31 protein-coding genes (1 of these 31 only partly in view) are annotated in these 57,671 nt (G+C 39.7%); 18 read left to right on the forward strand and 13 right to left on the reverse strand.

The annotated features are described in order from the left end of the window. Positions 1-1,801, reverse strand: the beginning of a protein-coding gene (locus tag H6G76_RS13865) for a non-ribosomal peptide synthetase (RefSeq protein ID WP_190701218.1). It extends 4,211 nt beyond the left edge of the window; 1,801 of the gene's 6,012 nt are visible here — the first part of the coding sequence; the start codon lies at positions 1,799-1,801; its stop codon lies off the left edge, out of view. 82 nt (positions 1,802-1,883) lie between these two features. Further along, positions 1,884-2,540 carry a DUF6875 domain-containing protein gene (locus H6G76_RS13870; RefSeq protein WP_190701220.1) on the reverse strand — a complete coding sequence of 219 codons (657 nt, stop codon included), beginning with the start codon at positions 2,538-2,540 and terminating at the stop codon, positions 1,884-1,886. Between the two features lie 1,401 nt (positions 2,541-3,941). On the opposite strand from H6G76_RS13870, the gene glgP reads away from it, so the two are divergent. Then, positions 3,942-6,155 carry an alpha-glucan family phosphorylase gene (glgP, locus tag H6G76_RS13875; RefSeq protein ID WP_190701222.1) on the forward strand — a complete coding sequence of 738 codons (2,214 nt, stop codon included), beginning with the start codon at positions 3,942-3,944 and terminating at the stop codon, positions 6,153-6,155. Positions 6,156-6,277: 122 nt separating this feature from the next. Continuing rightward, positions 6,278-7,066 carry a Tab2/Atab2 family RNA-binding protein gene (locus tag H6G76_RS13880; protein WP_190701226.1) on the forward strand — a complete coding sequence of 263 codons (789 nt, stop codon included), beginning with the start codon at positions 6,278-6,280 and terminating at the stop codon, positions 7,064-7,066. Positions 7,067-7,580: 514 nt separating this feature from the next. Here H6G76_RS13880 and H6G76_RS13885 read toward each other — a convergent pair. Continuing rightward, on the reverse strand, positions 7,581-7,904 hold the full coding sequence (locus H6G76_RS13885) for a DUF3155 domain-containing protein (RefSeq protein ID WP_190701229.1): 324 nt from the start codon (positions 7,902-7,904) through the stop codon (positions 7,581-7,583). Positions 7,905-8,187: 283 nt separating this feature from the next. Between H6G76_RS13885 and H6G76_RS13890 the strand changes: the two genes are divergently transcribed. Further along, positions 8,188-9,519: a GAF domain-containing sensor histidine kinase gene (locus tag H6G76_RS13890; protein WP_190701232.1), complete on the forward strand. Its 1,332-nt coding sequence runs from the start codon at positions 8,188-8,190 to the stop codon at positions 9,517-9,519. Positions 9,520-9,567: 48 nt separating this feature from the next. Here H6G76_RS13890 and H6G76_RS13895 read toward each other — a convergent pair whose 3' ends face one another. Continuing rightward, positions 9,568-10,809, reverse strand: coding sequence for an S-layer homology domain-containing protein (locus H6G76_RS13895; RefSeq protein WP_190701235.1), 1,242 nt, complete (start codon positions 10,807-10,809; stop codon positions 9,568-9,570). Between the two features lie 334 nt (positions 10,810-11,143). Next, positions 11,144-11,848, reverse strand: a complete 705-nt coding sequence (locus H6G76_RS13900) for a conjugal transfer protein TrbI (RefSeq protein WP_190701238.1) — start codon at positions 11,846-11,848, stop codon at positions 11,144-11,146. Between the two features lie 224 nt (positions 11,849-12,072). Here H6G76_RS13900 and H6G76_RS13905 point away from each other — a divergent pair, with 224 nt between their 5' ends. The 4 genes from H6G76_RS13905 (at position 12,073) to H6G76_RS13925 (ending at position 23,201) form a co-directional block, all read left to right on the forward strand. Continuing rightward, positions 12,073-12,846 (forward strand): MlaE family lipid ABC transporter permease subunit, encoded by a 774-nt coding sequence (locus H6G76_RS13905; RefSeq protein WP_190701241.1) that lies wholly within the window; start codon positions 12,073-12,075, stop codon positions 12,844-12,846. A gap of 421 nt (positions 12,847-13,267) precedes the next feature. Then, a complete protein-coding gene (locus H6G76_RS13910) occupies positions 13,268-19,255 on the forward strand; it encodes a hybrid sensor histidine kinase/response regulator (RefSeq protein ID WP_190701243.1) in 5,988 nt (1,995 codons plus the stop codon). A gap of 68 nt (positions 19,256-19,323) precedes the next feature. Then, a complete protein-coding gene (locus H6G76_RS13915; protein WP_190701246.1) occupies positions 19,324-21,324 on the forward strand; it encodes a response regulator in 2,001 nt (666 codons plus the stop codon). 458 nt (positions 21,325-21,782) lie between these two features. After that, positions 21,783-23,201 carry an MATE family efflux transporter gene (locus tag H6G76_RS13925; RefSeq protein ID WP_190701250.1) on the forward strand — a complete coding sequence of 473 codons (1,419 nt, stop codon included), beginning with the start codon at positions 21,783-21,785 and terminating at the stop codon, positions 23,199-23,201. 283 nt (positions 23,202-23,484) lie between these two features. Here H6G76_RS13925 and H6G76_RS13930 read toward each other — a convergent pair whose 3' ends face one another. Next, entirely contained in the window at positions 23,485-24,216 is a 732-nt protein-coding gene (locus H6G76_RS13930; RefSeq protein ID WP_190701253.1) for a phosphorylase, read from the reverse strand. A gap of 228 nt (positions 24,217-24,444) precedes the next feature. Here H6G76_RS13930 and H6G76_RS13935 point away from each other — a divergent pair, with 228 nt between their 5' ends. The 4 genes from H6G76_RS13935 to H6G76_RS13950 all read left to right on the forward strand — a co-directional run bounded on the left by H6G76_RS13935 (position 24,445) and on the right by H6G76_RS13950 (position 29,688). Next, complete coding sequence (locus H6G76_RS13935) at positions 24,445-27,177, forward strand: efflux RND transporter permease subunit (protein ID WP_190701256.1); 2,733 nt, start codon at positions 24,445-24,447, stop codon at positions 27,175-27,177. Next, positions 27,177-28,154 carry a hopanoid-associated sugar epimerase gene (hpnA, locus tag H6G76_RS13940; protein WP_190701259.1) on the forward strand — a complete coding sequence of 326 codons (978 nt, stop codon included), beginning with the start codon at positions 27,177-27,179 and terminating at the stop codon, positions 28,152-28,154. Before H6G76_RS13935 ends, hpnA begins: the two co-directional genes overlap by 1 nt. Positions 28,155-28,245: 91 nt before the next feature. Then, positions 28,246-29,265 carry an adenosyl-hopene transferase HpnH gene (gene hpnH, locus H6G76_RS13945; RefSeq protein WP_190701262.1) on the forward strand — a complete coding sequence of 340 codons (1,020 nt, stop codon included), beginning with the start codon at positions 28,246-28,248 and terminating at the stop codon, positions 29,263-29,265. Positions 29,266-29,331: 66 nt separating this feature from the next. Continuing rightward, complete coding sequence (locus H6G76_RS13950) at positions 29,332-29,688, forward strand: DUF433 domain-containing protein (RefSeq protein ID WP_199337372.1); 357 nt, start codon at positions 29,332-29,334, stop codon at positions 29,686-29,688. Between the two features lie 30 nt (positions 29,689-29,718). Here H6G76_RS13950 and hpnI read toward each other — a convergent pair whose 3' ends face one another. Continuing rightward, positions 29,719-30,870: a bacteriohopanetetrol glucosamine biosynthesis glycosyltransferase HpnI gene (gene hpnI / locus H6G76_RS13955; RefSeq protein ID WP_313934775.1), complete on the reverse strand. Its 1,152-nt coding sequence runs from the start codon at positions 30,868-30,870 to the stop codon at positions 29,719-29,721. A gap of 371 nt (positions 30,871-31,241) precedes the next feature. Here hpnI and H6G76_RS13960 point away from each other — a divergent pair, with 371 nt between their 5' ends. Further along, positions 31,242-32,870 (forward strand): cyclic peptide export ABC transporter, encoded by a 1,629-nt coding sequence (locus H6G76_RS13960; protein ID WP_190701270.1) that lies wholly within the window; start codon positions 31,242-31,244, stop codon positions 32,868-32,870. After that, positions 32,857-33,228, forward strand: a complete 372-nt coding sequence (locus H6G76_RS13965; RefSeq protein ID WP_190701272.1) for a DUF2237 family protein — start codon at positions 32,857-32,859, stop codon at positions 33,226-33,228. Before H6G76_RS13960 ends, H6G76_RS13965 begins: the two co-directional genes overlap by 14 nt. Here the strand turns inward: H6G76_RS13965 and hpnK are convergent. The 4 genes from hpnK to H6G76_RS13985 all read right to left on the reverse strand — a co-directional run bounded on the left by hpnK (position 33,199) and on the right by H6G76_RS13985 (position 37,541). Next, on the reverse strand, positions 33,199-34,110 hold the full coding sequence (gene hpnK / locus H6G76_RS13970; RefSeq protein WP_190701275.1) for a hopanoid biosynthesis-associated protein HpnK: 912 nt from the start codon (positions 34,108-34,110) through the stop codon (positions 33,199-33,201). The two genes, H6G76_RS13965 and hpnK, sit on opposite strands and share 30 nt — an antisense overlap. Before the next feature lie 117 nt (positions 34,111-34,227). Continuing rightward, a complete protein-coding gene (locus tag H6G76_RS13975; RefSeq protein ID WP_190701278.1) occupies positions 34,228-34,809 on the reverse strand; it encodes a PEP-CTERM sorting domain-containing protein in 582 nt (193 codons plus the stop codon). A 134-nt stretch (positions 34,810-34,943) separates the two neighbouring features. After that, a complete protein-coding gene (gene hpnJ / locus H6G76_RS13980) occupies positions 34,944-36,389 on the reverse strand; it encodes a hopanoid biosynthesis associated radical SAM protein HpnJ (RefSeq protein WP_190701280.1) in 1,446 nt (481 codons plus the stop codon). 321 nt (positions 36,390-36,710) lie between these two features. Further along, positions 36,711-37,541, reverse strand: a complete 831-nt coding sequence (locus tag H6G76_RS13985; RefSeq protein ID WP_190701282.1) for a squalene/phytoene synthase family protein — start codon at positions 37,539-37,541, stop codon at positions 36,711-36,713. Positions 37,542-38,674: 1,133 nt separating this feature from the next. Between H6G76_RS13985 and H6G76_RS13990 the strand changes: the two genes are divergently transcribed. The 5 genes from H6G76_RS13990 (at position 38,675) to H6G76_RS14010 (ending at position 50,712) form a co-directional block, all read left to right on the forward strand. After that, positions 38,675-39,193 (forward strand): hypothetical protein, encoded by a 519-nt coding sequence (locus H6G76_RS13990; RefSeq protein ID WP_190701283.1) that lies wholly within the window; start codon positions 38,675-38,677, stop codon positions 39,191-39,193. Further along, entirely contained in the window at positions 39,193-39,519 is a 327-nt protein-coding gene (locus H6G76_RS13995) for a hypothetical protein (RefSeq protein ID WP_190701285.1), read from the forward strand. Before H6G76_RS13990 ends, H6G76_RS13995 begins: the two co-directional genes overlap by 1 nt. Before the next feature lie 44 nt (positions 39,520-39,563). Next, positions 39,564-41,927 carry a glycoside hydrolase family 31 protein gene (locus tag H6G76_RS14000; protein ID WP_190701286.1) on the forward strand — a complete coding sequence of 788 codons (2,364 nt, stop codon included), beginning with the start codon at positions 39,564-39,566 and terminating at the stop codon, positions 41,925-41,927. Between the two features lie 329 nt (positions 41,928-42,256). Continuing rightward, positions 42,257-46,588 (forward strand): ATP-binding protein, encoded by a 4,332-nt coding sequence (locus H6G76_RS14005; RefSeq protein WP_190701289.1) that lies wholly within the window; start codon positions 42,257-42,259, stop codon positions 46,586-46,588. Between the two features lie 983 nt (positions 46,589-47,571). Next, entirely contained in the window at positions 47,572-50,712 is a 3,141-nt protein-coding gene (locus H6G76_RS14010; RefSeq protein ID WP_190701292.1) for an Ig-like domain-containing protein, read from the forward strand. Here H6G76_RS14010 and H6G76_RS14015 read toward each other — a convergent pair. Both H6G76_RS14015 and H6G76_RS14020 read right to left on the reverse strand, forming a co-directional pair. Continuing rightward, complete coding sequence (locus H6G76_RS14015; RefSeq protein WP_190701294.1) at positions 50,675-55,789, reverse strand: eIF2A-related protein; 5,115 nt, start codon at positions 55,787-55,789, stop codon at positions 50,675-50,677. The two genes, H6G76_RS14010 and H6G76_RS14015, sit on opposite strands and share 38 nt — an antisense overlap. Continuing rightward, positions 55,762-57,096, reverse strand: a complete 1,335-nt coding sequence (locus H6G76_RS14020; protein ID WP_190701297.1) for a P-loop NTPase fold protein — start codon at positions 57,094-57,096, stop codon at positions 55,762-55,764. The genes H6G76_RS14015 and H6G76_RS14020 overlap by 28 nt, the downstream gene beginning before the upstream one ends. Positions 57,097-57,671 lie beyond the last annotated feature (575 nt).

Below are 57,671 nucleotides of genomic sequence, written 5' to 3' on the forward strand. Positions count from 1 at the left end.
TTTCCACACCAAAAGCTTGGCGCACACGAGAAATTACTCTAGTCGCCAGCAGAGAATGACCGCCCAATTCAAAAAAGTTGTTGTGAATGCCGACCTGTTTTATCCCCAGCACTTTTGACCAGATAACAGCTAAGGTTTTTTCTGTATTGCTGCTAGGTGGTACAAAACTAGTTTCCCAGACCAAACTGGCTAAATCTGGTGCTGGTAATGCACGGCGATCTATTTTGCCGTTAGGGTTTAACGGTAGACTATCCAAAAATACAAATACAGCTGGCACCATATGTTCAGGTAGCTGACTTTGCAAAAAGCCACGCAATTGATGTTGGCTTGGTGCTGGTTCTGAGTTGGCTACAACATATGCTACAAGACGCTTCTCCCCAGGACTATCTTCTCTAGCAATCACTACAGTCTGCTGCACAGCAGGATGTTGACTCAGCCGGGCTTCAATTTCTCCTAATTCAATCCGAAAGCCACGAATCTTCACCTGATGATCAATCCGACCCAGAAACTCGATATTTCCATCTGGAAGATAACGAACGAAATCACCAGCTTTGTAAAGCCGCTCTCCAGGTTCGCTACTCAACGGGTGAGAAATAAACTTCTGTTTAGTTAATTCTGGATTGTTGAGATAGCCTCGCGCTAAACCACGACCACCAATGTAAAGTTCACCTGGTTCACCTTCAGGTACAGGCTGTAAATCTTCATCCAGAATATACACCTGTGTATTGGCGATCGGACGACCAATCGGAGCAACGTTATAATTAGTTCCGCTTTGACAAACCCAAAAGGTAGTATCAATAGAAACTTCTGTTGGGCCATAGCAATTAACTAAAACATTATCTAATTTCAAACGAGCCAAAAATAGCTCTACGAGGTCTATCGGTAAAGCCTCACCACCACTGGTGACGTGTCTTAAACTTTGGCAATTTTCAATTCCCTCCTCCTCTAAAAGGACGCGCAGGATGGAAGGTACTAAACCAATGACTGTGATTTGCTGCTCAATAATGGTCTGCACAAGGTAAGCAGTATCCTTATGCCCACCTGGACGAGCCATAATTAACTGACCCCCAAATGACAAAGGCCAAAATATCTGCCATACAGAAGGGTCAAAGCTAAAAGAAATAGTTTGTAAGACTTTATCTTGTGGTGTAATTTTAAAAGTTTTTTGCCGCCATTGTAATGTGTTGTAAATACCACAATGGGGAATCATCACACCTTTGGGGTTTCCTGTAGAACCTGATGTGTAGATAACGTAGCTCAAGTTATCAGGTGTGACTCCACTAACAGGATTTTCTTGACTGTTTTGGGCAATGTCTCCCCAATCTGAGTCCAGACAAATAACTTTAGTCTGAGAAATAGTTAGATTCTTAGCTAGATTCTTGGTAGTTAAAATTACTGGTGATTGAGTGTCTTCTAAGATATAGGCTAAACGCTCTTGAGGATATTCTGGATCTAAGGGTATATAAGCTCCACCTGCTTTGAGAATGCCTAACAGTCCCACTATCATTTCTAAAGAGCGTTCCAGACAAATGCCAACTAATACCTCTGGCCCTACTCCTAATTTTTGCAAGTAGTGTGCTAGCTGATTTGCCCGCCGATTTAACTGTTGATAAGTTAATTGCTGATTTCCAAATACTACAGCAGTGGCATCAGGAGAGCGTTTTACCTGCTCTTCAAACATCTCATGAAGACACAATACAGTCTCCTCCACTTGAGTTACATCAGCCTCCGACAGAATTTTGTCAGCATCGGAATTAGTGAAGTTACTGACATCAACGATTTGCTGACAGTCTAAATACATATTGCTTAATTTTGAATAAGTAGTTAGTTACACAAAGCTTAAAGTCAGCTATCTATACGGATGCTTATAGATATGACAGATTTTAGTTCACACTGGCTTTGGCTAAAGCCAAGGCTTGACTAGCTTTAGAGAAGTTATCTTCATTTCTAAATTGATCTTTAAAGCGTTTCAAATAAGCTTCTAAATATCTCACTCGACAATGTAAATCCTCTGCACTTATCAAAAAAGGCAGGTCAGATTCAACCATAAACCGAATAGCCAGTATTGGAGTTGGGCTACGCAGAGGACGGAAGTTAGGGTTGTGCAATCCTGGAGTTTGATTATGTTTGTGAAATTCGCCTAACATTAGCCCTGACTCAACAAATAAAGGCTTCAGTTGTTTTTGTACATTGTCGATTAATCTTGGTGCATTCTCGTGAGTTACCTCAGGAAAAATGAGAAGTATAGCTTTATAAATTGCTTCTTCTGGCTCTGTTGGCTCTAACTCTAGAAAAGCATTTAAATACTTTAATACTATATTGGCAATTTCTTGAGTATCTAAATTTTTAGAGCGAATAACTTTTAATCTAATACTGTTTAAATTTAATGCTTTAGGCATATATGGGCAAACAGGCCCAATTCTCCCCAAATCAGTATGGGGTTTCGCTAAGGAGCTTCTCAACCAATTCCAAGTTTCAACTAAATAGGGTATATCTTGCTGAATCTGATGAATATCATCAGGTGTATAGAGTTGCGCCATAGCTAAATTATGATAACTAGATGTTCTTTGTTTTGTGATGTTTAAAAGACTAGGTTGATGAAAAAAGAATCTAAAGCGTATATAAAATAGCTTTCGTTTCTTCGCTAATTAATTAACTTATAAGCTGTTTTTTTTGCAAACCTATTAAATCAAATAATTGAAAATTATATTGTTAGTCTACCATCCAAAGATAGAGATTAAATTTTATTTAGGGTTTCACAAAATAATCTATCTCTAAAAACTTTTTTCACGAAAAAATAGTCTAATAACTACAAACAGGCTTCAATATTAAATTTAGCTGGTATTGAGTAAGTTGGTTTTTATATACTTAAGCATTTGCCTAAACATTTATACTCGTCCTATGAATAGTAATTTTAATGACTGTATAATTTTGTTATTTAATAGTTTGCATAATTTCTTGCCAATCACAACATTACATTAAGTTATTTCATAAAATCTTTACGCAAAACCACATCATAGGAATCAATTGTAAAAACAATGTTAAGTAGATATTCGTTCAGGGTAAGTGTAATCACTACCACATCTACAAAATTAGTATCTTACATTAAAAAGGGGTTTTAAAGCATACTTAAGCAGATTAATGTAATATAGATAACTAAAAAAATGCCAGAATTAGAAATTTAGCAAGTTATCAAATAACATTAATGTAAAATGCAAATATTATCACTCTATCATGTCGGATTCAGCCGCAAATATATACAGTTGCTATAAAGTTATCTGCGTGATCATGGTAGATGCAGTTATTACATGGCTATTAAATTCGACAAAAATATGGCAGTTGTAGCTCTGGTTAACTGCTCATAGTTGGTAGATATTTAGCATTTGTGCATCACAAAATTCTCGACTTATGTGAGAAATCGCAGATAGGAGGATCTCAATTTTTACAAATTAATTAAATAGGATGGCTATAAATAGTTTTTTATGAGAAAAATGCTTTTTACTCTACTTTTATCTAATTATTGATTAAAAATTATATAAACTTATGGTTGGACAGTCAAAGCTAAAAGCTGAAATTAATCTCAAATGTAGTAGTTAATAATTACCTAAGTAACTGAAATATGTACATTCTAGAAATTTAGATAATCATTTTTTAGGCAAAATTAACTAATATTTACCTTAACTAAATAAATATTAATATTAGAAGAAGTATTGCAAACAAAAGTCACGCAAATTGATGCAAAAACTTGCATAGTTCCAGACATAATGCTTAGAAGGCAAGCGCAAAAAAAATTCATTTGTGTCAGATTTGATGTCGATAACCTGCTTCGACTTCAGGGGAGGATTTAAAAATAAAGACTCCGGCACAATCAACCTGAAGAGCAATTGCTGGGAAGCAGAGAGTCAGTGAAATAGAAAAATTAAGAGAGAGCTTAAAGTTATATGGCTAACAGCAGTGCAAAGAGCGCATCGCTACGTTTAAGAGAAAAGTTACCTTTTCCGCTCAAGCGTTTAGCAGATTTGGCTTATAACTACTGGTGGAGTTGGACAAGCGATCGCATATCCTTATTTCAAACTATCGATCCTCAAGAATGGGAACGTTGTGGGCATAACCCAGTAGCAATATTAGAGTCAGCCAGTTACGAACGCCTCACCCAATTGGCGGAAGACCCACTATACCTAAAGCAGATTTCGGCCTTAGCACAAGAGTTTGACCAATACATGGCACAAAAAGATACTTGGGTGAGTCGAGTTGCACCGCAAGTGTCTGCTGAACACCCCATCGCTTATTTCTGTGCCGAATTTGGCATCCATGAATCTTTACCCGTTTACTCTGGCGGCTTGGGGATTTTAGCGGGAGATCACCTCAAATCATCATCAGATTTGGGTGTACCAATGGTTGGCGTGGGCTTATTGTATCGCCAAGGTTACTTTCGCCAACGTTTAAATCGTCAAGGTTGGCAAGAAGATTATTACTTAGATAATCCTTTTCACAGAATGCCCTTAGAGTTAATTCAGAACGAACAAGGGCAACCACTTACTATCCAATTAGAAATTCGCCAACGGCAAGTAAAAGTCCAAATTTGGAAAGTGCAAGTTGGGCGAGTAACATTATATTTACTAGATAGCGATCGCGAAGACAATGATCCTATCGACCGTTGGCTGACAGGACACTTGTATGGTGGTAACTTAGAAACCCGCATTGCCCAAGAAGTCGTTTTAGGAATTGGTGGTGTCCGCGCCTTAACAGCCTTGGGAATTAAACCTGCTGTTCATCACCTCAACGAAGGTCATGCTGCGTTCTGTACCCTAGAAATTGCCCGTCAAGAAATCGAACGGACAGGTAAATCCTTCTACGATATTGAAGCCAGCGTGCGGAACAGTTGTGTATTCACCACCCACACCCCCGTTCCCGCAGGTCACGATGTCTTCTCACCTGATTTAATTGACTCTTTCTTTGCCCACTACTGGCCACAATTGCGGTTGTCCCGCGAACAATTTTTAGCCTTAGGGGCGCGGCGACTCGGCGACCCTTGGGAACCCTTTGGCATGACAGTGTTAGCATTGCGGATGTGTCGTGCTTGCAACGGTGTCAGCGAATTGCACGGCAAAGTCTCCCGTAAGATGTGGACTGTTCTTTATCCCCATCGCACAGAAGACAGCGTACCCATTGGTTACATTACTAATGGTGTTCATGCACCAACTTGGACTGCACCTTTAATGGCTGATTTGTATAACCAGTATTTAGGCGAAGACTGGAAAACTCATGCAGTTGACCCGCAGATGTGGGCTAAAGTTGACGACATTCCCAACGAAGAATTATGGGCAAGACATCAAATCCTCAAAGAAAGATTGATTGCCTACACTCGCTATAAAATTAAAAAATCACGAGAACATCGGGGTGAAGATCATCAACACATTCACGCTGTTGATAGCTTGCTTGACCCGAATGTACTCACAATTGGATTTGCCCGACGCTTCAGCCCTTACAAACGCGGTGATCTGATTTTACGGGATGCGGAACGAGCATTGAAGATTTTTGGCAATCCTCAGCGACCAGTCCAAATTGTGTTTGCGGGTAAAGCACACCCAGCCGATGAAGAAGGTAAACGCATTATCCAGCGTTTGATGGAGTGGTGTCACAATTCCGGCATTGTTAACCGCGTGGCTTTTATTGAAGATTACGACATCTACACCGGACAAAAACTCGTGCAAGGCGTGGATGTTTGGTTAAATAATCCTCGTCGTCCCTTAGAAGCATCTGGTACAAGTGGGCAGAAAGTATGCTTTAATGGCGGAATTAATTGCAGCGTTTTAGATGGTTGGTGGTGTGAAGGCTACCAAGCTGATGCAGATGGCAAAGGCACTAATGGTTGGGCAATTGGTGAAGATGCTCACACAAGCGATCAAGAATTGCAAGACGGCATAGATTCTCAATCACTGTATCATTTGTTAGAGTCAGAAATTGTGCCTCTGTACTATGACCAAGATGAGCAAGGTATTCCTCACCGTTGGTTACAGATGATGAAAGCATCAATTAAGACCAATGCACCATTGTTCAATACTGACAGAATGATTGCTGATTACGTTTCACAGGTGTATGTCCCAGAAATTGCTGCCCGTGTTGAACCAATTTTGGCTAAGATTCTGCTTTAAAGTGTTTAAAGAATTGTAATTTTCCTGGTTCAATAGAGGGGTAGGTTAACCTACCCCTTTTTTTTATCAGAACGCATATAAACGCAGATAATTTCATCTATATGCATCTACGATTTTAGATTATGAAAATTTGGCAAGCTGACTTTTATCGTAGCCCACAACAAGATGGCACTGGACAAGTGTTGTGGGAGTTGCTGATTTGTGATGCAAATCGCAGCTTTGAGTATGCAGCTACTTGTCCCCAGTCTGCTGCAAATTCTAGCTGGGTGGAAACTCAAATCCAAAAAGCAGCCGGTGAAGAATTACCAAATGTAATTCAAGTGTTTCGACCGCAGTCTTTGAGTTTAATTGAAAAAGCTGGGCGCAGTTTGGGTATTTTGGTGGAACCTACCCGCAGGACTGTGGCATTAAAACAATGGTTGCAAGAAAAGCAATCTTCTTTCACTGTAGAGCAACCTGCACCTGTACCGTTACCGGAAGACTTGTGGGGTGAACAGTGGCGGTTTGCAACTTTAGCAGCTGGCGATTTAGAAACCGAATTTAGCGATCGCCCCATTCCCATATTATCTATGCCAGAATTTCTTAAACCCCTCAATCTGGGTTTAGCCTCTACAACTCCTGTTCCTGGCGTAGTTATTTATGGTGGCAGGCAATCAATGCGTTTGGCAAGATGGGTAGCCGCAGCACACCCAGTAGCCTTAAATTACATTGCTGGTGCGCCCGATGGTTTAATTTTAGAAGCTGGTTTAATAGATAGGTGGGTTTTAGCAACCTTTGAAGATGTTGAAGTCGCCGCCGCCGCCAAAGTTTATGAACAACGTAAACAGCCAAGTCAAGGGCTACACTTTTTGCTAGTCCAACCGGACGATTCCGGAATGACTTACACTGGCTTTTGGCTGTTGCAAGCCTAAAAAATTTCTCTGTTATGTCAACGTAATTTTGATATAAACTAAGGCTTGTCTGTTTCGATAAATAACAATTCTTTGATGGTAGAAGCTCCTCGATAAATCTAGGGAGTCAAGCCAAAATCTCAAACCCAAAATTCAAAATTGACTGAGATAGACAATAGGGAGTAGGAAAAAGACGACGATTTTGATGTAAATCTTTCCCGTCGCGTAATAGCTGAGGGAAAAAAATTATGTTGTAAAATAGCCTGCCAAAGGAAAGCGCAACTCAACTCTCGCTTTTGGATGCTTTATGCCGCTTCTCCTAACTCCCTTATTTGTGATGAGATGATTATCCAACTTCTTACACAAACCAAATTGGCTTGCTAATAGTTGTTTTTCAACTGCCTGGACTAAATTGACTGGCAAATTCAACCCAAATTTAAAAAAAATCGAAAATTTTGCATAAACTGAGCAACTTTGCCAGTTAAATGAATATTCAGAACAAATTCAACACGTTAGTTAGATTACTACTTATGTTTCAGCGTGCAGCTACAGCAACAGCTACAGGTTCTGAACCTGCCGGAGACTCTAATGTCCGCAGGCTAGGAAACAAGAAGTGGTTTTCTTCAACGTATTGTGCGCCAAACAAACCCTTTTCTGCCCAGAAATATCGGTCTGTGGTGTGTTCATTGCGCTTAACGAGTAGCAAAGCGGGTGGCAAGATCCCTTCAGCTTGAATAAATTTTCTTGCTGCTGTCACAGGTTTTTCTTCGCCGCTTTCGATGCTGTATTGAGGTACATGCTCCAGAATCCGCCGTCCTTCTTGGCGACGACGACTTTTCCTTTTCCGTCTTCTTGCCAACCTAGTTTCCTCCTCTTTCAAGCTATTAGATTGTAGTGATAGCTACAAAATCCGTCGTCATTATAAAAGTTTTAGTTTTAAAAAGCAAGAGTTTTTAAAGTTTAGATACAACAAAAGAAATTTTTTTGAAGACAAATAAATATCAAAACTAGAAAATACATAAATTCTTCATTTACAAGCATTACTGAGAAGATTTAGTTAAGCTTGATTAAATAGAGAGGGAAACCCAAATGAATTCTGGGAAATTCCCTCCCAGCCTGTGATCCTGAACAAGAACTGAAAAATGTTAATGTCTGCTAGTTCAGATTTTGTTGCTTTATGCCGAGAGCAAATAGCACTATTAGCCCAAGGGTTAGGAGCCTCTTTAAGTGTAGTTTATTTAACTCAAGAATTGGTGGAAGCACCAACAGGTGAAGCTAAGTTGATTCCAGTGGTGGTGTATCCTGAGACAGCAGGATTACCGCCAGGAGAAGCGGATACTGAGGTAAAAACACGTAAGCAATTGCAAATTAGCAATGTTTTGTTATTACCCAAGCAACAAAAAAAATTACTCACAGCAGCTACGGAATCTACTGTTTCATCATCAGATGCCAAAGATTTCCCAGAAGATTATTTCCTCAGTGGACACCAAATAGTTTTACCCTTAGTTCATGAGGGTGTGATGATGGGATTATTGGTGGCTTGCAGAGAAGACAGGGATTGGAACCAACAAGAACAAACTACAATTGAAAAGATAGTTCAGACTTTAGCGATCGCTTGCGTTTTAGATCAGCGTCGTGCTTGGTTACAGCATCAGCTACATCAACAACAAATCCTGCAAGAACAGCAGCAAGATTTATTAGATAACTTATTACATCAATTTCGCAATCCTTTAACGGCATTGCGTACGTTTGGTAAATTGCTATTGAAAAGACTACGCCCAGGCGACCTTAACCGAGACGTGGGTGCGAATATCGTTCGAGAAAGCGATCGCCTGCAAGAATTACTGCAACAATTTGAGCAAGTTATTGACTGGTCACAGTTAGATGTCGAACCGCTAGCTTTACGCGCAAGCGAAGACTTTGTAGAAGCAACTGTCCAAAAAGAACCTAAGCCAATTCTCTTATTGCCAGGGACGGGAGAGAAAGAGACTGATTGCTCTTTAGCTGATTTATTAGCACCATTATTAATTACCGCGAAAGCGATCGCTCAAGAACGAAATCTGAAATTAAAAACGGAAATTCCCAAAAATTTACCTTTAGTTAGGGTAAATATCAAAGCTTTACAAGAAGTATTGAGTAATATCATTGATAATGCTTTGAAATACACACCCACAGGCGGCAAGATTTTGCTCCAAGTAGGGCAGCAAAAAGCAAATTTTTTAGGCATTGCTATTAGCGATACTGGCCCTGGAATTCCGCAAGAAGATATCAAACATTTGGGAGAAAGACATTACAGGGGTGTACAAGCCCAAACAGAAATTCCCGGTTCAGGATTAGGAATTGCGATCGCCAAACAATTAATCGAGCAAATGCACGGGGAAATTGAAGTACTCAGCCCAGCAATTACCAACGCGATCGCATCCCCTAATGCACCAGGAACGACGTTTATTATTTGGTTGCCAATTAGTCAATAGTCAAGAGTCAAAAGCAAATTGTCTTGACTCTTGACCCTGGACTAACAACTATCTGAGAGAGACTAACAAGTTTTGATTGACAGTCATTTGCAAATCGGTGTTTGGGTCAATAGCGATTAAATCAACACTATTGCGTCCGAAGAATAAACCAATTAAGCCACCGATGGCAGCACCGCCCAGCACTTCTTCAGTGGCGATCGCGCGATCGCCTGTCACCGCAGATACTGCCGCCGCCGCGCCAGCACCCAATGCCGTATTTGTGATAATTGAACCCGTACTAGTACCTTTATTGACTGTTTGAGTTTTGGTAATTACATTAGAAGTCGCTGCAATATCGTACTCTTGACCAGAAGTTAAAACCAATTTTTGAGCAACGAATTGTGAACCACCTTTTGCAGGTTTGAGTTGTCCCACAACTTGACTACCAGCCGGAATCACTACAGTACCATCTTGGGTAACTACGTTTTGGTCAACAGTCAGCGTTAGAGGTGCAGTTTCATCCTTGGTCACGAGAATTTTTTTAGCCTGGTCATACTTCACAGGAATAACAGCCCCTTGGGGAATCGTTACCGATACAGGTGTTTGTGTTGTAGGTTGAGCAGCAACGATATAAGGTGAGTTAATCGCTGAAGCTTGATTAGAACTCACTAATGCTTGGTAGATAAAAGCAGCTACCTGCGCCCTTGTTGCAGTTGCTGTGGGATTGAGGAACTTAACATTAGGATAGTTCACCACAATTTGCTTTTCTGTCGCCGCCGCGATCGGACTACGGGCATAGCTAGCAATACTAGAAGCATCGTTGAAGTATTGCAGAGTGCTTTCAACATTGCTATTAGCAGTATATTCCAGACCGTTAGCAAGGGAAACCAAAACCTGCTGACGGGGAATAGCTTGGTTAGGCTCAAAACGATTTCCGGGATACCCAGAAAGGAAGCCAATAGTATAAGCTTGCTGAATAGCTCCAGATGCCCAGTAATTGCTAGGTACATCTACAAAACCGATAGACTGACGTTGCGCTGGTTTTTGGAAAGCTTTATTAACCATCGCTGCAAATTGAGCGCGTGTCACCGCTTCTTCTGGACGGAAACTGCCATCAGGAAACCCAGCAATTACCCCCCGTTGTGATAATTCTTGAATAAACTGTGCTGCCCAATAATTAGAAGAAACATCAGTAAAAGTAGTTTGAGCAAAAGAAGGTGTAGCTGCCATAAAAGGTGCGACAGTGCCAGCAGTGATGCTCAAAGCCATGAATGCAGCAGTTCCAGATTGCCAACGATTTAAAGTAAACATTAATTTTATGCCTCTACATTTATTCATTTTTCTGTTAATTACTTAGACAAAGAAGAGAGTAAAAAGTTTCTCATATACTCTATATTTTTGCTTTTTTTCTACAGGTATTTATTACAAAAATAAGTAATAGGCAATAGTTAAATAACTATCACCTATTTCCAAGGATTTATTATCTTCAGCCTTAAAATCTATGAGTCTTTGTCTGAATATTTAGACGATATCAAGATAAAATAGTTGCAGTAAAATTAATTTTTTTATTTATAAAAATGAAGCGATCGCCTACTATAATTAGCAGCGATCGCTGATGTATTTAAATTCACGACTGAAATTTAAGTTAAAAAGTATTGTTGCGAGTTATGACTAAATTACTTGTCAGCGTGATATCTAAATCCTCTTCTGGTCTCAGAACAAAAACATCAGCTTGTTTTTTCCGCAGCAACACACTGGCTAAAGCACCCGCAGCACCACCCGCAAGCGGTTCCAAAACTTCTATTCTCTTGTTACCTGTAAGGAGTGAAATCACACTAGCAGCACCAGCACCAATAGCTGCATCTGTTAAAATATTGCCAGTGTCAGCACCTTTACTAATTCTTTCAGTTTCGGTGATTGTTTTAGAACGAGCATTAATTGGTAGTCTGCGACCAGAGGGAAAGACTAATTCGGACGCGACAAACCTAACGCCTCTTGTATTTTGATTATTTCTGTTGTTAGGGTAATCTCTGCCGTACAAATCAACAGGTTCTAGTCTACCAATAACTTCAGTCTGAGCCGGAATTAAGACGTTTCTATTCCTATCAATAATATCGTTAGCTATTTTCAGTTTGAGGGACATACTTTCCCCAGGAGTAACTACGACTTTCTCTTTTTCGTAAGTTACAGGTAAGGTTACATTAGCAGGAATAGTAGTTGAGCGTGATTGCCCAACATTATATTGTGCCTGAGCAGGAGCTAAAGCAATCATTGGAGCGATCGCACCTGTAGTAAGTGCCATTGCCATGAATGCAGCTGTTCCAGTTTTAATGCGATAAAGGTGTGCCATAACAAAATTAAGTTTATTTCTATGCCATGTGTAATGACGAGGTGTTACGCAGATTGTTTCTCACTAGTTTTGGAACTATCTAAAGGCATATCCTCCTGGTTAGACCTCTTTACTAAATTTCTCATAAAAGTTGATAAAAAAGGATTACTGATTTTTTATATATTAAAAAACATTTAACACCCAGATAATAGTTATCATAAAACTCAGTTTTAAAAGGTATAAAATTGCAGCCAAAAAGAAAATTAGATAACTTATGGATTGTACGCTGTTTTTTGTCAGTGTTACTCGTTGGGCAAGTCTTACTACGGTTACTGCAAGGAAAAACTTACTATCGTAAAATTTTGGGACATATGGAGACGGCTGGCCCAGATTCTATTTTTCCGGTATTGCTTGTTAGTCTATTTGCCGGGATGATTTTTACTATTCAAACAGCTAGAGAATTAGTAAAATTTGGAGCTGTAAATACTGTCGGTGGTGCTTTTGCTTTGGCTTTCTGCCGAGAGTTAGCTCCGATTTTAACTGCTAGTATTATCGCTGGACAAGTCGGCTCTGCTTTTGCAGCAGAAATAGGTGCTATGCGAGTTACAGAACAAATTGATGCACTTTATATGCTGAAAACTGACCCGGTTGATTATCTCATACTTCCCAGGGTTATTGCTTGTTGTATTATGATGCCCATCATGATAATTTTCGCTTTAATTACTGGCATTACAGGTGGCATTTTGGTGGCGTTTCAACTTTACAATGTCGAGCCAGAAGTATTTTTAGAATCAGTAAAAGGTTTTTTAAAACCATCTGATTTATATATTATTTTACTAAAAGGTTTAATTTTTGGAGCCATTGTGTCTATTAATGGTTGTAGTTGGGGCTTAACCACCCACGGAGGAGCAAAAGAAGTAGGAAAATCAGCTACAACTGCTGTTGTCACTACTTGGGTAGCAATTTTTATGATGGATTTGATTCTCGCTCTAACTTTGTTTGAAGAGTCACCTTTTTGAAGAAGATAAGAACTATCAAAATCCGATTTAACTAATGAAAATACTTGTGTAGTCAGCGAAGTTCAGCACCAGCGCAATATAAAGATAATAAGCTATCGATTTTTTTGCTCTTATTTAGGGTTGGTATATTACTACAACTTAAGTAAAGTTAACTTATTTTATTAAATTTTAACTTACATAAATCAGTATCTAGAAAAAATAAATGTAAACAATTAATGATACTCCTGAACTTTGCCAAGAGTAGCTTTTAGCATTAATTAGGAAGCTATCAGCTTAGTATCTAAGTAACTTTCATAAATATAAATTAAATATAGGGCTAATATTTGATTTGTGAAAAAATCAGTACATTATTACCTGCCTTCTTTGCTATTGCCTCTTGCCTGACTACACAAGTATATTCAGTTATTCAACGGATTCCTATATGAATATTAATATTGCAGGTTACAAACTCATCGAAGTCCTCTATGACGGTGCTACTACCTGTGTGTATCGTGCCTTAAGAGACTCAGATAAAACCTCAGTAATTATTAAAGCTCTGAAATCTGAGTACCCAACTATAGAACAAGTATTTAAATTACGACATGAATATACAATACTACAAAATTTAGACATAGAAGGGATTGTGAAACCCCTGTCTTTGGATAATTACCAAAATGGTCTAGCGTTAATTTCGTCAGACTTTAAAGGAGAAACTCTTAAGAATTTTCTTAGTAGTAAAAATTTAACAACTAACATTTTTCTACATATTGCTATTCAATTAGCTTCTATCCTTGCTCAGTTACATCAAGCTAATATTATTCACAAAGATATTAAACCTCAAAATATTTTAATTAATCCTACAATATTTAAAGTAAAAATTATTGATTTTAGTATTTCATCATGTCTAGCTCAAGAAAACCCAACTCCTAGTAATCCCAATTTATTAGAAGGTACCCTCGCCTATATGTCTCCAGAACAAACAGGGAGGATGAACCGCTCAATTGATTACCGGACTGATTTGTACTCTTTAGGTATTACTTTTTATGAAATCTTAACAGGGCAACTACCCTTTCAATCCACTGATTTCTTAGAATTAGTTCATTGCCATATTGCTAAAACACCAGCATCACCTAAAGAAATTAATGCCAACATTCCTTCAGTAGTTTCTGAGATTATCATGAAATTATTAGCCAAAACTGCTGAAGATAGATATCAAAATGCTTTAGGACTTAAAGCAGACTTAGAAGAATGCTTACAGCAAATACAAGCAACTGGAAAAATCGAAAACTTTAGCGTCGGTCAGCTTGATTTATATAGTCAATTTATCATTCCCCAAAAACTTTATGGCCGCCAACAAGAAGTTTTTACTTTAATAGAGACATTTGAGAGAGTTAGTCTTGGTAAAACCGAGATGATGTTAGTTAGTGGATATTCTGGTATAGGTAAATCATCCTTAGTAAATGAGCTTCATAAATCTATAGTTCGCCAACGAAGTTATTTTATTTCAGGTAAATTTGATCAATTTAAACGAAATATTCCTTATGCTTCATTAATTCAAGCCTTTCAAGAATTGATTCGACAGTTATTAACAGAAACTAGTGAACAAATAGCCGTTTGGCAAGCAAAAATTTTAGACGCTCTAGGTTCTAATGCTCAAGTTATTATTGATGTAATTCCCGAAGTCGAACAGATTATTGGGAAACAACCAGATGTTCCTCAATTAGGCCCTACTGAATCACAAAACCGATTTAATCGCCTATTTCAAAAATTTATTCATGTATTTGCCCAAAGAGAACATCCGTTAGTAGTTTTTTTGGATGACTTACAATGGGCAGATTTAGCTTCATTAAAGTTGATTCAGTTGCTTGTGTGTGAGCCAGATATTCAATATTTATTATTGATAGGAGCCTATCGAGATAATGAAGTCGATGCAACTCATCCTTTAATGCTGACTTTAAAAGAAATTACAATATCTCGTGCAATTGTCAATAATCTTGTTCTCAAACCTTTGCAGATTTCCCACGTTGTAGAGTTAATCAGTGATACTTTACGTGTTCAACCTGCACAATTACAGCCACTAGCTGATTTGTTATTTTATAAAACGCAAGGAAATCCCTTTTTCTTAACTCAAATTCTGAAATCGCTTTATCAAGAAAACTTACTATTTTTCAATTTTAATACCCGTGACTGGCAGTGGGATATTGAATTAATTAAACAAATTGATATTAGTGATAATGTGGTGGATTTGATGGTCAATCAAATTCAAAAACTATTACCACAAACGCAAAATATATTAAAATTGGCTGCTTGTATTGGCGACAAATTTACTCTAGAAGTCTTAAGTACTGTTAATGAAAAAACCTTGGCAGAAACAGCAGCAGATTTGTGGGAGTCTCTACAAGTAGGTTTAGTAATACCTTTGAGTAATGCTTATAAAATACCTTTGGTATTTAATTATGATTTAGCAATTTCTAACTCCAAAATTACTTATAAATTTTTGCATGACCGGGTTCAGCAAGCTGCTTACAAACTTATTCCAGATATACAAAAAAAGCAGACTCACTTTAAAATTGGCAATTTATTACTCAACAATACCTCAGCAGCCCAACTTGAAGAAAATATCTTTGAGATTGTTAACCAACTAGATATTGGTGCGGAAATGATTACACAGCAATCTCAAAAATACGAGTTAGCAAGGCTCAACTTGATTGCAGGGAATAAAGCTAGACTATCAAATGCCTATGAAACTGCTCAGAGATATTTAAATATAGCAATTGAACTTCTAGCGGCAGATAGTTGGGATGTTGAATATAACTTAACATTAGATATTTATGATGCTACCATTGAAGCCGAATATCTTAATGCTAATTATCAGCAAGCTACAAACTTAATTAATATTACCTTAGCCAAAGCTAAAACAACTTTAGATAAAGTTAGAGTTTATAAAAGAGCAATTAATTTTTATATTGTTACAGCAGATTTACCAACAGCAATTGATATAGCATTGCAAACCCTGGAATTATTAGGAGTTCCGATACCAACAGATAGCGAAAGCATCAATATATATTGTGAGCAATTACATCGGGAATTAAAATTTGGACAAAATCAAATTGCTCAACTCGCAAATTTACCATTGATTAGCGACCCTGATAAACAAGCGGCAATAGAAGTATTAAATACTATGCCAGGGCCAGTGTATATTGTCAGACCACAACTGGTAATGCCGATGATGTCAACAATGGTTAGCTTATCAGTAAAGTATGGCAATTGTGCAGCCTCAGCATTTGGCTACTGTATGTATGGTCTGTTAGTTTCTGGCGTGTTTGAAGATAATGAATCAGCTTATGAATTTGGTCAATTAGCCTTGCGAGTAGCAGATAAATTTAATGATAAAGTCATCAAAACTTGTGCCATTAAAGTATATGGTAGTCATCTGCAATTCTGTAAAGAACATTTGCGCGAAGCTATAGCTAGTTTAAGATTAGCTAGCGAATTGTCTTTAGAAACTGGCAATATTGAGTTTTTAGGATACGGTAGTTCTGAGTATGGGATCTACTTATTTTTTAGTGGAGAAAATCTAGAAACAGTAGATAAAAAAGTTGCACCTTATGTTGACCTAGTTGATCAATTTAAACAAGATTTAGGCATTAATTACATTAGATTAGCTAGACAAGTGACGCTTAATTTGCTTGGGCGGGCTACTGATAGACTCAACTTAACAGGTGAAAGTTTCTCTGAAGATACTAACTGGCCAGTTGTTATGGCAGCTAATTGGCAAGTAGTAATATGTTGCTTTCATTTATTTAAATCAATCCTGGCTTATTTATTTAAAGATTATCAGTTAGCTTTTAAACAAGCAAACTTAGCCCAAGCAAATATTCAAGGTGTAGTTGGAATGCTGATGGATTATGAATTAAAGTTTTATCATTCTTTAATACTGTTTGCTTATTACCACCAGCTTGATGATAGTGAAAAAGAAAAGTGTATACAACAAGTAGAAACTAATCAGAAAAGTTTGGGGTTAAAAGCCTTTCATGCAGCTTGTAATTTTGAGCATAAATATAATTTAGTAGAAGCGGAAAAAGCTAGGATAATAGGGCAACCATTACTAGCAATGGAATATTACGATCGCGCTATAGCAGGAGCCAAAGAACAGGGATATATTCAAGAAGAAGCACTGGGCGCAGAACTAGCAGCAGAATTTTATTTCTCGCGGGGTAGAGAAAACGTTGCCAAAGATTATTTAACCCAATCTTACTATGCCTATATTCAGTGGGGAGCAACTGCCAAAGTCAGAGATTTAGAAGCAAGATATCCTCATATTTTCTCGCTCATATCTCGAACCGAAACTCATCATGTTCAGAAAAATCAAACCATCAGCGTTACAACTACTGGTACTTCTGAATCTCTGGATATAGACACAGTTATGAAAGCGGCGCAAGTTCTCTCTGGAGAAATTGTCTTGGATAAGTTGTTGTCCAAATTGATGCAAATTGTGCTAGAAAATGCTGGAGCCGAAACAGGATTTTTGATTTTAAATAATTCAGGTAATTTAGTTATCAAAGCCACAGGAAGTATAACCACAGATAAAATAGATTTGGAGCCAGCCCCGCCGATTGCATCTAACCAGCAGCTACCATTATCATTAATTAACTATGTAGCTCATACTTGTGAAAGTATTGTATTAAACGATGCTAAAAATCGTAGTATGTTTTCTACAGACAACTATATAATTAATCACCAACCAAAATCTATTTTATGTACTCCAATTATTCATCAAAGTAAACTCATCGGTATCCTTTATTTAGAAAATAATCTTACTACTAAAGCATTTACACCAGAGCGTTTAGAAGTTTTACAACTTTTATCATCGCAAGCAGCAATTTCAATTGAAAATGCGCGTCTTTACAATGATTTAGAAGCATATAATCAGACGCTGGAAGTCAGAGTAGAAGAAAGAACTCTGGAATTACAAGCAAAGAATTTGCAACTCCAACAGGAAATTACAGAGCGCCAAAAAGCAGAAGAAGCCGCCGCCGCCGCCAACCGTGCTAAAAGCGAGTTTCTTGCCAGTATGAGCCATGAACTCCGCACCCCTCTAAATGGGATTTTAGGCTATGCTCAAATTTTGAAGAAACATCAAAATCTCACAACTCCGCAAAAAAATGGTATCAACATCATTCATCAATGTGGAGAACATTTACTAACGCTAATCAACGATATTTTAGACATTTCTAAAATTGAAGCTCGGAAAATGGAACTTTATCCTACAGAATTTTATTTTCTGGGTTTTCTCGAAAATATTGTGCAAATCTGTCGTATTCGTGCTGAACAAAAAGGAATTATTTTAAATTATCAGCCACTTTCACCTCTGCCTAAAATTATAAAAGCTGATGAAAAACGTTTACGTCAGATTTTAATTAATCTACTCAGCAATGCTGTCAAATTTACAGAAAAAGGTACTATCAATTTTTATGTAGGGTATCATGAGGGCAAATTACGTTTTCAAGTAGAAGATACTGGAATTGGAATTGCCCAAGACCAATTAGAAGAAATATTTTTGCCTTTTAAGCAGGTAGGAGAAGATAGCCGCAAGACTGAAGGTACAGGATTAGGACTAGCAATTAGCCGTCAATTGGTTGAGATGATGGGTAGTGAAATTAAGGTAAAAAGTACTTTAGGTAAAGGCAGTATTTTTTGGTTAGATTTAGATGTAACTGAAGTTTTATCGACAATCAATAAATTTGATGAGCGTAACATTATTGGGTTTGTTGGTGAGCGCAAGAAAGTTTTAGTTGTAGATGATAAATGGGAAAATCGTTCTGTTTTAGTAAATTTACTAGAACCTTTAGGTTTTGAAGTTATCGAAGCAATAGATGGCTTAGACTGTCTTAATAAAGCATCAGAGTTTAAGCCAGATGTAATTTTTATGGATTTGGTAATGACGAATATGGATGGCTTTGAAGCCACGCGCCGCCTGAGAATGTTACCAGAATTTCAGGAAGTAGTAATAATTGCCATATCAGCCAGCGTTTTTGATTTTGATAAAAAGCAGAGTCGAGGAGTAGGCTGTGATGATTTTCTTCCCAAACCATACCGATTTATGGAACTTCTAGAAAAATTAAGAGTCTACTTGGGCTTGCAATGGATTTATGAAGAGATAGAAAATGAGCCAAAAGACTTAGAAAATGTTAAATTACAATCAAAAACTCAAGCTCAAGATTTGATACCTCCAGCAGCAGAAGAAATTTCAATTTTGCTCGATTTGGCAATGAGGGGTAATTTAAGAGCAATTACACAGAGAATGGCACAATTAGAGGAGTTAGATGAAAAATTTTTGCCGTTTGCCACTTATTTACGTCAGATGGCCAAAGAGTTTAAAGGCAAACAAATCGTAGATTTTATTAAAAAATATTCACAGTCTACATGACGTGAATTAGTAGTTAAGTGTGTAAATTATTATCATTTATGACCTCTGCCTAATTTTCATGAGGTTTTATGAACATTGATTTTAATGAAAAAGGTGTCATTTTAATTGTTGATGACACTCCGACAAATTTAGAAATGTTGTTTGAGTTTTTAGCTGATGCCGGATTTACTGTTTTGGTTGCGGAAGATGGCGAAAGTGCAATCACTAGGGCTGAATATGCCCCACCTGACATCATTCTTTTAGACATACTTATGCCAGTAATTGATGGTTTTGAAACTTGCCAGCAGTTGAAAGCAAATCCATTAACGCAAGATATTCCGATTATTTTCATGACCGCGCTTACAGAAACCGTGGATAAAGTCAAAGGTTTGAGTTTGGGCGCAGTTGATTATATTACTAAACCGCTACAACACGAAGAAGTTTTAGCGCGGATTGAACTTCATCTCAAGCTGCGAAACTTAACCAAAACACTGCAAGAACAAAATCAACTTTTAGAACAAGAAATTTATGAACGCAAGCAAGCAGAACAAAAAATCCGTGAACAAGCTGCTTTGCTAGATATCACTACAGATGCGATTATTGTGACAAATTTCGATCATCAAATCAGCTTTTGGAATAAAGGGGCTGAAAATTTATACGGATGGCAGGCAAAAGAAGCCATTACTAATAATGTTTATCAACTTTTATATCAACCAGATATCTTGCCACAACTACAAAATATTCAGAAAAGTCTTGCTCAAAATGGCTGCTGGCAAGGTGAATTACAGCAAGTTACTAAACAAGAAAAAAAAATTACTGTTGCTAGTCGCTGGAATTTAATGCGTGATCAAGATGGACAACCTAAATCGATTCTGATAGTTAACACTGACATTACAGAAAAAAAACAACTTGAAAGTCAATTTCTTCGCACTCAGCGTTTAGAAAGTTTAGGTACGCTGGCTGGCGGTATTGCCCATGATTTAAACAATATACTGACACCAATTTTATCGGCAGCACAACTACTACAGCTAAAACGCCCTGATGCTGATGACTGGAGTCAGCAAATGTTTAGGACAATCGAAACTAACACTAAACGTGGATCTGCTTTAGTTAAGCAAGTGCTACAGTTTGCCCGTGGAGTTGATGGTAAGCGAACAGTTGTGCTATTTAGCAATCTATTCTCGGAAATTGAGCAGATTGTTCATGGCACATTTCCCAAATCCATAGAATTTTCTTTAAATATTCAGTCAGACCTTTGGCCTGTCATGGGTGATGCCACACACTTGCATCAAGTACTCATGAATCTCGTAGTCAATGCTCATGATGCCATGACTAACGGTGGGACTCTCAGCGTTTGTGCCAAAAATTTGTTGATTGATGAACAATATACGCGAATGAATCTGGAGGCGAATGTCGGCCCCTATATTGTAATTACTGTTGCAGATACAGGAATTGGAATGCCGCCAGAAATCTCAAATAGAATATTTGAGCCGTTTTTTACGACTAAAGAGATTGGTAAAGGTACAGGGTTGGGGCTTTCAACCGTCAGAGGCATCATCAAAAGCCACGGTGGTTTTATTAACGTGCATAGCGAAGTTGGCAAAGGAAGTGAATTTAAATTGTTCTTGCCAGCTGTGGAAATGATGGCAAAGTCGCTAACCGAAAATATCGATTTGCCATCTGGAAACGAAGAATTAATTTTATTAGTGGATGATGAACCTAAAATTCTCGAAACTACTCAAACTTCATTAGAAAGTTATAACTACAAAGTCGTGACTGCCAATGATGGTATTGAAGCGATCGCACTATATGCTCACTACCGAGATAAAATCAGTGTGGTTTTGCTAGATATGATGATGCCGCTTATGGATGGTATAATTGCTATCCGCACATTGCAAAAAATGAATCCGTTGGTCAAAATTGTGGCGGTGAGCGGTGTGGTAGCCAACAATAAAATTACCAAAGATACGACTGTCAACAAATTTATTTCTAAGCCCTATACAACTCAAGAATTATTGCAAACTGTACACGAGGTTATTTGTCAAGAACCAACCATTTTTGACTCCAGCCGCACCAATCATCTGCTTTAAATGAACTATAGGAATCCGGTTTGATTAATGAACATACTTGTGTAGTCAGGCAATAGGCAATAGTAAAAAAGGCAGGTAAGCTAATCGTCATTTAAATTGCACTCTTTTTTCGTTCCATCGAACTCACGTTAATGTTAGTGTGGAAACTCTAAATTATTTGTGATGTGGAGTATAGTTCTTCGCGGAGAATATTGCCAGAGCGATCGCAAAATTTCAAACTACCATCTACTTCTACAATTACTTTCAATTTGCTAGTAGAGATAGAAAAATTAGTATCTGTTTGTTCTAAATTGAGTTCTACTTCTTGCCAATCATGTTTAGCAATTGCATAAGGAATTGGATCTATTCCAGGATTCCAATTAACCTTACTAAGTCATCAGCTAAACAACAAATTTCTAACTCTGCTAGCTCAAAGTAAAATATAACACTGCTTGCGTTCTGCTCGGTTGATGATTCATATGGACAGTAGAGACAGATTGATATCTGAAATTAAACAATGTCTGATGTTAGCTGTTCCTTTAGCAGCAGCACAACTGGCTCAATCGGCTACTGGCTTTGTGGATACAGTAATGATGGGCTGGTTAGGAAGTCAGACTATTGCATCGGGAGGTTTGGGTGCGGCAGTCTTTACTTTTTTACTGTTAATTAGTACGGGTATTGTTTCTGCTGTTAGCCCTTTAGCTGCGGAAGCCTATGGAGCCGGAAAGCCTGAGCAAATAGGCAAGATTGTGCGCCAAGGATTAGGAATATCTCTACTGTTAGGAATACCGATTGTCATAGTACTTTGGCATGGCAGGACTTTACTACTGCTATTGGGTCAGAATGCCGCTACAGCAGCCTTAGCAGAGACTTATTTAAGAGCGATCGCACTGGGTTTTATACCTGGTTTAGGCTTTGCGGTACTTAAAAGTTTTCTTTCCGCGCTGTCTCAACCGCAGTTAGTAATAATCACTGTTGTGTTAGGTACTTTGCTTAACATTACAGCTAACTATGTTTTGATGTTTGGCAAATTGGGGCTACCCGCTTTAGGACTAGCTGGGATTGGTTGGGCAAGCACGCTGTCACTTTGGAGTATGTTTATTGTTTTAGCAATATATATATATAGTCAGCAGCAATTTAGAAATTACCGGATATTTGACACCTCATTTAAATACACTTTTACCCAAGAAAATCGCCGGATTTTTCGAGAAATTTTTCAGGTTGGATTGCCCATTGGTGGGCTAATTGCAGTGGAAGCAGGACTTTTCACCGTTGTCACATTTTTATTAGGAAAATTAGGAACTACTGCCCTAGCGGCTCATCAAATTGCTTTGCAAACGGCTGGTATGTCCTTTCAGATTGCGCTTGGTATTTCTTTAGCGACAACAGTGCGAGTTGGGCAATTAGCTGGAGAGCAAGATAAGAGTGGTGTTCGGCTGGCTGGATATGTAGGCATTAGCTTAGGTGCTTTATCTATGGGTATTGCCGGGATTATTTTTTGGTTAATTCCAAAATCGGTTGTTTCTCTTTACCTTGATATCAACAATCCCAGCAATGAAAACGTAGTGAACCTAGCGGTGAGATTGCTTGTAGTAGCTGCAATTTTTCAAATTGTTGATGGAGTACAAGTTACCGCAGCCGGAGCATTGCGAGGATTAAAAGATACGCGAATTCCTTTATTGATTGGTATTTTCGCTTACTGGTGTGTTGGTTTACCGATTGGTTATGCTTTGGGCATCTGGTTAGGCTATGGAGCTATTGGTCTTTGGTGGGGATTAGCAATTGGTTTAGCTAGTGCAGCTATAGTCTTGACTTGGCGGTTTATAGCAGGAGGCAGGGGGCAGAAGGCAGGAGGTAACAATATTAATACTTTCAAGAAACAAGGCAACAGGCAATAGGCAATAGGGAAGAGGATTTGATTTGTTTGTTTCATTCGTAGCGGTTGGCTTGCCGCCAGTGCAGATGCTCCTAAGATTTATGCTGTTTATTTGGCATAAACTATACTTCAATGCCTAATACCATTTCACGAAAAGTTTGATACAGATGTAAACCCTGAAGGCTTTGCTGCATCTAAATTTTTTAATTGCGTTAGCGCAGTGGTAGCGAGCCTGCAAGCGTCATTGCGAATTGGTATAAGTACCAGTCTTCAAGGCTTTACCTATTGCCTCTATTGCCTGTTCCCTATTCCCTATTGCCTTCAATAAGAGATGGAATCAATTTTTCTAATACTTTTAAACCTTGTAAAGAGCCACGAATTAATCGCGTGGCGGCTATAGGTTGACGAATGAATCTCCAGGCTAAGGGTAGAGTTTGGAGTGAACCATCGGCACTGATGGCTGAAGTGAGATTAGGGATATCGCGTTGACAGTCATCACTTACTACTCGGATTACTGTGGCTGCAATTCCTATTTGCTCAAAAAACTCTAAGGCGGCGAAGCTTTCCATATCTACAACATCAGCCTCGAATAGTTCACCTAAGTGGCGTTTTTCCTTGGCAGACCAGATAACACGATCGCTTGTTAATCCCTTAACTAAAGATACCTGTTGACGTAACCGAGAATATAATTGAGTAGTGAACAGTTGATCGCATTCTTGTATCTGTCCTTGGTAAGTACAATTTTGATACAGTACTATGTCTCCAACGGTATAACGCTGGCTCAAGCTACCACACAAACCCATCACCAGCACCTGAGGTTGAAATAAAGAACTTTTATTTTCTGGCTGTATCTGCATTGGTTGTGGGATTTGAGCGAAAAACGATGGCTGTTGTTGCCATTGTTTCAGGTATTGAGTTAAAGGTTTAATCCCAACTGGTATAGACAGAACATCTGGTTTTAAGCCAGTAACTTGACTCAAACCTCGGCATACTGCCTGATACTCTGCACCTTGGGGTACCAAAATAGTATTAATCATGTTCCACCCTGATTTTCCAGTACCCAGTCATCAGTTTACATAATGTTTTGCGCCATTGACTGTAACAAGATTTTATACCTTGGAAGGCGATCGCTTGAGTTTGCTGCTTTTTACTTTCTTCATCACTAAATTAAGTAAAATTGCTCACTAAAAGACAGCAAAGCGTACAAACTTCAAACGATTAATGTAGCATGACAAATAATTGAGTTGCCTGCACAATCTTCCAAGATGGTAAAGCTTAGTAGCGAAAAATCTGCACGAGAACGCTTCAATATTTCCAAATTGGCAATTGACTTCTCGTGGTTAACAGTGAGTTTTTGGATTGCTGTGACGGTAGCTGGGCTTTTAGCTTTCAGTTCCCTCAAGTATGCTTTGTTTCCAGATATCACTTTTCCTGTGGTGGTAGTGAATGCAACAGCACCACTGACAACGGCACTGGATACAGAAGCAAAACTCACTAAACCAATTGAAGAGCGTCTACGTTCCCTAGAAGGTCTAGATAATCTTCGTTCATCTGCCTATCCTGGCCAAACTGCCGTGAGTTTAGCTTTTACGGTAGGTACTGATTTAGAAAAATCGACAAAGAAGGTAGAAACTGCATTAAAACAGTTAAGCCTACCCAAAGGAGCCAACTATAAAATTATCCCGTTAAATCTCAATGAATCAGCCGCCATTAGCTATGCCATTGAGAGTTCCTCACGTAACATCACAGATTTAAATAAGGTAGCGAAAGACCAAATTATCCCAGCGATTTCTAAACTTCCAGGAGTCCTAAAAGTTAATTGGTTAGGCGGAGATCCAAATGCTGCACCGACATTACCGACAGCACAAACAACTGCGGCTACTCCTTCCCAAGGTGGAAACACACTAGTCCGGTTCAACGGTCAAGATGCACTGGCGTTTCAAGTCATCAAACGTGGTAGTGCTAACACCTTAGAAGTGGTGAGTCGGGTTGAGAAAGAAGTGCAGAGGCTCAGAAGCAACCTCAAGGATGTCAAGCTCACCTTAGCTGCTACCCAAGCAGAGTATATCCGTCATGCTACTAAGTCAACAATTGACGCGTTGATAGAAGCAATTGTGTTGTCTATCGTCGTCATCTTTCCTTTTTTGTGGAGTTGGCGAGCCACCTTAATTTCCGCACTGGCGATTCCTACGTCTTTGTTGGCGACATTTATCGTTATGGCGATTTTCGGCTTCAACTTAGAGACAATTACACTGCTGGCTTTGGCCTTGGTAATTGGCAGTATTATTGATGATGCGATCGTTGATGTCGAAAACATCATGCGCCACGTTGAAGACGGCGAAACTCCCCGCCAAGCTGCATTGTTGGCTACTAATGAAATTGGTTTGACTGTGACTGCGGCCACGTTGACGGCTGTCGCAGTTTTTCTGCCTATAGGTTTGATGGGTGGCGTAGTCGGACAATTCTTCAAGCCATTTGGTATCACTGTATCGGCGGCGATGTTAGCTTCTATGCTGGTGGCTCGAACTTTATCACCAGTGCTGTCTATATACTGGCTAAAACCTATATCTGCACGACCTCGTAGGCGAGAAGCTAAGACGTGGATAGGTTTTAACCAAGCTTATCGCAACTTACTGCACTGGTCTTTACATCATCGCAAGCTAGTTATTGCTTTGGCAGTCCTGAGTCTGGTTGGTGGGATCGCCCTAATTCCACTCATTCCCAAAGGATTTATCCCTAAACTCGATCGCGGTGAGTTTAATATCACTTATACTGCTCCTTTACCAAATATTCCAGATTTAGCAGCATTACAAAGACAAGCAGCACAAGGCGGACAGCCAAGTTCAGCAGATTTAGCAGCTTTACAGAGACAAGCAGGACAAGCGAATGCTTTGCCAATCTCTATTCCTAATCCTTTAAACGATTCTCTAGAGGTTGCCAAGAAATTAGAAGCAGTTGTCAGAAAATCTCCAGCAGTAGAAACAGTATTTACTACTGTTGGTTCTCGTGAGGGTGAGCCAAATAAAGGTACGCTCTACGTCAAACTGAAGGAAGACCGCGATATTACTACAGCCCAACTGCAAGATCAATTTCGTACTACCTTACCTAAGCTTAAGGGTGTAACAACCAGTGTCGAAGATATTCAGTTTGTCGATACAGGTGGACAAAAACCTTTACAAGTAGCATTGCAGGGCAATGATTTAGCAGCTTTAAGCAAAACAGCCAAAGCAATTAAAGACCGCTTGGTGAAAATTCCAGGGTTTGCGGATGTCACAGTTACAGGTGAAGCCAATCAAAAAGGGCAAGTTTTACAGATTGAGCGTTTGAATAGCCAAAGAGTTGCTTATATCAGTGCCAACTTGGGACAAAATCTTTCTCTAGGTGATGCTACTGATAAAATAGTGACAGAAGCAAAGCCAATTTTACCTGCTGGTGTTTCTTTAGACTTGGGCGGTGACTCTGCTCGCTTGGCAGAAGTTTTTGGCAGTTTTGCTTCTACTTTACTGCTATCTGCCCTGTGTATCGTTGTGGTATTGTTTTTACTTTTCAAAACTTGGATAGACCCGGTAGTAATTGGCGTTTCCTTGCCTTTAGCACTGGTAGGAGCGTTATTAGCACTGTTGTTTACCGAGAGCGACTTCGGGATGATTTCGCTGATTGGTTTTGTCTTCTTATTAGGACTGGCAAATAAAAATGCGATTTTGCTGGTGGATTATATTAACCAGTTGCGAGAGTCAGGCTTAGAACGCACCGAAGCAATCTTGAAAGCAGGGCCAGTGCGCCTCAGACCAATTATGATGACGACTGCTTCCACCATTTTAGGGATGCTACCCATTGCTTTAGGTTTAGGTGCTGGTTCAGAATTGCGATCGCCTATGGCTGTCGCAATTGCTGGCGGCTTGGTAAGTTCTACAATCCTCAGCTTGATTGTTGTGCCAGTAGTCTATGCCATCCTAGATGACTGGTTCCCGCGCTTTCGTCAGGGGGCAAAAAATTAATGCAGGCTTTTGTCACCGGGGGAACTGGTTTTGTCGGTTCTCATGTAGTGCGGTTGTTACTGCAACAAGGATACAAGGTTAAGGCTTTAGTACGTCCTAGCAGCAATCTAGCTAACTTACAGGGCTTAGATGTGGAACTGGTCAAAGGAGATTTGACTGATCCCAATCTTTGGCAACAAATGATGGGTTGTCAATATTTATTTCATGTCGCAGCCCATTATTCTCTATGGCAAGTAGACAAGCAACTACTATATCGTCACAACGTTATCGGCACACGCAATATCTTGGAAGCCGCCCGCAAAGCTGGGATTGAACGCACAGTCTACACCAGTTCTGTGGCGGCGATTGGCGTTGGGGCTGGTATTGTCGATGAAACTTACCAAAGCCCTGTGGAAAAGTTGGTAGGTAGCTACAAACAGTCTAAGTTTCTCGCTGAACAAGAAGCGAAACAAGCGGCGGCTAGAGGGCAAGATGTTGTAATTGTCAACCCTAGTAGTCCGATTGGGCCATTAGATATCAAGCCCACGCCTACGGGAGATATTATCTTGCGGTTTTTGCGGCGAGAAATGCCCTTTTATCTGGATACAGGGTTGAATTTTATCGATGTGAGAGATGTAGCTTGGGGACATTTACTAGCGTTGCATAAAGGGAAGTCAGGCGATCGCTATATTTTAGGAAACCAAAATCTTAGCCTCAAGCAGGTGCTAGATCAACTTGCCCAAATTACTGGTATACCAGCACCCCAGCGCACCATCCCGTCTTGGATACCCTTGAGTGTGGCTTGGATTGATGAGAAAGTTCTGGCACCCTTGGGCAAAACGCCCTCTGTTCCTGTAGATGGTGTGCGGATGGCTCAACAACAAATGTATTACGATGCTACTAAGGCAGTTCGAGAATTGGGATTGCCTCAGTCGGACATAAAGCAGGCACTCAAGGATGCCGTGGATTGGTTTATTGCAGAGGGCTATGTCAAATGAAAGGCAGAAAACAATTGACTATGGACTATTGACCCTTGACTATTGACTATTTCTGTGTGGTTGTATCTATCAAAGAGGAGTGACAACTAAAGTGGCGATTAATTTACAACAAGCAATGGATATTGGGAAGTATCTTGTAACTCAGCGTCTTTTAGGGCGCAAACGCTTCCCTTTGGTATTGATGTTAGAACCACTATTTCGCTGTAATTTAGCTTGCACTGGTTGTGGCAAAATTCAGCATCCTGCCGAGATTCTTAAGCGCAATCTCACACCCCAAGAGTGCTTTGCGGCTGTGGAAGAGTGCGGCGCGCCTGTAGTTTCCATTCCTGGAGGAGAACCGCTACTTCATCCCCAAATTGATGAGATTGTGCGGGGGTTAGTGGAACGCAAGAAGTATGTTTACTTGTGTACCAATGGTTTGTTATTAGAAAAAAGCCTTGATAAATTTCAACCTTCGCCTTACTTGACTTTCAGCGTCCATTTAGATGGAATGCGCGAGTGGCATGATAAATGTGTAGATCGCAAAGGTGTGTTTGATATTGCGTTACAAGCGATTCGGGCTGCTAAAGCTAAAGGATTCCGCGTCACTACTAACACCACTATCTTTGAAGGTGCAGATGTCAAAGAAATGCAGGAATTCTTTGATTTTCTAGAAAGTCTGAATATTGATGGGATGATGATTTCTCCTGGCTACAGTTATGACTGGGCCCCAGATCAAGATCATTTCTTGAAACGCGAACAAACCCGCGCCCTCTTCCGCGAAATCCTCACTCCCCACACCTCAGGTAAGAAAAACTGGAACTTCAATCACAATCCTCTTTTCCTCGACTTTTTGATTGGGGAAAAAGAATACGAATGCACACCTTGGGGTAGTCCCAGTTATAGTGTCTTAGGTTGGCAAAAACCCTGTTATTTGTTGAATGAAGGGTATTACTCCAGCTTTAGGGAATTGCTAGATAAAACAGACTGGAGTAAGTACGGCCGCGCCAGTGGTAATCCTAAGTGTGCTGATTGTATGGTTCACTGTGGCTACGAACCAACTGCTGCGATGGATGCGATGCAACCGCAAAACATTGCCCGTTCTTTGGGTACTGTGTTTGGTAGAAGTTAGATAAATTTAGATGTCAGGGCGCAAGGCTTTGCGCCCTACCATAAAGATTACGATATAGATAAACCAATGAATGTAGTTTTATCTATGCTTACTAAACAAATTACAGAGTATTTTAACTTTATTTCTTCTGAAGATATTAGACTTAAAAACTCAAGAATTGGGATAGAAACAATTCTGTATGAATATCTTGATTATGGACGTTCGCCAGAAGAAATTGCTCAGATTTACCAAACTATTTCTTTAGAGCAAGTATATGCAACTATTCTTTATTATCTGCAAAATAAAGAAGCTATGAGTGTATATATGAAAAACTGGCTAGAACATGGACATAAAATGCGAGAACAACAAAGATTGAACCCGCCACCAGTTTCAGAAAAACTGGGTCAACTCAGAATAGAAAGACAAGCTAAAAAGCAAGCATGACGCTGAAATAGATGCGATCGCTATTGTAATTTAATTTTGTATTTCTTCTACAGTGGTAAGAAATACGGGAAGAGAATCTGGTTCTAGGGTGACTAACTTACCTTCTCTAGTTAATCTTAGTTGGTGTCCGTGCCATTCAATTGTTCCACCAACAAAGCCACAACACCATATAACAAAGTGCAGTAAATCCCACAACGGAATCAGCCAGAAATACTTTTTGGTAACTAGGTCATTCAGTAAAATCGCCCCAACTATCCAACCCATCACTAATCGTATTGTCCAAACTATTGTTAGGTTAATCCAACCTATTGTTGAACCTTTTGTAACTATTAAAAATAGTAAGCTAGTAACTGTACCATAGGTAAGAATTAGTCCGAGATAACCCCAAGGGCGAGAGAATCTGATACCACGCGCCCAACGAATCTGGCGTTGTAAAGAATTGACAATAGTGCTGTCGCCTAATACGTGTTCAACCACATAATTAGATAAGACTACTTTGTATCCTGCTTTGGCTGGTAAATTACCTAGTTGAAAATCGTCAGCTAAATAATCAGCGATCGCTTCAAATCCACCAATTTTTTCTAAGACTGATTTGCGAATTACAATTGTCGAACCGAAGGCGAATTTTATCCCTTCTATTTGATTGCTAACTAGCACGCCTGGATGAAAATCTGTAGCTGTCCAGATTGCTTCTAATGTTGTCACCCATCCTTTAATTAGGGAACGATATAAACAAGTAACAACTCCTACATTCTCAGCTTGCAATGGTTGAATAACAGTTTGTAAATAATCTGATTTAACGCGAATATCACTATCAGCAATCACTAAAATTTCGTGTTTTGCTTGAGTTAATGCGTTGGCTAAATTGCTGACTTTGAGGTTCGCTCCCAGGATGCGATCGCTCACAACTAGAGTAATATCTATATCAGGGAACTTTTGAATAATTTTCTCAACAACTTTTATGATTGGATCTTGGTGATCGCGCACAGCAAAAATAATTTGAAAATTGAGATAATCTTGCTGGCAAAATGAGACAAGATTATCTTCAGCATCACTGTCTAGCCCACACAATGGTTTTAAAATAGTTACAGGTGGATGAAACTCAGGATTGCTAGGTTGGGGCTGACGTAAAAAGGCGATCGCTGCATAAATTCCATAACAGTAAAACAGAACAGCTGACAAGCAAAAGCACCACAGCAGCAAGAGCATATTTATCCTCAGTAGAAGCCAGCATTAACTCACGCCCAAAAACAATCTGCCTCTGTTGATTTCATTCAGTTTGGTTAGTAGCTGCACTGTTTTTAGGATACTAATTTAAGATTTTTGTCAAGTTATTTTTTGAGATATAAAACATCAAAGCCAGAATTTTTTATATTAATAATATATATGGCTTTTGCCTTTTAACTCTATAATAATTTAGATTTTCTTTATAAAAAAGTTATGCCTTTCAGATGACAAAGCTATGACTTTGGGAAGATATATGCAAAATTTATTAATATTAAATATTTCTCCTATCCCTAGGAAACAACTTAAGTACTGTTTAATCAATTGTCATGAATCTAATTTACTTTCTCTTACGTTCTTCCTGGAGGATGGTGGCGATCGCAATTGTCACGGGATTTTTAAGTGGCGGTAGTAGCGCGGGACTGATCGCTTTAATCAGTAGTGCGGGTACTGACATCACGCACCCAGCCTTAGCAAACATAGCTTGGGGTTTTTTAGGTTTAGTAATTGTTGCTTTGATTACTAGCATTATTTCGCAAATAATGTTGATTCGCCTATCTCAAGATGCCATTTTGCAATTACGAATGCGGTTGAGTCGGCAAATTCTCACTTCTGAATTAAGCCATTTGGAACAGCTAGGTAATCCCCGACTACTGGCGATTTTGACAGAGGATGTGCAAGCAGTTGCTAATGCTGTGTATGTAATTCCTTTTCTTTGTATTGATTTAGCGATCGTTTTAGGATGCTTAGTATATATCACTTGGTTGTCTTGGCAAGTATTATTAGTTCTTTGTGGTTTGATTGTAGTCGGTGTAGGCAGTTGTCAATGGTTAATTGCTAGAGGCGGAAAATTACTAGCGTTAGCCCGTGATGACCAAGATTTATTATTTAAGGATTTTCAAAATCTTACTCAAGGAGTTAAAGAACTTAAACTTAATTATCAACGTCGCCAAGTATTTTTAGAAAAAAATTTGCAATCAACAGCTATTAAATTTCGGCGGCACAATATAGGGGGGTTAAATTTTTTTGCGGCTACTACTAGCTGGGGAAAACTACTATTTTTCTTTGCGATTGGTTTTTTATTATTCGCACTGCCAAAATTAATTACTATCACTCCTCAAACTATCTCAGGATATGTTCTCACATTTACTTATTTGATGTTGCCAATGGATAACATCATTAACAATATGCCGCAAATGAGTAAAGCTAATGTTGCCTTACAAAAAATAGAATCTTTGGGTTTATCTCTGGCTAGTCGTGCAGAAGTATTAACTGTCCCACCTGCATTAAAGACTTCATGGCATACCTTAGACTTTGAGGGCATAACTCATCGCTACTATAGAGAACAGGAAGAACAAGGCTTTATTCTCGGCCCGATTAACTTGAGCGTTTATCCTCAAGAATTAGTATTTATTGTGGGTGGTAATGGTAGCGGTAAATCTACTTTAGCCAAGTTAATCACTGGGCTTTACATTCCTGAAAATGGGGAAATTATATTTGATGGTGAATTAATCACAGACCAAAATCGAGAGTGGTATCGCCAACATTTTGCAGTAGTATTTTCGGACTTTTATTTATTTGATGAACTTTTAGGATTAACTAGTAGTAATTTAGATAATTTAGCCGAGAGTTACTTAAAACAACTCCAGTTAGATCGCAAAGTAAAAATTCACAATGGTAAACTTTCAACTACTGCTCTTTCTCAAGGACAACGTAAGCGTTTAGCTTTACTAACTGCGTATTTAGAAGACCGACCAATTTATTTATTTGATGAGTGGGCTGCTGATCAAGATCCATATTTTAAGGATTTATTTTATACCCAGTTATTACCACAATTGCGAGACAAAGGGAAAACAGTGCTAGTAATTAGTCATGACGATCGCTATTTTCATCTAGCAGACCGGATCATCAAACTAGACTACGGCAAAATTGAGGCAATTAAAGATGGCAGAAGCTAAAAATGTCATAGGCACAGATTTGCAGCTTTGCTGTACTTCGCCCATGACTGGATTTTACCGCGATGGTTTTTGTAGTACAGGTGGTCAAGATGTGGGAATGCACGTTGTCTGCGCCCAAGTCACAGCCGAGTTTTTGGAGTTTACCAAATCTCAAGGTAACGACCTGAGTACACCAATGCCACAATACAATTTTCCGGGATTACGGGCTGGCGATCGCTGGTGTTTATGTGCAGCACGTTGGCAAGAAGCTCTAGAAGCTGGTGTAGCACCGCCTGTAGTCTTAGAATCTACCCACGCTAGAGCCTTAGAGGTCTGTTCTTTGGCAGATTTAAAAGAATACGCCCTTGCTGCGTCCTAAAGCATCCAATTTTTGGTAATTAGTCAACTCAAAATTATTGGCAATCAATAGTTTACGTACTTGGTGGCTCAACAGGGCAGCGAGTTCCGCTTTACCTGACCCTGGTGGGCCATTAAGTGCTTCTCCTACTTGCACATCTGCGGGATGACAATAAATTTCTACCAAGTTTGACCCAATTTGCGGTATCAGTCCCAGCAAGTATTTTTCTGTGACATTGCCAGTTTGCAATAACCCGTAGACTTTATCAGTAAAATTAATGCCGTGCGATGTTAGCAAAGTTTCACCATAACGGCGCAGTTGGGTAAACACGCCTGACCAGATTAATTTAGTTAGTAGGTCTTGACGGGTGAGTTTCAGAGTCTTCCCAAGTTCTTCCGAGGGTAGCCGGATAAAACGGATATCAAACTCTGGTGCTAACTCCACTAAAATTTGCAACACAACTGGATGAACGTGCAGGTGTAAATGCCCATCTACATGAGAAAGTGGTAAACCAGAGGCTTGGAACTTGATTAACTGGGCGCGAATTTCTTGGCGAAGTTCTGCACGGGCGGCACTTTGGAATTGATAACGCAACCCAGCTAAAAAAGAACTATTAGGGAAGTTACCTTGGGAGTCAACTAAATGGGGAATTTGTTCTGGGGGTAAGACAGAACGACCACAGACCAAAACTAAATGTAAGCCAACGGCTAAGTCGGGGTGTTTTTGGGCGAGTGCGATCGCTTCTTCGGCAGCATCACCAGTTACCATGAAGCTGGTGCTGGTGAGTATGCCTTGTTTATGTGCTTTGATAATTGCTTGATTTACACCGCGAGAAAAACCAAAATCATCGCCGTTAATAATGGCGAAACGACGACTTGAGTTGAGGATTTCTTGAGGGTTCATGGAGTGTGGAGTGTGAGAAAAGAAAGAGAGTAGAGAAAGAGAAAATCAACTACTTTCTCATTAAAAAAAAGATGCAAACCCTTGAAGATCTATTTAAGAATTTTTTTGAGCTTCTTGTCAATTAATTTTATATAGTTTGTTACCTTTAAGTGTTAAAGTTACACCGAGAGTTCCAATGGCGAGTAAGCTAACAATAGATGTGGGTTCAGGAACGCTGATTATAGTTGCAGAAAAACTAATAGGTAGCTCACTATCTTCTGTTCCTAAATTTTCAAAACCTGCTATAAATGGCGGTGCAGAAAAAACTTCTAAATAACCTGGTATCGGCAAAAAACTAGCGAAAAACGGACTAGAATAGTTTCCTCCTGATGTAAAATATCCGAAACCGTCACCCGTTAACTGTTGAGTATTCAAACTAATTAAATTATCAACTGCAAAAGGTTCATTTCCTGGTATCGGAGTCCCTGGCGGTTGCAAACCAAGAATTGTTTCGCCATTGCGTATACCAGTAATTCCAGTAATCAGATAAAAACCCGAATCGTTAGGTGTGTTATTAGTTATGAAAGTACCACTCGCTGTTATACCAGTACCAGAATAATTCCAGTTCCAATTTAAAGCAGAAGCGGCTGGCATTGTGCCAAAAACTAATCCAGATGTACCAGCGAAAGCTGTAATAGATGATAGAACTAGATTTTTCATAGAGGTTGTTAGTATAATCTCGGTTGTTGTCGTTTGAGTTAAGCTACAGCGTAATCAAAAACCAATGGCAGTTTAACACCAAAGATAACTACCTCTATGAGTTCTAGCCAATATTCGTGTCAGAGGTCTAATATTTAACTAGACTGGGCGTGGGCAATTGCTTGAGTCCGGCGTTCCTTCAAGTAGGCGAAAAACTCCCCACCTTCCCGTAAGCGACGCACTAGCATTTGGCGGTCTGTAACCATTTCCCGCACAATGGGGATGATGGCTTTGGGACGGAAGTAGAATTTGCGATACATCCGTTCAACTGCATCTTCAATTTCGGCACTGGAAAGGCTGGGATATTGCAGGGTTGAGGTTTGAATGCCAGAGTTAGCTACTAAAGATTGGTTAGTAAACCAGTCGTTCGCTTTGGCTTGTTCATAAAGTTCTGTCCCTGGGTAGGGTGCGGCGATGGAAACTTGAATTGTGTGGGGGCTAAGTTCGCAAGCAAAGCGGATAGTTTCTTCTACGGTTTCTTGGGTTTCAATTGGTAGCCCAATAATAAATGTACCGTGGACGGTAATTCCTAATTTGTGGCAGTTTTTCATAAATTCTCGTGCCACTTCTAATTTAATGCCCTTTTTAATGCGGTTAAGAATTTCTTGATTACCTGATTCAAAACCAACCAACAGCAAGCGTAAACCGTTGTCACGTAGTTGTTTGAGGGTGTCGTAGTCTAGGTTAGCACGGGCATTACAACTCCAAGTTAGGTTGAGCCGCTTCATGTATTCGCTAATTGCGATCGCCCGATGTTTATCGATAGTAAAGGTGTCATCATCAAACATATACTCCCGCACTTTGTCACCAAAAATGGCTTTGGCTTCGGCCATTTCTCGTCCAACAACTTCCGGGCTTTTGTGGCGGTAGAGATGCCCACCAATAGTTTGCGGCCAAAGACAAAAAGTACATTTAGCCGGACAACCGCGCCCTGTGTAAAAAGAAATATAAGGATGTTGCAGATAACCGATGAAATACTTCGTAATATCTAAATCACGAGCGTAAACTGGTAGGACGCTTGGCATCGCATCCCAATCATGAATTAACTCGCGCTCTTCATTATGATGAATTTTACCGAAGCGATCGCGGTAACTCAATCCTTTAATGTCATCCCAAGGTTTACCTTCGGCTAACTCTTTACAGGTATAGTCAAATTCATTGCGACACACAAAGTCAATAACAGGATTATCCCGTAAAGTCTCCTCTGGCAAAACTGCCACGTGCGCCCCGACAAAACCAATCTCCACACCGGGATTTTTGGCTTTAATTGCTTCAGCACACTTCACATCGTTAGCCAATGATGGCGTACTAGTGTGCATAATCACTAATTCATAATCTTGAGCAATTTGCAGCACATCATCCACAGTTTGGCCATGTGGTGGGGCATCTACCAACTTGCTACCGGGAACCAATGCCGCAGGTTGCGCTAACCATGTCGGATACCAAAATGATGTAATTTCGCGTTTGGCTTGGTAGCGAGAACCAGCACCGCCATCAAACCCATCGAAAGAAGGAGGACTAAGAAATAAGGTTTTCTTCACCGATATCTCTCCTTAATATTTATGCTAGATATTTACCTAATCCCTGTATTTTTTTAATTTACAGCAGTAGATTTTTTATAGTGGTTTATTAACTATAAATTTAGACTCATCTGCAATACTACTGTAATTGATTTGGCATACTTAATTTTGGGTTTTATTTGAAATACAGACGTGTATTTATCGCGTCTGTATTTCTAGTTATTTGCTTTTTTAGATTTACGATGTCGTTCAAAATTGGGGTTAACAATCAAAATACACCAAGATCTAAAATCAGCACTATTAAACTTGAGCTTATTTAATCAATAGTAGTTATCAAAGTTATTAACTAGCTTTGACATTCATACTATTTAATTGTTCAAGAAGGGCTATGACATCGCTACGGCTGAGTTTTTCTTTACCATTAGCTAGAGCGTCAATCGTACCATGTGCCAAAGCCAAGGGAATTTGGCAAAAGTTTAAAGCAGGCCCAGCAGGTAAAGCCTGAGTATAAGCATCTGCCAAGGCTAAATTACGCAGTGCATACTCTTGCATTTTGTTTGCAGTCCAATCTTCTGGGAAGAAGTTTACACCACGCCCCTTATCTTCAATATGGTTACGCAAGATGTTTACCGCTTGTAAGCCACGGCCAAAGCCTATTGCTAAAGTCCGGTTGGTTTGGGTGCCATCGTACCAAGTCCATAAATCTGAAAGTAACAGCCCAACAGCACCTGCAACCCCAAAAGTATAACGATCTAAATCAGATTCTGTTTCAATTTTCCAATTTTTTTCTGCCCAATAAGCCATACGGTCAGCCATTGCGGCGGTAGCATCCCAAATTCGTGGTGCAATGGTTTCAGGGGCTAACAAAGACCATTCCCTTACCCTCAAGGTCACTTCTGCTAAGATATCTTCATAGCCGCTAAATCCTGCGGAGAAAGCATCAACTGCAAAGCCATCAACTCCGGCTTGCAAGGTCAGACTAATTTTGTGTAACAGTTGTGCCTTTGTAGAGTTATCGAGTTCTGGATGATCTTCAATTTCATCAATGGCACGCATACACAAGTATGCTGAGGCAACTGCTTCTTGCAATCCTGGCGGTAAAATACTAATTGGAATATAAAAAGTTCGACTAGTTTCTTTGAGGATTTGCAAGGCATCACCACGTAAATCCATGTTTCCACTCCCCTCTCTTAATTTTTACACCACATGAAGTTGATTGTCTGATGATCCGGGATATATTTTTTACTCAATTTAACAAGCTTTAGACGCACTAGTATTTCATCTAAAGATTAATAGTCTTTGTATCATAATTAACGAAAAATTCAAACTTATGAAAGTCATGTCTAGTATATAAGACTTTGGCTGCTGAAATTTGTTCGGTATTATTTTATGCCACTAGTCAGCATAATTTTTTGCTGTAAATATCAACAATTATGCTAAAATTTGGGTTTTTACCTCTCCAAGTTGTGCAGTAGCTATATTCCATTAAAGCGTTTGGATGATCTCCAAGCAGTAGAAGCGATCGCCCATACCAGTATTATTCCGATAAAATATTTCTCTGTTCTCTTTTAAGCGATCGCATCAAATATCTCCCTACCTTACCAGTAGTGTATCACCAGGCTATATAGGATTCATCTTTGATTTCTGAAAAAAATCAGTATACCTTTCTTCCTTCTTACCTGTTCCCTATTGCTTCTCTACACAAGTATTTTTAGTAATCAAACTATATTTTTATATCAAGCAGTTTATCTTATTTAAGTTAATACAATAATTTAAAATTGCCGTGCTATTATAGGTAATTTATTTTTACTGATAAATCACTTTGTATCTAAAAATTTTTAACTTATCAATAACAAAATATTTTTACTATATAAAAGGGAGAGAGAAAAAGAAAACTTGTAAAATAGTTTTCCTTTTCTTTCTCTGCCTTAATTGTCTTCAAGCCTATGCAGAGTGTAATTTTAATTTACACTCTACTTTACTCCTATCTTGGTTCCAGCTTAAGCTTTGGTTTTTGCAAAATGTATCTGTATCACGATAGAAATAAAAAATCTACTCTAGTAGGGATGCGATCGCTAAACTCATCCCAAAAACTAATAATGATTTGCTGCAAGATATTAAAATATATTAATATCTGCTTAAACAAAAGTTAAATCAAGGAAATATTAATCTAAAAACAATTGAAGATGATCAATTAAAAATCAAAATTTCCCCTTGATTATTTATAAAATATTTCGCAGGAGAGATATACATATTAACCAAAATAATGGCAGAAATTATTATATAGTTTATCTATAATTTGCAAAATGTCAGTAATTTCTCAGAAATTTGCGCTCATTAATTGCTTGTTAATGCTGACATTGCTCATAGCTTGTAGCCGTTCAACTAGTAATGAAGACTTCAAAAAGGAAAAGCGAAATGTGTCTTCTTGGTCAGCAACAGCACAGATAGTCGGGAATGCTTGGATTCAAGGTAATTTACCAAATCAGTACGCTCAACAAACTTTACATAAAACGCAAATAGAACTATTAAAAGCAAGAGAAAAAATATCAAAAATTCAGCTATCTAATAATGCTAATCAACCCCAGCAATTACTATTAATAGCAAAGATATTACAAATAGCCAATCAAACTGAGGAAATATCGCAAGCGATCGCCCAAAAGTGGGGCGCGAAACATAGCCAACCCTGGAGAATTCCTTGGTCAAAAGTGCTGGATGTTGGGATTGATGTAGATATCGATGTAGAAGCCGAAGAAACGCCAGCATTAGCCTATGAAAAATGGCTGCGCGATCGCATTATCAAAAAAATTCCGGGGGCGGAATAATGACAACTCGTGAAATTCATGTAGAACTACTTCTAGGTAGACAAGTCTTAGATTCCACAGGTAAAGCTGTTGGGCGCATTGAAGAAATTTGTGCCGAACAACAAGGCGAAGAATGGGTAATCAAAGAATATCTGATTGGCTACGCCGCCATCTTAGAAAGATTATCGGCTTGGAATATTGGTATAGCAATTTTGCATCTCTTAGGAGCGCATAAAATTCACGGTGGTTATACAGTCCCTTGGAATCAACTAGATTTGACAGACCCACAAAAACCACGTCTGCATTGTAGTTTAGATAAATTAAAATCGTTAGCTCAAAATTCCTAAACAGCAAACTACTAAATTAATTACTTAAAATTTAGATATCAATCATGCCGCAATATTTTGGAAAATTACCCACCACCAACCAACCTTGGACAACAGTTGGAGCAATACAATCTGTTAATAAAAATGAACGCACTATTGAATTTGAAACTGAACATTCACGCCTCACTATTAGCATCCTTGCAGAAAATTTAATCCGTGTCCGTTTTTCACCCAATGGGGAATTTATGCCTCGTCGTCCTTGGGCGGTAACTGTAGATGATGCTGAGTGGAAACCAGTAGTTTTTGAAATGCAAGAAACTGACACGAATGTAGAAATTACAACCAACGAAATTCGGATCTGCATTCAAAAGCAAAATTGTCATCTTAGCTGCTTTGACAAAGCAAACCGTCCCTTTGCCCAAGATGCAGATATGGGTATAGGTTGGCGTTTAGGTGCAGTTGCAGGCTGGAAACAAATCGCAGCTGATGAGCATTTCTATGGCTTTGGTGAACGCACAGGTTTTTTGGATAAACTCAGCCAAGTTAAAACTAACTGGACAGTTGATGCTTTAGACTACGATGCACTCACCGATGAGATGTACCAAGCAATTCCGTTTTTTATGGCGTTGCGTCCAGATGTCGGCTACGGCATATTTTTCAACACCACATTTTGGAGTCAATTTGATATTGGTGTAGAACACCCTGGTGTGTGGAAGATGGAAACTCGTGGCGGTGAGTTGGACTATTACATTATTTATGGCCCCCAACCTGCCCAAATTCTTCGTACCTACACCGAGTTAACCGGGAGAATGCCGCTACCGCCCAAATGGGCATTAGGTTATCATCAATGTCGCTGGAGTTATGAGTCAGAAAATATTGTGCGCGAATTAGCCCAAGAATTTCGCCAGCGTCGCATTCCTTGTGATGTGATTCACCTCGATATTGATTATATGCGCGGTTATCGAGTCTTCACTTGGAGTCCTCAGCGTTTCCCTGACCCAAAAAAATTAATTGGTGATTTGGCAAGCGATGGCTTTAAAACTGTGACCATTATCGACCCTGGTGTGAAATATGAACCAGAGGCGAATTATCACGTTTTTGACCAAGGTTTAGCCAACGATTATTTTGTGCGAAAAGTTGATGGCGCATTGTTTCACGGCTATGTTTGGCCAGAGAAGGCGGTGTTTCCTGACTTTTTACGTGCAGATGTGCGGAATTGGTGGGGTGATTTACAAAAAAGCCTCACGGATGTTGGTGTGGCAGGTATTTGGAATGATATGAACGAACCCGCTATCGATAATCGTCCCTTTGGGGATGGCGGGGAGAAGGTATGGTTTCCCTTAGATGCGCCGCAGGGGGATGCGGGGGAGCAGGGGAGCAGGGGAGCAGGGGAGAATAGCACTAATCATGGTGAGGTGCATAATTTATATGGGTTGATGATGTCGAAGGCTTGTTATCAAGGGTTGGAAAGGCATCGAGAAGGGGAGCGATCATTTGTATTAACGCGTTCTGGTTATGCGGGGGTGCAGCGTTGGTCTTCGGTGTGGATGGGTGATAACCATTCGTTGTGGGAGCATTTAGAAATATCTTTGCCGATGCTTTGTAATATGGGGCTTTCGGGTGTCGGGTTTGTCGGTTGTGATATTGGCGGGTTTGCTGGAAATGCAACTGCGGAATTGTTCGCCCGTTGGATGCAAGTAGGAATGTTATACCCCTTGATGCGTGGACATTCGGCGATGTCTACTGCTCGTCATGAACCTTGGGTATTTGGCGATCGCACTGAAAATATCTGTAGAGAATATATTAATCTGCGTTACCAGCTTTTACCCTATATTTACAATTTATTTTGGGAAGCTGCCACAATCGGCGCACCAATTTTAAGACCATTACTCTACCATTTCCCTAACGATACTCAAACTTACTCGCTTTACGACCAAGTACTTTTAGGCCCATCACTGATGGCTGCACCAGTTTATCGTCCTGGTGTAGAACATAGAGCCGTCTACTTGCCTGCTGGTAATTGGTTTGACTGGTGGAGTGGCGAATCTTATCAAGGGCCTATTCAAATTCTGGCTGATGCACCACTGGAAAAAATGCCACTTTATGTGCGTGGCGGTGCTGTAATTCCTATGCAGCCAGTGATGCAATATGTAAATGAATTGCCATCTCATGAAATTCGTCTACGGGTTTGGCCTGGTAATAGTGAATACACTTTTTATGAAGATGATGGGCAAACATTTGATTATCTCAATCAAAATTTTTCTTTAAGAACAATTCGAGTAGTTACAAATCAAGACCACACAATCGTAGAAATAAGTATTAATGAAGGCAAATGGACACCACCACAACGTGAAATAATTGTTGAACTTGTTGGTATTGGTGAACAACGTTTCTCGGATTATGGTCAAGCAGTCAGCTTTAATTTCTGAGAAAAATTTTTGACTAAAATAGATTCTTTGTAATTATTAGACTTATTGCAAAAGTCGTTATGTACGCGCTTTTCTTTGCGTCTTCCCTGCGGGTACTCCTGCGGAGAACTCGAAGAGTAGCTGCTAACGCGTCTACGCGCGAGACAAAAAGGTTTATGTAAAAGGTCTATTTTTTCTTAACTTAACTTTTGTAAGGAAAAATCTACATCTCGATAGAGGTAATACTAAACGAAAGATAGTAGCATAAGAAATAATAAATAATCAAAAAAATAACCCGCAAAAAAGCTAAAACATCATAACATCTAGTATTAGTGCGGTTATAAAACTCAATGAGCAACGGCAACCGCTTGCAGCTGCAAGATAAAAGAAATTCAATAGTGGCACAGGTTGCAGGTGCAATCGCTATTGTGGTCGGTAGTTTAGTACTGCTTGGGTGGTTGTTCGATATTGAATTTTTCAAGCGAGGCAGCTACGCCAGTTGGGTAACAATGAAAGCAAATACAGCCCTCTGTTTTGTACTTTCAGGGATATCGTTGTGGCTGTCGCAAATAAGCAGAAACAAGCAGCCTGATTTAGGTTTAGCGGCAGAAAAAGTAGCAGAAACATCTATCTATTTTTGGTTGGCAAGAGTAGGTAGTATAGGGCTAATAGTGATTGGCTCCTTGACAATACTGCAATATTTATCTGGTTGGAATTTAGGCATTGACGAGCTACTATTTCGGGACTCACCAAATGCTGTTTTGACACCTTATACAGGTAGGATGGGGTTTAATACAGCATTTAACTTGATATTAGTTGGTTGTGCTTTAGAACTATTAATAAATCCCAAAAGCGATCGCAGCTATTTGTATAGTCAAATTTTCACCTTAATCGCTGGTGTCATATCCTTGCAGGCATTGATCGGCTATATCTATGATGTAAAAATTCTCTATAGCCTTAGCGCTGCAACCACCTCTATGGCAATACACACAGCAATATTATTTATTGTGCTGTGTGTAGGGATTCTGTGGGCGAGTGCAGACCAAGGATTGATGCAAGTCGTCGTGAGTGAAACATACGGCGGCTTATTGGCACGTCGCTTATTGATAGCAGCGATCGCTGTACCATTATTAATAGGGTGGTTCATTGTTCAAAGTCAACGTGCCAGACATTATGACCCAGCTTTTGCTATATCAGTTTTTGCGATTGTCCTGATTGTCGTTTTCGCTTTTTTAGTGTGGCAATGTGCAGCAATTGTTGAACGCCTTTGTTATAACAACGAGCGAAATCAAAAAGCACTGCAAGCTTATGAAGAAAAACTCAGAAGTTTTGTAGATTCTAACGTGATTGGAATTTTGTTTGGAGATATTTACGGCAATATTTCCCAAGCAAATGATGAATTTCTGGGGATGGTTGATTATACGCGAGAAGATTTACTGGCAGGCCGATTAAAGTGGAACGAAATTACCCCACCAGAGTATCTAAATTTAGATGAGCAAGGAATTGCCGAAGCCAAGGCAAATACAAATGGTGCTTGTACTCCATATAAAAAAGAATATCTACGCAAAGATGGCAGCCGCATTCCGGTATTAATCGGCTACGTACTAGTAGGAGAAGAACGCCAAGAAACTATAGGATTTATTCTTAATTTAAGCGATCGCGCTGCCGCCGAAGCAGAACAACAAAAACTAGTATCATTAATTGAAAATAGCTCTGACTTTATCGGTCTTACTACCATTGAAGGTCAATCATTCTATCTAAATAGGGCAGGTCAACAGCTAGTCGGACTGTCGGAAATCGACGACGTGAAGCAAAAGACAATTTTAGATTTTGTCCTGCCCAAAGACAGAACTTATTTGCAAAAATATATTTTACCCAGCGTTATCGAACAAGGTCATTGGCAAGGAGAATTCACTTTTCGCAACTTCCAAACAGGCCAAGCAATACCAGTCGATTTCCACATCTTCACAATTACAGATAGAAACACAAACCAGCCAATTGCCTTAGCAACAATAACGCACAACATCACAGAACAAAAGCAAGCGCAAGAAAAAATACTGCAACTTAATCGAGACTTACAAAGGCGGGTTTCCGAGTTGCAAACTTTGCTGGATGTGATTCCCATAGGAATTGGCATAGCCGAAGATCCCGAATGTAAAACTATTAAAGTTAACCCTTGCTTTGCTAAACAACTAGGCATTCCTCTAGACACAAACGCTTCCCTCAGCGCGCCTGTCCAAGAAATGCCCACAGCCTTTAAGGTTTACCGTGAAGGCCGAGAACTATCGCCAGAAGAATTATCCATGCAGTATGCTGCAAAGCATGGTGTAGAAGTTTTAGATTTAGAAGTCGATGTTGTTCATGAAAACGGCCAAGTCACCAAGTTATTAGAATACGTTGCACCTTTATTTGACGAAGAAGGCAAGACTAGAGGTTGCATTGGGGCATTCTTAGATATTACTAGCCGCAAGCAAGCAGAACAATTACAGCAGAATCAACAAAAATGGCTGGAAGAGGTATTAAATTTAATGCCCAGACCATTATTGTTTATTGAACCAGGAACAGCGCGGGTGACATTTGCCAATCGTACAGCAAATGAATTAGCTGGCGGTGAATTTCCGCAAGGTATACCAGCCGAAGAGTATCACACAGCTTATTACTGCACAGATGCCGTAGGCAATCAGATTCCTAACGACCAAATGCCAGGAGTAAGGGTGGCTCGTGGTGAACGTTTGCATGGATTTGAGATGGACTGGCATACTAGCCAAGGTGTACATTCCTTATTAATATTTGCCGATACCATCCCCGCTATGCATGGTCATCCAGCAACCTGCGTGGTGGTATTCCAAGATGTGAGTAAACTCAAACAAGCCGAAAAAGCACTATCTTTAGGTAATCAAAGATTACAGTTGTTATTTGGGACAGCCAGTGCTTTACTTTCTAGTCAACAACCATTAACTTTAATTGATAGTCTATTCAGCAAACTAGCACAACAAATTGGCTTAGATATTTACTTCAACTATGTGGTTGAAGATAACTCCAAAGTCATGCGTTTGGCTTCTTATCGAGGCTTTGGTGAAGAATTAGCGAAACAAATTGAGCGGTTGGAATTTGGGCAAGCAGTGTGCGGTACAGTAGCGCAATGCGGTCTGCCAATTTATCTAGAAAATGTCCAACAATCAACCGATCCAAAAACCCAATTGATTCGCTCTTTGGGAGTAAATGCTTATTACAGTTATCCACTCATAGCCCAAGGGCGACTATTAGGTACACTTTCCTTTGGTAGCTGCACACGCTCATACTTTACAGAAAACCAAAGAGGCATGATGCAGGCGGTTTGCGATCAAATTGCGATCGCAATTGAAAGGTCAAATTTAATTGCTTCCTTGCAGCAGCAAACCGAACAGTTGCAAGAAACCAATCGAATGAAAGATGAGTTTTTAGCCATACTTTCTCATGAATTGCGATCGCCTCTCAATGCTATTCTTGGTTGGGCGCAACTGCTGCGAGGTCGTAAACTTAGCGATACCCAAATTGCGAAGGCTCTAGAAACCATTGAGCGCAATGCTAGAAACCAAACCCAGATGATCGAAGACTTACTCGACATCTCACGGATGATTAGAGGTAAGTTAAGGTTAAATGTTTGCACTTGCAATCTGATATCAATTATTGAATCAACAATAGAAACTGTTAGTTTAGCTGCTCAAGCCAAAGGAATTCAGCTGCAATTTTATGTAGATAATCACGGTGTACAGCACAAGCAAACTACAACAGCACCTTGTATTTTTTATCCGCCCCCAGAGAATATAGTTCAACAACAGACACATTCTCAGCCACAATTTTTAATTTCTGGGGATAGCGATCGCTTACAGCAAATCATCTGGAATTTACTATCCAATGCGATTAAGTTTACACCCCAAGACGGCAAAGTAGAAATCAGACTGTCTCAAAGTATCGATGACAATCAAGAATTCCGCAGTAATAAAACAGGCTACGCACAAATCCAAGTGATTGATACAGGTATTGGCATTAAGCAGGAGTTTTTGCCTTACGTCTTCGACCGCTTTCGACAAGCCGATAGTTCCAGCACCAGGGCGCACGGTGGTTTAGGGTTAGGTTTAGCAATTGTTCGTCACTTAGTCGAGTTACATGGCGGTACTGTGCAAGCGGATAGTTTAGAGGAGGGGCAAGGCACGACATTTACAGTTAAATTACCCTTAATATTGCCCAGTCAGGAAAATACACCCACAGCTTTCAGGCACACAAATGTAGACTTTTCTGAGATGCCTGTATGTCCATCTCTTGCAGGTGTACGGGTGTTAGTAGTGGATGACGAAGCTGATACGCGTGACTATATAAGTACAGTATTGCAACAATGTCAAGCCGAAGTGCAAACCGTCAGTTCCGCCCAAGAAGCATTGCAAATGATTTGCCAATGGAAACCAGATGTGCTAGTCAGCGATATCGGTATGCCGCAAGAAGATGGATATTCCTTGATTCGTAAATTGCGATCGCAACCTCCAGAACAAGGCGGTAAAATTCCCGCAGCCGCCTTAACTGCCTATGCTAGAGCCGAAGATAGAATGCGTGCTATTCAAGAAGGTTTTCAACTACATTTGCCTAAACCAATTCAACCAGCAGAATTAGCCACAGTTGTTGCCAGCCTTGTGGGAAGAACTTGATTGGGTTTAATCAAGGGGAATAGAGAACCGCCAAATGCCTGAGATATCAATACTGTAAAGTTATATTTATATTTTTAGATAGCAAATTCGAGTTCTATTGACACTGGTAGAATTATGCTAATTGCTGTTCTGTGAATTTGTACAAATAAAGACTATAAAGCTAGCACCTAAAGACATTAGGGATTGTCACTAAAGAAATGTCACGTAAGCGAATTTATACAATCGCTGTAAATCAAAATTTGTTTTGAAGGGATGTATTAGTGATTTCAATAATGAAAGGCAAAGCTGATCCCAGGGATGTAAATGATCCAGACTGGGAAATATCAAGCCTTTGCTTCCTATCTCACAAACATTTGACCGCCCCCGTCAGGTAAATGTACGAGAGAAATAATTAATGAAATGTTTGACGTTCTGTATGAAGGATGTACCTAGCTTGTGTTACCACATAAATTACTGCCTTGGCAAACCATTTGTAACTATTTTCACCACTGGTAACGTAAGCGGAATGTGTAATGAAAGCCTCAGAAACCACTGTTAATGGCTATTTAGAACACTCAAGACTTTAATAGTGAGAACTTTGATCGTGTAATTCAGCAATTATGGAACACCAAAATTGATGTATTTTCTAGTACTCAATTGTGGGTTTTAAATATGTCTAAAAATTGGATTTTTTAGCGTACATTTGTATGCTGAAAAAAATACCTCTGCCTAAGTAAAGATGATGAAATTTCCCAGAACTATGATTTACCTAGCAATGATTTAACTACTTAATAATACGTGAATTCGATAGACCTCTCCCTAAGAGTCTGCCTCTCCTAAAAAGCTGGGAGTTAAGAAAATTCAGGATTTTATTCACCCTCTTTTCGTAGGTTGGGGGTGAGGTCAAAACAGAGAGGAGTCGAACTCACGTTAATCATCATTTGCAAACAGGCTCTTAGAAAAAATTTTAATTCTTAGTAATTCATCCTCAAGGAGTATCTACAATGTCACAACGGCATTTTAAATCCTGGACTCATACTTTATTTTTTGCTTTGCCATATATAGGTTTAAGTCAGTTAGTTCCCCTGCAAAATTCAGCAATAGCAGTTAGTTTAGAACCAACTTTACTAAATTCTATTAAAAAGACTCATACTAGCGAATTCTCCGGCAAATTGGCTCAAAATCTAAATGTAGAAATTGAAAACCTCGATGGAGTACCATTTTCAGATCGTTTAGTATTTAGCCGTATTGGTAGTCTGACAAACCCACCAAGTAATGGAGTACACAATATTGCGACATTACGGGTGAAAAATACAGGCACTGAGCCATTCGAGATTACTGGTTTGCCAATTACAGGCCCTTGGCAACTCGCAACTAGTATTTCACTACCAATCACTATTGCACCCGGAGGTCAACTTAATATTCCAGTGCAATTTCAAGCGACTAGTGGCGATATTCATAACGGCACACTCACCATTGAGTCAAATAATGTTCAACAACCAAGCAAAGTTGTGCAACTATCGGGTTTTTGGCAGAGTGAATCAGAAAATGGGCAAGAACCAAATCTTCGTGAAATTTTGGAAGTGTTTGGCTACACAACAGTCATCACCAAACCTGGACAAAGGCTCAACCGTCAAGGATTGCTTGAGGCTGTTGGCGATGAAGTCCTATCTCCATACTGGCAGCGAGCTGATATATCTCAGCCAGTAAAAGTGCGTCAACTAGCTGCTTATCATAATCAGGGGCCAACCGCTACGCTGTACTGGCATAACAAGGGCAGTAATACTTTGACCAGTATCTTTACCCATACCCGCGCTGATGGACAAACACTACTGCCTCGCAGAGCGGGCGCGCTTGCTTTCCCCGCAGAAGGCACATTTGTTCCTGACACAACAATATTTGGTTTTAACCTCGATGGTGAGTGGAGCGACCCGACTAAAAATAACCAAGCGGTAGATCGAAGAAATGGTTGTCTTGGACTTTGCGGTCATCATGTTCGTGTTTGGCCAGTTAAAGATCGGCAGGGATTAATCATTCCCAATACTTGGTTAATGACAATGGACTACGCCGGGATCAACTATGACTACAATGACAATGTTTATTTAGTTAGTAATATCAAACCAGAACAATCGCTACCAGGAATTGTCCAGACGAATAATTTTCAATTAACTTCTAGCTTTGTGCCTACTGCCAGCAATAAATCTACAAAAATTACCCCTCTTGTCAAGATGAGCGGCACCAAGCTAGCAATTAATGCTGAAACTGATACAACTACTCAATCCAACGATACGGTAACGGCCACCGATGAAGTGATGAGTGCCATCGATGAAGCAGTGAGTGCCTTTGATGAAGTGGTGAGTGCAACCGATGAAAATAATACAACTACTCAGACCAACGATACGGTAACGGCAACCGATGAAAATAATACAACTACTCAGACCAACACCCTGGCAACGGCGACGAATAATCGTCCCTCGATAAGGTCAACTAATCCAACTGATAATCAGACAAATGTCTCTCCCAAGATCTCAATCGCAGCAGATTTAAATCTTCCCAACGGTGGAATTGCGGTTAACAGCCTTTCAGCCTCAACCGTCAAGCTAATCGATCTCAGCGATAACACACAAGTTGAGGCAACTTTAAATACTTCTGCCGGCGGAGATGTGATTGTCCTAGTTCCGATAAAACCACTTAAATCGAATACTCAATATCAGTTAAAAATCACAGAGGGTGTTCAAGATACCAATGGCAGTGCATTTTTACCTTATAGCATTAGTTTCACAACAGGGACGCTAGAAAACATAAACAGCCAAATATCTTTTGAGCAAATTTATCAACTGAACGTACCTGATAAACCTTATACTACGGTTGTGATTGGCCCTGACAATCAACTCTATGCTGCTACTTTAGAAGGTGAAATTTTACGCTTTCCGATCAGTGACACTGGGGATCTGGGTACGCCACAAATAATTTCTTCATTGCAGACTGCCAATGGTGGCAACCGAAGTATTATTGGTATGCATTTTGATCCGTCGTCAAAAGATGCAAGCAACCTAATTTTATGGGTAACAAATAACGACTCTTTGTATAAAATTGGTAAAGCACCGGACTGGACTGGAAAAATTACCCGCCTTAGCGGCCCCAACCTAGAGACAGTACAAGACTACGTAGTTGGTTTACCACGCTCGGTTCGAGATCACCTAACAAATAGCATAGAATTTAAGGCTAACGAACCAGATATACTTTATGTATTGCAGGGCAGTAATACTAGTACTGGCGCAGCAGACACGACTTGGGGTAATCGTCCTGAGCGGTTGTTAAGTGGTGCTGTATTACGAGTTGATTTATCCAAAATCATTTCACCTCCTTTAGACGTGAAGACAGAGGATGGCGGAACCTATAACCCCTTGGCACCCGGTGCGCTCGTAACTATCTTTGCCAGTGGTATACGTAATGGTTACGATATGGTTTGGCACAGTAATGGTCAGTTGTATGTGCCTACCAATGGTGGAGCAGCTGGTGGTAATGCACCAAGTACACCTATCCCCTTACCTGATAGCTGCCAAAACCGTATCGATAAAGCTACTAATGGGGCTTATACCAGTCCATCTGTACTTGACATTAACAATATAGGAACGCAGCGAGATTATCTGTTTCGCGTTGTTCAAGGTGGTTACTATGGTCATCCCAATCCCCAGCGTTGTGAGTGGGTTTTGAATGGAGGTAATCCTACAGAGAATGCAGACCCAAGTCAGGTGAATGAATATCCTATTGGTACTTTACCTGACCGCAATTGGAAAGGTAGTGCCTTCGATTTTGGAGAGCATTTTTCACCCAATGGCACCATTGAATATCGAAGTAACGTTTTCAGTGGAAAGCTTCAGGGCAAACTGCTGGTGGTACGTTACAGTGCAGGTAAAGACATCATTGTGCTAACACCAGGTGGGCCAAACTTGGATATTAAGAATTTCCAAACGGGTATTCCTGGGTTCACTGGCTTTAGCCCCAGTCCATTAGATTTGATTGAAAATCGCAATAATGGATATATCTATGTAGCCCAGCTTGATCAAAATACTGGCACTGGTAAGATTACGCTTTTACGCCCATTTAATTTGGAAAACACAACAGGCGATCGCGCTGACTAACTTTAGGGTTAGTCTTGAAATAGTCATGTAGCAAATTACAACCCCGCTCTAGTAAATTCTCTAGTTTGAGATCTACTAAAGGACGGAAAATCACCATACCTTTACCACTGCCTGCTGCCAAAGTATTGCCATCCGGGCTAAAAGTAACACTAGTTAATTCTTTTTTATCGCCTTTGAGCGCAATCAATAATGTTCCATCGCTGTTCCATAGCTTGAGTTTATCGTCGCTGGCAGCTACTATCATGCTGCCAGTAGGACTAAAACTCACGCTAATAAAACTGTCGCCATCTCCAGGCAAATCATTAAGTAATTGACCGTCGCGGCTCCAAAGTTTCACAGTGCTATCAATACTAGCTGAAGCTAAAGTTTTACCATCTGGCGACCAAGCCACGCCATTTACCGGACGGCTGTGACGGTTTAAGGTATGCAGCAGTTTGCCGTCCCGACTCCAAATAATTACTGTTTTATCGTCGCTAGCCGAGGCTAAAAATTTCCCATCAGGGCTAAAATCTACCCAATTCACAGCATCTTTATGCCCTTTTAAGATGTTGAGTTGTTTACCATTCCGATTCCAAAGCCTTACTGTTGCATCCTTACTAGCCGAGGCGATGATTTCACCATCACCAGACCATGCTACACCCAAGACTGTATCTCCATGTCCTGCTAAAGTATGCAGCAATTTTCCGTCACGATGCCAAAGCTTGACGGTTTTATCTTTACTGGCTGAGGCAAGGTTTTGACCATCAGGTGACCAAGCTACACCCCAAACTTGACCCTGATGACCTTTGAAGGTGCTTAAAAGTTGCCCTTTACTATTCAACAGCCTGACAGTGGAATCACGACTGGCTGCGGCTATAGTTCGACCATCAGGGCTAAAACTGATACTTGTAATCCAGTCTTGTTGGTTGCTGTTGGGTTTACGTAACAACACATCATCCCAGTGCCAAAGTTTCACAGTTTTGTCACGACCAGCCGAAATGAGAGTCCGACCGTCAGAACTAAAACCCACACTATTGACCCAATTATTATGTCCCCTGAGTGTTCCTAGCAGTAAACCTTGAGGACTCCACAACTTGATTGTTTCATCAAGGCTAGCTGAGGCGATTGTATGACCATCGGGACTCAAACTCACACTAGTGATTTCTGCTGTATGTCCTGACAAAGTTTTGAGCAGCTGACCTTGCAGATTCCATAGTTTAATTGTCTTATCTAAGCTTCCCGAAACAATAGTTTGACCATCACTAGACCAAGCTATACTTTTGACCGCATCATCATGTGCTTGCCAGCTTTTGAGTAATTTACCTTCTCGGTTCCATAACTTGATGCTGGCATCAGCACCAGCCGAGGCAATCATTTTACTGTCTGGCGACCAAGCTACGCTCAAAACTGCACGTTTATGTCCGTTTAAGGTACGGAGTAATTTTCCGTCACGACTCCAAAATTTTACTGTTTTATCGGTACTGGCTGAGGCTAGAATTTGTCCATCGTGGCTCAAACTTACAGAATTAACGCTAGCCTGATGACCTCTAAGAGTGTTGAGTAGTTTACCTTCCCGGCTCCATAATCTTACGGTCTTGTCTTGACTACCAGAGGCAATCATTTGACCATCCTGGCTCAAACTTACACTATTGACTATATCCTCATGTCCCTGAAGATTTCTGATAAAAGTACCATCAGCACGCCAGAGGTTAATTGTATTATCGGCACTACCTGAGACAATTAAAGAGCGATCGCTTTGCCAACGTCCAGGGCTACTACTCAATACTGCACTATTAACACCACCCATATGTCTATCTAGGCTGTTAAACTCTTTCACTCCCGCAACTGCTTGATACAACGCCGTCTGCACTTGCTGTTTTGTTGAGGAGTCTACCCAAAGTGCTTGTTGTAATTTCCTGCCGGCTTTTATCGCTTCTTTTAAAGCATCAATACCTTTTTGGGAAGCAAATAGAGCCTCACTGGAGACACTCAGGGTTTTAATTTCACTATCTAAAACGCTGATGATGGATACTGATAAGCCAAAGATAGCGAGAAATGCCACCGATAAGGCCACTTTCAGCGAACGATTTAATCGGGTTTCGTTGATTCGTTGCTTTTCTTTAGCTTCTGCTAGTTGTGCTGTTAATTCTTTTTCTTTTAGCTCGGATCTTAATTGCTCAATTTCCAACTGGCTTAATTCTTCGCGCTTGCGTAATTCCCGCAATTCTGCCACTAAATCTAACCCTTGTTGCGGCTGTGCTTCTGTCAGTCTGGCTTGTTGCTTTTTTTGCCGCAGTTCGATCTTCAGGCGTTCAATTTCAGATTGACTTTGATCTACTTTGCGACGTAACTGATTGAGTTTGGCTTGTAAACTTGATTCTTGTTCTTGCAAGTAACGAATCAAGTCAACTAAGTAATCATGAATTAATTGATATCGCTCTGGCACATCAGGAAATAGCACTACTAACCCAGAGCTTACTAAAATATCTAAAACTAATTCTAATTTACTCGCATCTTCTAATTCGGCAATTTCTGTAGCTAATTCGGCACGAGTTTTAAAAGGTCTTTGATTAGTTTCATCTGTGAGTAAATATAAAACAAGTAAAGCCGCCCGTTCATTTTCTGGGCCGCAGTCCTTGATTAATTCCTTGATATAACGCTCAATCAGTTTGTTTGGTCGATATGGTTGATATTGCTCTAAAGTATTAATTCTTTCATCTTGTAGTTGTGCGCCCACAACTTGCAATTCAATTGGTCTAACTTCTCCTAGATCTGCTGATAAATCTTCTACCAAAGCATCAATTAAAGCTCCTTCTAGGTGCATCTGAGAACGTTCTGTTAACTTTTGAATGATGACTTTGGCATATTCTGGCGAGAAATTATTTAATTGATAACGAATATTTTTATCCAGGATATTATAATCGATTGCTTCTAAGGCAGACAGATTTTTAAATTCTAACAAGCGATGTAAATAATCTTCTCGTAAGGAAAAGACTATTTTCACGAAAGAAACATTCAAACAATCGCGTAAAAATATGTCAAATTCTTGTCTTTGGGCTGTTGTATTACAAGTAAAGAAAAACTCTTCAAATTGGTCAAAAATTAAAACTGTAATTAAATGATTATTCGCATTTTCGGTTAATTTGGCTAAAATACCAGCAGTAGTTATGGGTGTGTTGAGGTCAGATATGGCTACTGCGATCGCTTCTTCTTTCTTAATTTGAGACATTGCCTCAGTTAAGTCTTTACCTAATTCCCTCACCCAATCTGTATAAACTTGCACAACTACAGGCACGGCAATTTGATCGCCAACGGTACGATTTTGTAATGCTGGTACTAATCCGGCACTAACGGTAGAACTTTTACCTACGCCTGACGGGCCGTGAATCACCATCAGTTTTTGGTCAGCGCGGCTAATTTTGCCAATTAAGTTATTAATATCACCTTCTCTTCCAGAAGCCGCAATTTCTAAGGCGACGCTGCTAGTACCAAAAGGAGACATCAAGGCGGGGTTAGTTACTTGTCTTTGGGGTTGCAAGCGTCCCGCCCCAATGAAAGCCCGAAAACCATATTGCTGCTCAACAGAACGCCGTTTCTGTCTGATAGTGTAAGCTTCGAGATATCGCCCAGCCGCAAAGTAAAGCGATCGCAATATCCGTAACAAGCGAATATAACGATGGGCATTATATTGATGGGTGCTGTGTTCTAAAGCATAAGGCAGTTCTTTTGCAGCTTTATCTAAATATTCATTCGCAACTTCATAGTCGCCTAAACTTTGCTGTGCTTCTGCTAAAACTAAATAATAAATTTGCGCCAGTAATAAGGGAAATAAATATTGATGGGAAGCACCATGTTTTTGGGCTTCTCCTAATTTCAATAAAGATACATGAGCTAAAATACTCGCTTGCATCCACCGCGACTGCTGCAAAGCAACTTGTGCCAAAAAACCATAGTCGCAAGCTAATTGAATATGACTACCATAAATTTGATGCAACTCTAAAGATTTTTGCGCTACAGTCTGCAATTCTGACCACTCTTGTAGATGTTCTAAAACCTCAGCCAGTTGACCAATAAATTCGGCAACTATATCGGGTCGTTGCGCCAACTGTAAAACATTACATGATTGCTCTAAATAAGATTTAGCTGTGTCCCAATAGCGGCGATTTTCAGTTTGATTCTGCTCGGCAATGCGGGAATAACATAACCCTAAATAATAGAGTAATACTCCTTGGCGAACTAAAGGCGAAGTATGATTACTGAGGATATCTAATTCTGTATTCCAGGTATTAGGAATTGTCTGGGGATAATTTTCTGATTCATTCTGTAATGCTAATTTTTGCCATACAGCCAAGCTTTGTTGAAAATGAGTTAAGGCTGGTTGAATGCGATCGCTAACATAATTATCTAAACCAAAGACAAATTCTAAACTAGCGTATAGTTCTGACTCTAAGGTAATGCCACGATGTCGCAACTCTTTAATTGCATAGTGGAGTTCATCGTTATGTTGCCCTACTTGCTCTAAAGTAAAGTAATTCTCTGTATCTTGAATATCTCGATGCTGTGCAGTTTGTATAGGTAGAACTGTGGCGAATAACGAGTCGGTTTCTTGGCGCAAAAATTCTTGCAATTGCGCCGTCGTCATTTCAAAGCGAATTGGTGTCGCCGCCCAACTAGCAAAATCTGGGGCTAAACGTACTACTTTCTGCAATATCTCATCATTCACCCAAAAAATCATCGGGAATGAGTGACTTTTGGGAAATTCATCACGGATTTGATTTATGGAGCTAAGTAAGTCATCAATGCGCTCTACTGACTCTAAACCTAAAATGTTTAATGCGGCTGGTTGTTGCTCATCGGTGCGAATTTGCACGTGAATAGCACTATAAAGACTTCTCGCATTGCGAGGTACAACTAGTTTTAATATCGAGCCTAGTGAAAAAGTCTCTAATTGTTGCAATATTTGCTCTTGCAAAACATGATAGTTGCAACACACTAAAACTACAGAGAATTGTCCACGTGATAGGGAAATTGCTCTTCCTAAACTCCGTAGCGACCTTTCATTGGCAGATTTTATGTCTGCTTGTGTGTGTTCAACCATGATTTAAATTTTTGTGTCTCTGCTATAACTGGGTTGACAGCAAACCAAGTTCCTCGATGATCGCGGTATTCAAAGACAAACAAGCTGCGTAAGAGGGCGTGATAACCAATATCACCACCAACTCTTTGCTGTTCTACCACCTGAAAAATTAGTTCCCATTCATGGGCATCGATAGCGTGAGCGCGGTAGTCTCTTTGGCGTTGAATCACTAGCTCTACGCAGTCACGCTCAAAAGGTGGATCTTGTTCTCTGAGACAGTCGAACAGTAGCCCTAGTAAATCGCGTACATGACCACCGCTAATCAAGCACAATCGATCTAAAGTTTCTAGGTGATCAAATATCTCTGTAATTAAGCCTAACCGATCGCTCGGCTCGATGTCAGGAAAGGCTCTAGCTAACACCATTTGCCGCATCAGTGTTAACCCTTGGTTAAATATTTCCCCAGAACGCAGGCGCACGGGTATCATTGGTAAAACTTTTGGGGCGACACCCCCACCTAATCGATGCTGAAGTTCGGCACTATCGTTAGAGAAAATTAAAGATAAGGGAATAGTGTAAACTAAATGACACGCTAATTTGCGTAACTGTTCACCACGTTCAATAAACAAGTATTCTGGCAGCGATCGCCCAGATGGTAAAGAACGAATTGCCACCCGATCTAAGTTATCAACAATAACTACTAAACCCTTTTTCCCTTGAGTCTTAAGTTCTTTGGTTGCACGTTCTAGCAGTTCTTTATTGATCGACTGCAAAATATTTTGGGTACGTGGTTCGAGGTAGTCTCTTAATCGCCGTCGCAGTTGCGGACTTTCTTTAGTTTTGGCGGTGATTTTAGCTATCCCTACAGATAATTCCGCCTCCACTCCCAAGTCGATTGGTGTTTGCAAAAAATCGATAACTTCTGTAAACAATTTTGTGAAGTAGCTAGGCTTGAGCCGGATTTTTCTGGCTTCTAGACTTTCGCTGACTTGTCCGGCGATCGCTAGTAAAATATCTGTGATATCTACGTCAGCCATTTCTAAGACATGGGTAGACTCAAAATAAACTACATGAAATTGTTGCTCTTCTAACTCCGCTTTCAAGCGCAATAATTCTGTAGATTTCCCACAACCTAGATGTCCTGTAAACAACTGACAAGTGGGGTTATCAGGCGAAATTCGCGTAATTGTACGTAGCAAAGCCTCAATAATTTTGCCACCCCGCACCGCAGCAAAATCGATATAGTAGCGGCGATCGCTTGCATCCCCCATCACTAGCGGTCTACTAGGATTACAAGCCTGATAAAATCTTTCTAAATCTAAATGCATAACTAATATAATTCACTCTCTAAACAATAGGGATAGTGCCACCTGTTAAATAAATATATTTCTTTTAATTAATTTAGTCATTGCTCCCCTAAAATTAACTAAAAGCTCTATTTTAATTAGGAGATTCTCAAAAATTTAATTAATATTTATTTTTTAGATCACACAGTACAATTGCTGTTCCTTGACTGCGAAAGCATATAACTCTATTTATTTTATTTAAAAAATCAGTTTGTTGTGTAGCCTTGAAGTTTTTAACTACGCTAACAATAATTAATTTCGGCTAGTATTTATATTTTTTACCAGAATAAATATAAAACATATATAGGACTCATATTTGATTTCTGAAAAAAACTCAGTATACCTTTATTCCTTCTTTCCTATTGCCTATTGCCTATTGCCTGACTACACAAGTATGTTCAGTAATCAAACCAGATTCTTATATACAAAAAGTGTTGAGTTTACATAACAGAGTCAAAACTACATTGTGTAGTAACTCTGAACTTTAGTAACTCAACACTGCTAAAACTCCTGAATCAGACTTGATTACCAAAATTTTGCCTGCCTAAGCTATTGCG

The sequence above is a fragment of the Nostoc sp. FACHB-152 genome (genome assembly GCF_014697475.1).
Taxonomy (GTDB): domain Bacteria; phylum Cyanobacteriota; class Cyanobacteriia; order Cyanobacteriales; family Nostocaceae; genus Nostoc_B.

Excerpts from the sequence above, each read along its gene's own strand:
- H6G76_RS13870 (WP_190701220.1), bottom strand. The coding sequence starts at position 2,540 with ATGGCGCAACTCTATACACCTGATGATATTCATCAGATTCAGCAAGAT.
- glgP (WP_190701222.1), top strand. The coding sequence starts at position 3,942 with ATGGCTAACAGCAGTGCAAAGAGCGCATCGCTACGTTTAAGAGAAAAG.
- H6G76_RS13880 (WP_190701226.1), top strand. The coding sequence starts at position 6,278 with ATGAAAATTTGGCAAGCTGACTTTTATCGTAGCCCACAACAAGATGGC.
- H6G76_RS13890 (WP_190701232.1), top strand. The coding sequence starts at position 8,188 with ATGTTAATGTCTGCTAGTTCAGATTTTGTTGCTTTATGCCGAGAGCAA.
- H6G76_RS13895 (WP_190701235.1), bottom strand. The coding sequence starts at position 10,809 with ATGTTTACTTTAAATCGTTGGCAATCTGGAACTGCTGCATTCATGGCT.
- H6G76_RS13900 (WP_190701238.1), bottom strand. The coding sequence starts at position 11,848 with ATGGCACACCTTTATCGCATTAAAACTGGAACAGCTGCATTCATGGCA.
- H6G76_RS13910 (WP_190701243.1), top strand. The coding sequence starts at position 13,268 with ATGAATATTAATATTGCAGGTTACAAACTCATCGAAGTCCTCTATGAC.
- H6G76_RS13915 (WP_190701246.1), top strand. The coding sequence starts at position 19,324 with ATGAACATTGATTTTAATGAAAAAGGTGTCATTTTAATTGTTGATGAC.
- H6G76_RS13925 (WP_190701250.1), top strand. The coding sequence starts at position 21,783 with ATGGACAGTAGAGACAGATTGATATCTGAAATTAAACAATGTCTGATG.
- H6G76_RS13930 (WP_190701253.1), bottom strand. The coding sequence starts at position 24,216 with ATGATTAATACTATTTTGGTACCCCAAGGTGCAGAGTATCAGGCAGTA.
- H6G76_RS13935 (WP_190701256.1), top strand. The coding sequence starts at position 24,445 with ATGGTAAAGCTTAGTAGCGAAAAATCTGCACGAGAACGCTTCAATATT.
- hpnA (WP_190701259.1), top strand. The coding sequence starts at position 27,177 with ATGCAGGCTTTTGTCACCGGGGGAACTGGTTTTGTCGGTTCTCATGTA.
- H6G76_RS13950 (WP_199337372.1), top strand. The coding sequence starts at position 29,332 with ATGAATGTAGTTTTATCTATGCTTACTAAACAAATTACAGAGTATTTT.
- H6G76_RS13960 (WP_190701270.1), top strand. The coding sequence starts at position 31,242 with ATGAATCTAATTTACTTTCTCTTACGTTCTTCCTGGAGGATGGTGGCG.
- H6G76_RS13965 (WP_190701272.1), top strand. The coding sequence starts at position 32,857 with ATGGCAGAAGCTAAAAATGTCATAGGCACAGATTTGCAGCTTTGCTGT.
- hpnK (WP_190701275.1), bottom strand. The coding sequence starts at position 34,110 with ATGAACCCTCAAGAAATCCTCAACTCAAGTCGTCGTTTCGCCATTATT.
- H6G76_RS13975 (WP_190701278.1), bottom strand. The coding sequence starts at position 34,809 with ATGAAAAATCTAGTTCTATCATCTATTACAGCTTTCGCTGGTACATCT.
- H6G76_RS13985 (WP_190701282.1), bottom strand. The coding sequence starts at position 37,541 with ATGGATTTACGTGGTGATGCCTTGCAAATCCTCAAAGAAACTAGTCGA.
- H6G76_RS13990 (WP_190701283.1), top strand. The coding sequence starts at position 38,675 with ATGTCAGTAATTTCTCAGAAATTTGCGCTCATTAATTGCTTGTTAATG.
- H6G76_RS13995 (WP_190701285.1), top strand. The coding sequence starts at position 39,193 with ATGACAACTCGTGAAATTCATGTAGAACTACTTCTAGGTAGACAAGTC.
- H6G76_RS14000 (WP_190701286.1), top strand. The coding sequence starts at position 39,564 with ATGCCGCAATATTTTGGAAAATTACCCACCACCAACCAACCTTGGACA.
- H6G76_RS14005 (WP_190701289.1), top strand. The coding sequence starts at position 42,257 with ATGAGCAACGGCAACCGCTTGCAGCTGCAAGATAAAAGAAATTCAATA.
- H6G76_RS14010 (WP_190701292.1), top strand. The coding sequence starts at position 47,572 with ATGTCACAACGGCATTTTAAATCCTGGACTCATACTTTATTTTTTGCT.
- H6G76_RS14015 (WP_190701294.1), bottom strand. The coding sequence starts at position 55,789 with ATGGTTGAACACACACAAGCAGACATAAAATCTGCCAATGAAAGGTCG.
- H6G76_RS14020 (WP_190701297.1), bottom strand. The coding sequence starts at position 57,096 with ATGCATTTAGATTTAGAAAGATTTTATCAGGCTTGTAATCCTAGTAGA.